Source organism: Mangrovihabitans endophyticus, assembly GCF_014646155.1.
Classification (GTDB): Bacteria; Actinomycetota; Actinomycetes; order Mycobacteriales; family Micromonosporaceae; genus Actinoplanes; species Actinoplanes endophyticus.
In genome coordinates this window covers 1-50,651 of sequence record NZ_BMMX01000041.1, presented here as the reverse complement: position 1 = coordinate 50,651, position 50,651 = coordinate 1, and the positions used below count along the sequence as shown (strand labels likewise).

General features: G+C 72.2%; 44 protein-coding genes. 40 read left to right on the top strand and 4 right to left on the bottom strand.

Translation table 11 applies throughout. The features are described from left to right. Window positions 1-425: 425 nt before the first annotated feature. The 14 genes from IEY73_RS27665 (at window position 426) to IEY73_RS27600 (ending at window position 15,953) form a co-directional block, all read left to right on the top strand. Window positions 426-1,058, top strand: coding sequence for an ArsR/SmtB family transcription factor (locus tag IEY73_RS27665; RefSeq protein WP_189082262.1), 633 nt, complete (start codon window positions 426-428; stop codon window positions 1,056-1,058). Then, on the top strand, window positions 1,055-2,332 hold the full coding sequence (locus IEY73_RS27660; RefSeq protein ID WP_189082261.1) for an MFS transporter: 1,278 nt from the start codon (window positions 1,055-1,057) through the stop codon (window positions 2,330-2,332). The genes IEY73_RS27665 and IEY73_RS27660 overlap by 4 nt, the downstream gene beginning before the upstream one ends. Window positions 2,333-2,384: 52 nt before the next feature. Beyond that, window positions 2,385-2,594 (top strand): hypothetical protein, encoded by a 210-nt coding sequence (locus IEY73_RS27655; RefSeq protein ID WP_189082260.1) that lies wholly within the window; start codon window positions 2,385-2,387, stop codon window positions 2,592-2,594. Window positions 2,595-2,686: 92 nt separating this feature from the next. Beyond that, complete coding sequence (locus IEY73_RS27650; protein WP_189082259.1) at window positions 2,687-4,144, top strand: replication-associated recombination protein A; 1,458 nt, start codon at window positions 2,687-2,689, stop codon at window positions 4,142-4,144. After that, a complete protein-coding gene (locus tag IEY73_RS33815) occupies window positions 4,141-6,747 on the top strand; it encodes a hypothetical protein (RefSeq protein WP_229716207.1) in 2,607 nt (868 codons plus the stop codon). Before IEY73_RS27650 ends, IEY73_RS33815 begins: the two co-directional genes overlap by 4 nt. Window positions 6,748-6,824: 77 nt before the next feature. Further along, entirely contained in the window at window positions 6,825-7,283 is a 459-nt protein-coding gene (locus IEY73_RS27640; RefSeq protein WP_189082258.1) for a DUF948 domain-containing protein, read from the top strand. Between the two features lie 48 nt (window positions 7,284-7,331). Then, on the top strand, window positions 7,332-7,637 hold the full coding sequence (locus IEY73_RS27635) for a hypothetical protein (RefSeq protein ID WP_189082257.1): 306 nt from the start codon (window positions 7,332-7,334) through the stop codon (window positions 7,635-7,637). After that, entirely contained in the window at window positions 7,634-10,315 is a 2,682-nt protein-coding gene (alaS, locus tag IEY73_RS27630; protein ID WP_189082256.1) for an alanine--tRNA ligase, read from the top strand. Before IEY73_RS27635 ends, alaS begins: the two co-directional genes overlap by 4 nt. Window positions 10,316-10,329: 14 nt before the next feature. Next, entirely contained in the window at window positions 10,330-10,791 is a 462-nt protein-coding gene (gene ruvX / locus IEY73_RS27625) for a Holliday junction resolvase RuvX (protein ID WP_189082255.1), read from the top strand. After that, complete coding sequence (gene mltG, locus IEY73_RS27620; protein WP_189082254.1) at window positions 10,788-11,978, top strand: endolytic transglycosylase MltG; 1,191 nt, start codon at window positions 10,788-10,790, stop codon at window positions 11,976-11,978. Before ruvX ends, mltG begins: the two co-directional genes overlap by 4 nt. Beyond that, a complete protein-coding gene (locus IEY73_RS27615; RefSeq protein WP_189082253.1) occupies window positions 11,975-12,814 on the top strand; it encodes a shikimate dehydrogenase in 840 nt (279 codons plus the stop codon). The genes mltG and IEY73_RS27615 overlap by 4 nt, the downstream gene beginning before the upstream one ends. A 395-nt stretch (window positions 12,815-13,209) precedes the next feature. Next, window positions 13,210-14,388, top strand: a complete 1,179-nt coding sequence (aroC, locus tag IEY73_RS27610) for a chorismate synthase (RefSeq protein ID WP_189082252.1) — start codon at window positions 13,210-13,212, stop codon at window positions 14,386-14,388. After that, window positions 14,388-14,909, top strand: coding sequence for a shikimate kinase (locus IEY73_RS27605; RefSeq protein WP_189082251.1), 522 nt, complete (start codon window positions 14,388-14,390; stop codon window positions 14,907-14,909). Before aroC ends, IEY73_RS27605 begins: the two co-directional genes overlap by 1 nt. Before the next feature lie 81 nt (window positions 14,910-14,990). Next, window positions 14,991-15,953, top strand: coding sequence for an NADP-dependent oxidoreductase (locus IEY73_RS27600; RefSeq protein WP_189082250.1), 963 nt, complete (start codon window positions 14,991-14,993; stop codon window positions 15,951-15,953). A gap of 66 nt (window positions 15,954-16,019) precedes the next feature. On the opposite strand, the gene IEY73_RS27595 is transcribed toward IEY73_RS27600, so the two are convergent. Then, entirely contained in the window at window positions 16,020-19,997 is a 3,978-nt protein-coding gene (locus tag IEY73_RS27595) for an SGNH/GDSL hydrolase family protein (protein WP_189082249.1), read from the bottom strand. 194 nt (window positions 19,998-20,191) lie between these two features. On the opposite strand from IEY73_RS27595, the gene IEY73_RS27590 reads away from it, so the two are divergent. After that, window positions 20,192-21,055: an AfsR/SARP family transcriptional regulator gene (locus IEY73_RS27590; RefSeq protein WP_189082248.1), complete on the top strand. Its 864-nt coding sequence runs from the start codon at window positions 20,192-20,194 to the stop codon at window positions 21,053-21,055. A 91-nt stretch (window positions 21,056-21,146) separates the two neighbouring features. Here IEY73_RS27590 and IEY73_RS27585 read toward each other — a convergent pair whose 3' ends face one another. Further along, window positions 21,147-21,596, bottom strand: coding sequence for a hypothetical protein (locus IEY73_RS27585; protein ID WP_189082247.1), 450 nt, complete (start codon window positions 21,594-21,596; stop codon window positions 21,147-21,149). 147 nt (window positions 21,597-21,743) lie between these two features. Here IEY73_RS27585 and aroB point away from each other — a divergent pair, with 147 nt between their 5' ends. From aroB to nusB, 4 genes are read left to right on the top strand one after another with little or no spacing between them, the layout of a single operon-like run. Continuing rightward, complete coding sequence (gene aroB / locus IEY73_RS27580; protein ID WP_373292887.1) at window positions 21,744-22,814, top strand: 3-dehydroquinate synthase; 1,071 nt, start codon at window positions 21,744-21,746, stop codon at window positions 22,812-22,814. Next, window positions 22,811-23,260, top strand: coding sequence for a type II 3-dehydroquinate dehydratase (gene aroQ, locus IEY73_RS27575; RefSeq protein WP_189082245.1), 450 nt, complete (start codon window positions 22,811-22,813; stop codon window positions 23,258-23,260). Before aroB ends, aroQ begins: the two co-directional genes overlap by 4 nt. A gap of 51 nt (window positions 23,261-23,311) precedes the next feature. Further along, the gene (gene efp / locus IEY73_RS27570; RefSeq protein ID WP_189082244.1) at window positions 23,312-23,869 is read left to right on the top strand and encodes an elongation factor P; all 558 of its coding nucleotides are present in this window, start codon (window positions 23,312-23,314) and stop codon (window positions 23,867-23,869) included. 23 nt (window positions 23,870-23,892) lie between these two features. After that, window positions 23,893-24,309 (top strand): transcription antitermination factor NusB, encoded by a 417-nt coding sequence (gene nusB / locus IEY73_RS27565; protein ID WP_189082243.1) that lies wholly within the window; start codon window positions 23,893-23,895, stop codon window positions 24,307-24,309. A gap of 621 nt (window positions 24,310-24,930) precedes the next feature. On the opposite strand, the gene bldD is transcribed toward nusB, so the two are convergent. Further along, window positions 24,931-25,419: a transcriptional regulator BldD gene (gene bldD, locus IEY73_RS27560; RefSeq protein WP_014446326.1), complete on the bottom strand. Its 489-nt coding sequence runs from the start codon at window positions 25,417-25,419 to the stop codon at window positions 24,931-24,933. A gap of 289 nt (window positions 25,420-25,708) precedes the next feature. Here bldD and pyrR point away from each other — a divergent pair, with 289 nt between their 5' ends. From pyrR to IEY73_RS27460, 19 genes are all read left to right on the top strand, one after another. Further along, a complete protein-coding gene (gene pyrR, locus IEY73_RS27555) occupies window positions 25,709-26,287 on the top strand; it encodes a bifunctional pyr operon transcriptional regulator/uracil phosphoribosyltransferase PyrR (RefSeq protein WP_189082242.1) in 579 nt (192 codons plus the stop codon). Next, window positions 26,284-27,393 (top strand): aspartate carbamoyltransferase catalytic subunit, encoded by a 1,110-nt coding sequence (locus IEY73_RS33810; RefSeq protein WP_229716206.1) that lies wholly within the window; start codon window positions 26,284-26,286, stop codon window positions 27,391-27,393. Before pyrR ends, IEY73_RS33810 begins: the two co-directional genes overlap by 4 nt. A gap of 2 nt (window positions 27,394-27,395) precedes the next feature. Further along, window positions 27,396-28,667 (top strand): dihydroorotase, encoded by a 1,272-nt coding sequence (locus IEY73_RS27540; protein ID WP_189082241.1) that lies wholly within the window; start codon window positions 27,396-27,398, stop codon window positions 28,665-28,667. Window positions 28,668-28,728: 61 nt separating this feature from the next. Next, complete coding sequence (gene carA, locus IEY73_RS27535; RefSeq protein WP_189082240.1) at window positions 28,729-29,883, top strand: glutamine-hydrolyzing carbamoyl-phosphate synthase small subunit; 1,155 nt, start codon at window positions 28,729-28,731, stop codon at window positions 29,881-29,883. Then, window positions 29,883-33,245, top strand: coding sequence for a carbamoyl-phosphate synthase large subunit (gene carB, locus IEY73_RS27530; protein WP_189082239.1), 3,363 nt, complete (start codon window positions 29,883-29,885; stop codon window positions 33,243-33,245). The genes carA and carB overlap by 1 nt, the downstream gene beginning before the upstream one ends. A 31-nt stretch (window positions 33,246-33,276) precedes the next feature. Then, window positions 33,277-34,302 (top strand): quinone-dependent dihydroorotate dehydrogenase, encoded by a 1,026-nt coding sequence (locus IEY73_RS27525; protein WP_189082238.1) that lies wholly within the window; start codon window positions 33,277-33,279, stop codon window positions 34,300-34,302. Window positions 34,303-34,325: 23 nt separating this feature from the next. Continuing rightward, window positions 34,326-35,588: an adenosylmethionine--8-amino-7-oxononanoate transaminase gene (locus tag IEY73_RS27520; protein WP_189082266.1), complete on the top strand. Its 1,263-nt coding sequence runs from the start codon at window positions 34,326-34,328 to the stop codon at window positions 35,586-35,588. Between the two features lie 21 nt (window positions 35,589-35,609). Next, window positions 35,610-36,440, top strand: a complete 831-nt coding sequence (pyrF, locus tag IEY73_RS27515) for an orotidine-5'-phosphate decarboxylase (protein WP_189082237.1) — start codon at window positions 35,610-35,612, stop codon at window positions 36,438-36,440. Window positions 36,441-36,625: 185 nt separating this feature from the next. After that, on the top strand, window positions 36,626-36,943 hold the full coding sequence (gene mihF, locus IEY73_RS27510) for an integration host factor, actinobacterial type (RefSeq protein ID WP_189082236.1): 318 nt from the start codon (window positions 36,626-36,628) through the stop codon (window positions 36,941-36,943). Window positions 36,944-36,975: 32 nt separating this feature from the next. After that, window positions 36,976-37,578, top strand: a complete 603-nt coding sequence (gmk, locus tag IEY73_RS27505) for a guanylate kinase (protein ID WP_189082235.1) — start codon at window positions 36,976-36,978, stop codon at window positions 37,576-37,578. Window positions 37,579-37,732: 154 nt separating this feature from the next. Next, the gene (gene rpoZ, locus IEY73_RS27500; protein WP_189082234.1) at window positions 37,733-37,996 is read left to right on the top strand and encodes a DNA-directed RNA polymerase subunit omega; all 264 of its coding nucleotides are present in this window, start codon (window positions 37,733-37,735) and stop codon (window positions 37,994-37,996) included. Between the two features lie 130 nt (window positions 37,997-38,126). Next, the gene (coaBC, locus tag IEY73_RS27495; RefSeq protein WP_189082233.1) at window positions 38,127-39,335 is read left to right on the top strand and encodes a bifunctional phosphopantothenoylcysteine decarboxylase/phosphopantothenate--cysteine ligase CoaBC; all 1,209 of its coding nucleotides are present in this window, start codon (window positions 38,127-38,129) and stop codon (window positions 39,333-39,335) included. 150 nt (window positions 39,336-39,485) lie between these two features. Then, window positions 39,486-40,676, top strand: a complete 1,191-nt coding sequence (metK, locus tag IEY73_RS27490; RefSeq protein WP_189082232.1) for a methionine adenosyltransferase — start codon at window positions 39,486-39,488, stop codon at window positions 40,674-40,676. Window positions 40,677-40,842: 166 nt separating this feature from the next. Beyond that, on the top strand, window positions 40,843-42,798 hold the full coding sequence (locus IEY73_RS27485) for a primosomal protein N' (RefSeq protein ID WP_189082265.1): 1,956 nt from the start codon (window positions 40,843-40,845) through the stop codon (window positions 42,796-42,798). Window positions 42,799-42,843: 45 nt separating this feature from the next. Next, window positions 42,844-44,121, top strand: a complete 1,278-nt coding sequence (locus tag IEY73_RS27480) for a cytochrome P450 (protein WP_189082231.1) — start codon at window positions 42,844-42,846, stop codon at window positions 44,119-44,121. After that, window positions 44,118-44,675: a peptide deformylase gene (gene def, locus IEY73_RS27475; RefSeq protein ID WP_189082230.1), complete on the top strand. Its 558-nt coding sequence runs from the start codon at window positions 44,118-44,120 to the stop codon at window positions 44,673-44,675. Before IEY73_RS27480 ends, def begins: the two co-directional genes overlap by 4 nt. Before the next feature lie 2 nt (window positions 44,676-44,677). Further along, complete coding sequence (fmt, locus tag IEY73_RS27470; RefSeq protein ID WP_189082229.1) at window positions 44,678-45,604, top strand: methionyl-tRNA formyltransferase; 927 nt, start codon at window positions 44,678-44,680, stop codon at window positions 45,602-45,604. A gap of 212 nt (window positions 45,605-45,816) precedes the next feature. After that, a complete protein-coding gene (locus tag IEY73_RS27465) occupies window positions 45,817-47,238 on the top strand; it encodes an RsmB/NOP family class I SAM-dependent RNA methyltransferase (protein ID WP_229716205.1) in 1,422 nt (473 codons plus the stop codon). A 38-nt stretch (window positions 47,239-47,276) separates the two neighbouring features. After that, complete coding sequence (locus IEY73_RS27460; RefSeq protein ID WP_189082228.1) at window positions 47,277-47,921, top strand: sulfotransferase family protein; 645 nt, start codon at window positions 47,277-47,279, stop codon at window positions 47,919-47,921. Here the strand turns inward: IEY73_RS27460 and IEY73_RS27455 are convergent. Continuing rightward, window positions 47,918-48,820: a septum formation family protein gene (locus IEY73_RS27455; protein ID WP_229716204.1), complete on the bottom strand. Its 903-nt coding sequence runs from the start codon at window positions 48,818-48,820 to the stop codon at window positions 47,918-47,920. The two genes, IEY73_RS27460 and IEY73_RS27455, sit on opposite strands and share 4 nt — an antisense overlap. Window positions 48,821-48,902: 82 nt before the next feature. Between IEY73_RS27455 and rpe the strand changes: the two genes are divergently transcribed. Together rpe and IEY73_RS27445 are read left to right on the top strand one after the other, a co-directional pair. Then, window positions 48,903-49,565: a ribulose-phosphate 3-epimerase gene (gene rpe, locus IEY73_RS27450; RefSeq protein ID WP_229716203.1), complete on the top strand. Its 663-nt coding sequence runs from the start codon at window positions 48,903-48,905 to the stop codon at window positions 49,563-49,565. Beyond that, window positions 49,562-50,554 carry a GGDEF domain-containing response regulator gene (locus tag IEY73_RS27445; RefSeq protein WP_189082226.1) on the top strand — a complete coding sequence of 331 codons (993 nt, stop codon included), beginning with the start codon at window positions 49,562-49,564 and terminating at the stop codon, window positions 50,552-50,554. The genes rpe and IEY73_RS27445 overlap by 4 nt, the downstream gene beginning before the upstream one ends. Window positions 50,555-50,651 lie beyond the last annotated feature (97 nt).

The window sequence follows — 50,651 nt, the reverse complement described above, 5'->3', positions numbered from 1 at the left end:
GCGAGTACGCGGACAGGCTTCTGATCAGGCCAGCACGGTGGGCCGGGCCGACGCCGGCAACCCACGAGGACAAGTCGGCTCCACGGCATACCCCAGGGCAGCCAGATCTTGAATGAGTCACTCGCAGATCACCGACGACGAACCTACCGATACCAATCCCTCCCGGAACCGGCCCACCTATAGAAGCGTCGGCGCGGGTGTGCGGGTGTGCGGGTGTGCGGGTGTGCGGGTGTGCGGGTGTGCGGGTGTGCGGGGCGTGCGGGGGGCGGGGCGACGGCGCGGGGTGCGGGGGCGTGTGGCGCGTGCCGCGGGCGGTGCGTGGGTGCGGGCGGGCGCGGGGTGGGGTGGGGGCAGTGAATGGCGCCTGGCGCTCGGATCGTGCATAGAAGTCTTGCAAAGAAAGTGTGCATAAGTATTGTGGAAGCATGACGGACGAACTTCGGCACGTGAACCTCGATGCGCGCCAGATCCGGGTGCTCGCCCATCCGCTGCGGTCACGCCTGGTCGGTCAGCTCCGTGTCGGCGGCCCGGCTACCGCGACGCAACTCGCCGCGGTGTTCCGGACCAACACCGGGGCCACCAGCTACCACCTGCGTCAGCTCGCCGAGGTGGGACTGGTGGTCGAGGAACCGTCCGGGCGTGGTCGGCAGCGCTGGTGGCGGGCCGCGCACGACGTCAGCAGTTGGGAACGTGACGGCTTCCCGGACGATCCCGACGCGCAGGCCGCGGCCGACTGGCTCACCAGCAACTTCGCCCGCAACCTGGCCGAGCGGGTGCAGGACTGGCTGATCGCCACCCCGACCGAGCCGGAGGCATGGCGTCTCGCCGCCCAGTTCTCCGATTACATCCTGCGGCTGAACGCCACCCAGTTGACCGCGATGACGGCGGAGCTGGACGAGGTGGTCGAGCGCTGGCGCCGGCAGACTACCGCGGCACCCGCCGAGGACGCGCGCACGGTGCTGCTCTATCTCTACCCGGTGCCGCTGCCGCAGCCGGACAACGGAGCGGGGTCGGACGGCGGCACGGATCCGGACGCCGGCTTGGGGACGGAGTCGTGAGCGTGCTCAACGCGATCCAGGTCCGGCGACGCTTCCTGGTGCTGTTGGGGCTGCGGTGGTTCCCGGTCGGCCTGCTCATCCCGATCACCGTGCTGCTCGCCCTGCAGCGTGGCCTGACCGTGGCCGAGGTCGGCGCGGCTGCCGCGGTGCAGGGCATCACCGTGATGCTGCTGGAACTGCCCACCGGCGGCCTGTCCGACGCGCTCGGCCGTCGGCCGGTGTTGGTGCTGGCGGGTGTGGTCAGCCTGGGCTCGCTGGGACTGCTGGCGGTGGCACACAGCGTGGTGGCGTACGTGGCCTACTACCTGCTGCGAGGGATCTTCCGGGCGCTGGACAGCGGTCCGCTGGAGGCGTGGTACGTGGATCACGCGCTGGCGGCCGATCCGGACGCGGACATCGAGGGCGGCCTCAGCCGCAGCGGCGTGGTGCTCGGCGTGGCCGTCGCCGCGGGCGCGCTGGCCTCCGGCGGCATCGTCGCGGTCAGCCCGCCGGGCGGCTGGGGGCCGGTCAGTGCGCTGACCATGCCGGTGCTGGTCGCCCTGCTGGTCGAGGTTGGCGCGCTCGTCGCGCTGCTGCTGTTGATGACCGAGGTGCGACCTGGCCGTGGCGTCGCTGCGCTCGTTGCCTCGGTGCGGCAGGTGCCGTCGGCCATCGGTGGTGCGCTGCGCCTGGTGCGGCAATCCCGGGTGATCGCCGCGCTGATCCTCGTCGAGCTGTTCTGGGGCTTCGGCATGGCGGCCTTCGAGACGTTGACGCCGGTGCGGCTGACCGATCTGATCGGTGACGCCGACCGGTCGGCGGCGTTGATGGGACCGGCCGGGTCGGCCGCATGGGCGGCCTCGGCCGGTGGCGCCGCGCTGGTGCCGTTGCTCTACCGGCGCATCGGCGCGCCGTGGGCCGGCTTCGCGCTGCGCATCGTGCAGGGCCTCACCGTCGCCGGCATGGGACTGGCCGGGGGAGCGGCGGGCCTGATCACCGCCTTCCTGCTGTGCTACGTCGTGCACGGCGCTGCCAACCCGGTGCATGTGGGTCTGCTGCACCGGCAGGTGGAGGGACCGTTCCGGGCCAGCCTGCTGTCGCTGAACTCGATGGTCAGCCAGCCGGGCAGCGCGCTCGGCCTGGTGGCGCTGACCGCGATCGCCGCCGCCACGGACACCGGTGTGGCGATGCTGGTCGGCGCGGTGGTGCTGGCCGTGGCGGCGCCGCTCTACCTCGTCGCGCTCACTCGGCGTGATCAAGAGGTCACGGCTGTCCACGGTGGAGTTTCGGCCTGACCGCTCTCGGGGTATTCGCAGGCCAACCAGCTCCCACCCCCGGAGGATATCGATGCTCGCCATCGCCGCTGCCGTCGTCTTCGGCATTTATCTGCTGCTCGATCTGCTCGACGTCGCGACCAGTGACCTGTTCAACTTCCCCACCTTCGCCGCGCTCGGTCTGCTGCTGCTGTCGCTGTACCTCGCCGGCATCGGCTCCGGCCCGCGTTCCGGCAGCGGCAGCGGACGCCGCTTCTACGGGCGCCGCCCCGGTCGCGGCTGACCCGGCGATTACCGGTCCGGTCCGGTCAGCCAGCCCGGCCCGCGTTCGGTGCATTTCGGGCACCTGGGCGCGGGCCGGTACGCTCTGTGCCGATGGATCTCGACGGGCTCTTCTCCCTGCCGCCGGGCGGTGTCGACACTGCCGCCCCGGGCCGGGGGCTCGACACGCCGACGGCCGAATCGCCGCTGCCGGTGCGGATGCGCCCGCGCACCATCGATGAGCTTGTCGGGCAGCGTCATCTGCTCGCGCCCGGCGCGCCGCTGCGGCAGTTGGTCACCGGCGCCACGCCGATGTCGGTGATCCTGTGGGGTCCGCCGGGCACCGGCAAGACAACCATCGCGCACCTGGTCGCCGGGGCCACCGACCGCACCTTCGTGGCGATGTCCGCGCTGTCCGCCGGCGTCAAGGACGTCCGTGCGGTCATCGAGACCGCGCGCCGGTCCCGGCGCTCCGGCGGGCCGCCCACGGTGCTGTTCATCGACGAGGTGCACCGGTTCAGTAAGACGCAACAGGATTCGCTGCTGGCGGCGGTCGAGGACCGTACCGTCACGCTGCTCGCGGCGACCACCGAGAACCCGTACTTCTCGGTCATCTCGCCGCTGCTGTCGCGATGCGTCCTGCTCACCCTGCAGGCACTCACCGAGGACGACGTCCGCGCCCTGCTCCGCAGGGCGCTGGCCGACGAGCGCGGCCTCGGCGGGGCGGTGACCCTGCACCCGGACGCCGAGGATCATCTGGTCCGGCTGGCCGGCGGGGACGTACGCAAGGCGCTGACCGCGCTGGAGGCCGCCGCGGCGTCGGCGGCTGCCCAGGGGGCGGCCGAGGTGGACGTGGCCACCGCCGAGCGCGCGGTCGACGTGGCGGCCGTGCGTTATGACCGGGACGGCGACGCGCACTACGACGTGACAAGCGCCTTCATCAAGAGCATGCGCGGATCGGACCCGGACGCGGCGCTGCACTGGCTGGCCCGGATGCTTGTCGCCGGGGAAGATCCGCGTTTCATCGCCCGGCGCATCGTCATCTTCGCCAGCGAGGACGTCGGCATGGCCGATCCGCAGGCGCTGCAGGTGGCCACCGCCGCGGCGTCCGCCGTGCAGCAGGTCGGGCTACCCGAGGCCGGTCTCAATCTGGCACAGGCCGTGGTCCACCTGGCCACCGCGCCGAAGTCGAACAGCGTCACCACGGCACTCGGCGCGGCGATGGCGGATGTGCGTGCCGGGCGCGGCGGCGCGGTGCCGGCGCATCTGCGCGACGCCCATTACGCCGGCTCGCGTGGCCTCGGCCACGGCCGGGGCTATCGCTACCCGCACGACGATCCGCACGGCGTCGTCCGGCAGCAGTATCTGCCGGACGATCTGGACGGTACGGACTACTACGCGCCCACCGAGCATGGTGCGGAGCGGGCGGTCAGTGAGCGATTGCCCCGATTGCGGCGGATAGTCCGGGGCGGGTCTGGCCAGGCAGAGGTTTCCCCGCCGGGCCCGACGGGGGAGACTGCCCCCGGCAAAGACGCGCCAGCACCCCAGCAGGAACGAAAGGAACAGCCGTGACACCGCGCGGTGCCGATCGGCCCGAGGACGAGCCCGAGCTGCGCAGCCCGCAGGGCGGCGCGCGGGGACGCCGCCTGTTCGGACGCAACCGTCCGGACGCCGCCGACCCGCCCCCGCCGGAGGAGGTGTCGAGCGAGGAGACGGGCTGGCTCGACGACCTGCGCACCGCCCAGCGGGAGCGCGGCGCGATCGGTCCCGGCGGCGCGGGGCCGGTCGGCAAGCCCGGCCGGGTCGCTCCCGGCCCGGACGACGAGCCCGACGACGCGCCGCCCGCAGCCCGGCGGCCACCCGCCCCGGGTCACGCTCAGGCGCCGGGTCGCGCTCAGGCGCCGGGTCACGCTCAGGCCTCGGGTCACGCTCAGGCCCCGGGTCACGCTCAGGCCCCGGGTCACGCTCAGGCCCCGGGTCACGGTCCGGCTCCGGGCAGGGGTCCGGCTCCGGGCGGTGGTTCGCCCGATGAGCCCGGACATGGCCGCCGGCAGATGGAGGTGCGGCAACAGTCCGCGTCGCCGGTGCGGCCGGGCAGTCCCGCTCCGGGCGGTCCCGAGCAGGCCGGTCCTGCGCCGAGAAGTCCCGCGCCGAGAAGTCCCGCGCCGAGAAGTCCCGCGCCGAGAAGTCCCGCGCCGGGCAGCTCCGCGCCGCAGAGCCCCGCCTCCGGCGGTCGCGTGCCGGGCGGGCGGCATGGTGCGCCGGACGCCGGACCGGGACACTCGCGGCCCATTCCGCGCCCCGCGCCCGGGTCCGCGTGGAATGCCGCCGGACCCCCGGACCAGGCGACCGGGCGACACGGCCAGATCGGTGGGCGGCACGGCCAGCCTGACGACGCCGGGCAGCAGCCGTCCGGTGCACGGACCGGTCGGCACGGGGCACCCAGCCGCCCGGTGTCCGCGGTCCCGGCGCCGGGGAGCTTCGGTTCCCGCAACACCGGCGCCCGCGCCCGTGTCGATGCGGAGGGGTACCCGGCCGGGCCCGGCCGCCCGCGTCACGATCAGCCGCCCGCCGATGAGCGGTCCGGCGAGATCCGGCCCGCGCACGGCGGTCCCGGACAGGGCGGTCCTGCGCACGGCGGTCCTGCGCACGGCGGCGGTCCTGCGCACGGCGGCGGCCCGGCGCAGGGAGATTTGCCGCACAGCGGCCGGCACGGTGCCCCGGAGGGCACGCAGCAGTCCGGACCGATCCCCGGCGCCCCGCCGCGTGCCGGGCAGGCGCGGCCCGGCGGGGCCGCCCGAGCCTCTGCCAGCGTGGTTCCGCCCGTCGTACCCGGACGCGAAGGCGTCCGCGCACCCGCCGTGCCGGGCCGCGCCGGCGCCATGGCCGACAGCCCGTCCGGTGTGGTGCAGCGTCCCGGTGGCGGCCCGCCGAGCCGGGGCACCGGACGCGTGCCACGCCCGGCCGAACCGGGTGCCGACCAGCCCGGCCCGGCCACCGGCTCGATGCCGGTCCGCGGGGGCCGGGCGCGGGTCACCGGCCCGGTCGACATGCCCGGGGACGGCGCACCGGTCAGCCCGGCTCAGGCCCGTGCCGGGGCACCCGCCCCGGCACGGCCGGACGGCGGACAGACCGGCGCCCGGCCGCCGCTTCGCGGCACCGGGCGAGTCGGCAGCGCCGCGGTGCCCGGCCCGGCCGGTGGACCCCCCGCGGGAGCGCCGGGACCGGTCGGTGGCGGCACCGGCGGCCGGGCGGCGGTGCAACCGGGCGCGGCACGCGCCTCCGCCCGGACCGCGGTTCCCGGCCAGTCCGGGGCGGCGTCGGCCGGGACGGCGCGGGTGCCCGGTGTGGCCGCCACGCCGACCGGGCCTCGTCCGGACGGCGCCCGGCCCGGCCTGGCGCCCGGCGGCGGCGCGCGCGACGGGGACAACGGCAGCGGGGAGATCCACAGCGGGGAGATCCGCGGCGGCGCGGCGGACTCCGCGTCCGGCGACGACGACCAGCAGGCCGGTGGCCTGCAGGCGGCACGATCCCAACTGCGCGCCCGGCGCGGGCTGCGGGTGCTGGTGGTGGCCGCGGTGTCGGTGCTGCTGCTCGGCGCGCTGCCGGTGCTGCTCGGCCTGCGCGCGTCGGGCAACGACCCGGTCTTCGCCTCGCTGAACACCTTGCAGGTGCCCGACTGGGCCGCCGGGAGCGTGCAGGACAACAGCAGCGGAAGCCGGTGGTGCTTGATCGAGTGCCGATTCCGGGAGCGTACGGCGCATTCGCAGCGCCCCTTCGAGGAAACGGCGCGGCTCTACACCTCCGCGCTCGCCCAGGCCGGCTGGCAGCCGTGGAAGGTGCACGAGTGCCCGGATCAGCCGATCACCGACGGCCGGTACACCTGCTGGCGGCGTGACGAGTACACCCTGGACCTGTGGGTGCACCTGCCGGAGTGCGCGGCCGACGCGGTGGCCGCGCAGGACCCGGCAGCGATCCCGTCGGTGGGTGCGGACGGCACCGTGCCCGACCCGGCCGCGTGCACCGGGTCCACGGTGAGCATCAAGGTGCAGAACGCCATCAGCGATCAACGCCGGCGGCCGGGCACCGGGGAGAGCCCGGGGCTGACCGGTGAGACGCCGGACCCCGTTTTGAGTGACGATCCGCTCCTGGACCCGACACCGTCACCGTCGTGACGCGCATGACCCTCACGGACGGTAGGGTCTGCACGCACGTGGTCATGGCCGTGGGGCCCGAGTAGAGGAGACGCTTGATGAACGCGGGAGAAATCGCCGGCCTGATCGCCGCGATCGCCTTTGCGGTGCTCGTACTCGTTCTGGCGGTGCCGATCCTGAAACTCGGCCGGACGGTGGATGCGGCCACCCGCGCGATCAACGAGCTGAACGAGCAGGCCGGTCCGCTGCTGAACAACGTGGGCGAGACGGTGCAGAACGTGAACACCGCCCTCGGGCAGGTGCAGGTGTCACTGGACGGGGTCAACGTGCAACTGGCCAAGGTCGACACCATGACCTCGCACGCTCAGAACGTGACCGCCAGCGTGGCCAACCTGGCCACGGTGATCTCGGCCGCGGCGGCCAACCCGCTGATCAAGGTCGCCTCCTTCGGGTACGGGCTGCGCAAGGCCGCCTCGGCGCGCCGGCACGCCGAGGACGAGCGTGAGGTCCGGACCACCCTGAAGCAGCGCCGCAAGGCGGCCCGCGCCGCCCGCTGACGCGCCATTCCCGCGCACCGTTGCGCGCGAACCGAAAGGAACACCGCCATGAAGCGCCTGCTCTGGCTGGGCGTCGGCGTGGCCGTCGGCGCCGTCGCCGTCCGCAAGCTCACCAAGAAGGCGAACCAGTTCACCCCGTCGGGCATCGCCACCTCGCTGTCGGAATCCGCTGGCGGCCTGGTGGAGTCGCTGCGAAGCTTCGTGGAGGACGTCCGCGAGGGGATGGCCGAGCGGCAGGACGAGATCCGCGAGGCGTTCGCCGCGGGCGAGTTGTATGAGGACGAGTTCGCCGACGTGCGCGACGACGCGCCGGGCGGCGCGCGTGGGCGGCACGCCCAGGAGGGGCAGTCATGAGGACGGCGGACATCAAGCAGCGGTACCTGGCGCACTTCGAGGCGAACGGCCACACGGTCGTGCCGAGCGCACCGCTGCCCGCCATCGAGGACCCCAACCTGCTGTTCATCAACGCCGGCATGGTGCAGTTCGTGCCGTATTTCCTGGGCCAGCGCACCCCGCCGTTCGCGCGGGCGGTGAGCGTGCAGAAATGCCTGCGCACGCCGGACATCGACGAGGTCGGCAAGACCAGCCGGCACGGCACGTTCTTCCAGATGAACGGCAACTTCTCGTTCGGCGACTACTTCAAGGCGGGCGCGATCCCGCTGGCCTGGGAACTGTCCACCACATCGCAGGCGGACGGTGGATTCGGCCTGGATCCGGAACGCATCTGGGCGACGGTCTATCTGGACGACGACGAGGCGATCGAGCTCTGGAAGCAGACCGGCGTGCCGGCCGAGCGGATCGTGCGCCGGGGCAAGAAGGACAACTTCTGGTCGATGGGCATCCCCGGCCCCGCGGGCCCGTGCTCGGAGCTCTACTACGACCGCGGTCCCGACTACGGCCCGGAGGGCGGCCCGGAAGTCGACGAGGACCGCTACCTGGAGTTCTGGAACCTCGTCTTCATGCAGTACGAGATCACCGACGTGAAGTCGAAGGAGGACTTCACCATCGTCGGTGACCTGCCGAAGAAGAACATCGACACCGGCATGGGCCTGGAGCGCATCGCGTCCATCCTGCAGGGCGTCGACAACCTGTACGAGATCGACGAGGTGCGTCCGATCCTCACCCGGGCCGCCGAGATGACCGGCAAGCGGTACGGCGCGCACTCCGGCCACGCGGCGCACCAGTCCCACCCGGACGACGTGCGGCTGCGGGTGATCGCCGACCATGTGCGTACGTCGCTGATGCTCATCGGCGACGGCGTGGTGCCGGCCAACGAGGGCCGCGGCTACGTGCTGCGCCGGATCATGCGCCGCGCGATCCGCGCGGTCCGCCTGCTCGGCTGGCAGGAGGCGGCGCTGCCGGAGCTGCTGCCGGTGGCGCGCGACTGCATGTCGCCCTCCTATCCGGAGCTGGCCGAGGACTTCGGCCGGATCTCCCAGTACGCGTACGCGGAAGAGGAAGCGTTCCTGTCCACGCTGCGCGCGGGCACCACGATCCTGGACACCGCGATCACCGACACCAAGAAGTCGGGTCGCGGGCAACTGTCCGGCGCGCAGGCGTTCCAGTTGCACGACACGTACGGCTTCCCGATCGACCTGACCCTGGAGATCGCCCAGGAGCAGGGCCTGCAGGTGGATCAGGACGGATTCCGCCGCCTGATGGCCGACCAGCGGGCGCGGGCCAAGGCGGACGCGGCGGCGCGCAAGACCGGGCACACCGACCTGTCCGCGTACCGCACGGTGCTGGACCAGGGCGGCCCGGTGGAGTTCACCGGCTACCAGGAGGTCTCCCGCGAATCGCGGGTGCGCGCCCTGCTCGGCGATGGTGGCGGCATCCCGGCGGCGAGCGAGGGTGACTTCGTGGAGCTGGTGCTGGACGCCACCCCGTTCTACGCCGAGGGCGGCGGCCAGCAGGCCGACACCGGCCTGATCAACGTCGGCGGCGGCCAGGTCGAGGTGGTCGACGTGCAGCAGCCGGTGCCGGGTCTCATCGTGCACCGGGCGCGGGTGATCCGCGGCGAGGTGCGCGCCGGCGAGACCGGCTTCGCGGAGATCGACATCACACGCCGCAAGGCGGTGTCCCGCTCGCACACCGCGACCCACCTGATCCACCAGACCATGCGGGCGTTCCTCGGCGAGTCGGCGACGCAGGCCGGTTCGCTGAACGCGCCCGGCCGGCTGCGGTTCGACTTCAACACTCCGGGCGCCGTGTCCCCGGCCGTGCTGCACGACGTCGAGCAGCAGGTCAACGAGGTGCTGCTGCGCGATCTCGAAGTGCACGCGTTCATCACCAGCCAGGAAGAGGCGCGCCGGCTCGGCGCGATGGCGCTGTTCGGAGAGAAGTACGGCGATGAGGTCCGCGTGGTTGAAGTCGGCGACTACGCGCGTGAACTCTGCGGCGGCACGCACGTGTCCCGGTCCGGTCAGCTCGGCCTGGTGAAGATCCTCAGCGAGTCGTCCATCGGCTCCGGTGTGCGGCGCGTCGAGGCGCTGGTGGGCATCGACGCGTTCGGCTTCCTGGCGCGCGAACACCTGCTGGTGGCCCGTCTGGCGGACCTGTTCCGGGTGCCCGGCGACCAGGTGGCCGACCGGGTCGAGCAGACCGTCGCGGCGCTGCGGGACGCGGAGAAGGAACTGGAGAAGATGCGCGCGCAGATGGTGCTCGGTGGTGCGGGTGCGCTGGCCGGGCAGGCGCGTGACGTGCGGGGCGTGGCGTTCGTCGGTGCCGAAGCACCCGAGGGTGCGGCGGGCAACGATGTGCGTACCCTGGCCCAGGAGATCCGCGGCAAGATCGATGCGGGGCGCCCGGCGGTGGTCGCGGTGGCGGCCCGCACGGGCGGCAAGGCGTCGCTGGTGGTCGCGGTCAACGCGGCCGGCAAGGCGCGTGGTTTGTCCGCTTCCGATCTGGTCAAGGGCGCGTTGTCCGGCCGGGGCGGGGGCAGCGCCGACGTGGCGCAGGGCGGCGGCGTGCCCGCTGAGCAGGCGCCCGGCCTGCTGGCGGCGGTGGAGAAGGCGGTCGGCGGGACCGCCTGAGAGGCGGTGGATCGTTGGGCGGGTTGCCGCGTGGCAGGCGTGTGGGCGTCGACGTCGGCAAGGTTCGCGTCGGGGTCGCGCTCAGCGACCCCGACGGCATCCTCGCCACCCCGCTGGAGACCGTGCCGCGGGACCTCGCCGCGAAGCCGGACGCCGTGCCCGCGGACATCGCCGCCATCGTTGCCCTGGTCGCCGAGCACGAGGCCGTACAGATCGTGGTGGGTCTGCCGGTACGCCTCAACGGACGCGAAGGGGATGCCGCAATCGACATTCGTGCGTACGCTGAGCGACTGGCACGTGCGTCCGGGCCGGTCCCGGTCGTCTTGGCGGACGAAAGGATGTCGACCGTGGTGGCAACCCGTAGGCTTGCCGAACGTGGCGTGCGAGGAAAGCGCCGCCGCGCGGTTGTGGATCAAGCGGCCGCGGTGGAGATCCTGCAGAGCTGGCTAGACGCGCAGCGGAGGCAGACCAGATGATCGACGAGCTTGATGTGGCGTTCGACGACCAGGCGGAACGCGGCAAGCCCAGGCACCGGCGCGGGTCTCGCGCCGGCAAGGGACGGGGAGGCAGATCCGCCGTCGCGTTCGTCATGGCCTTCGTGCTGCTCGGCCTGCTCGGCGGTGGCATGTACCTGGGCTACAGCAAGGTCCGCGACTTCTTCACCGCGGCGGACTACGACGGTCAGGGCTCCGGCACGGTGCGGGTGAAGATCGCCGATGGATCGACGATCACGGACATGGGCAACGCCCTGGTGGACAAGGACGTGGTGAAGAGCACCAAGGCGTTCGTCAACGCCGCGGAGGCCAACCCCAAGGGCGAGAACATTCAGGGCGGCACCTACGACCTGCGCAAGCAGATGTCCGGGGAGGCCGCCGTGACGCTGCTGCTCGACCCGAAGGCGCGGATCGTCAACGGGCTCACCATCACCGAGGGGCAGACCGCCAACCAGGCGTTCGCCGCCATCTCCAAGAAGACCGGCATTCCGGTCGAGGACTTCGAGAAGGCGGCCGAGGACCCGGTGAAGCTCGGCGTGCCCGACTGGTGGTTCAACCGCAAGGACGGTCAGAAGGTCGACAAGTCGATCGAGGGCTTCCTGTTCCCGGACACCTATGAGTTCCCGCCGGACGCCACCGCGTCGAGCATCCTCGAAACGATGGTCCAGCACTTCCTGGACGTCACCACGGAACTGAACTTCGTCGAAACGGTGGAGAACGATCGCAAGATCATCACGCCGTACGAGGCACTCATCACCGCCTCCCTGGCGCAGGCCGAGGCGGGCAACGACGAGGACCTCGGCAAGATCGTCCGAGTCGCGTACAACCGGCTCTACGGCGGCAAGTTCCCGTGCAACTGCCTGCAGTTCGACGTCGGGATCAACTACTACTACCAGCTCACCGGCAAGCCCACGAAGCCGTCGAAGGACATGACCACGGCCGAGCTGACCGACCCCGACAACCCGTACCGCACGCACGGCAAACCGGGCCTGACCCCGACGCCGATCAACAATCCCGGCAAGGAGGCCCTCAAGGCGGCCATGTCGCCGCCGGACGGGCCGTGGCTGTACTTCGTGGCGATCGACAAGGACGGCCACTCGGCCTTCGCGTCGACGCTGGCCGGCCACAACAAGAACATCCAGAAGGCCAAAGAGAACGGGGTGCTGTGAGCGGCAGCCGCCGCGCGGCGGTCTGCGGCATGCCGATCGCTCACTCTCTGTCGCCGGTCATCCACACCGCCGGGTACGCCGCGGCCGGGTTGCTGGACTGGACGTACGACGCGGTCGCCTGTGACGCGGCCGGGCTGCCCGGTCTCCTGGACGGTCTGGACGAGCAGTGGCGCGGGTTGTCGCTGACCATGCCGTTGAAGGAGGCCGCGCTCGGCGTGGCGGCCTCGGCGAGCCCGGTGGCGGTCGCGGTGGGGGCGGCGAACACGCTGGTGCGTGGCCCGGACGGGAGCTGGCACGCGGACAACACCGACGTGCCCGGCATGGTGCGCGTGCTGCAGGATGCGGGGCTCACCGGCGGGACGTCCCCACCACCGACGTTCACCGTGCTCGGCGGCGGCGGCACCGCCCGAGCGGCCCTGGCCGCGGCGGCGCGCTGCGGCGCCGTCGAGGTGACGGTGGTGACGCGCCGACCGGAGGCGGTGGCCGAGCTGACCCCGGCGGCGGACGCGGTGGGTGTGAAGCTCGCCGGCGTCACGTGGGCGGACGCCGCGGGGGCCTTCGCCGCGGATGCGGTGATCTCCACCGTGCCCAAGGGCGTCGCCGATCACCTTTCCGCCGCCGTCGACTGGCAACCCGGCACGGTGTTGTTCGACGTGCTCTACGACCCGTGGCCGACCCCGCTGGCGTCCGCGGCGGCGGCGCGCGGGGTGCGGATCGTGTCCGGTCTGGACCTGCTGTTGGCGCAGGCGATCGGTCAGTTCGAACAGTTCACCGGCGTCCCGGCGCCGGAAGCCGCAATGCGCGAGGCCCTGGTGGCGGCGGCCCAGGTGCGGTAGGGCACCTTCCCGCCTCCCGTCGCGCGCCCCCGCGCGTCCCCGCGCCGCGCGTGTCCCCGCGCGTCCCCGCGTCCCCGCGTCCCCGCGTCCCCGCGTCCCCGCGTCGCCGAGCGCGTCTCCCAGCGCGTCGATCTTGGACTTTGCGGGAGGCTTTTGTGTGTACATGTCGTACTTGCCGGACCCGAGAGTTCAAGATCGGCGCGCCGGGTGGGGGCGGGGGCGGGCGCGGCGGGCGCGGCGGGGCGGCGGGTGCCGACGCGGCGGCGCGGCGGGGGTGGCGCGGTGGGGGTGGCGCGGTGGGGGTGGGTGGCGTGGGGGGTGCGGTAGGGGTCCGCTGGGCGGGACACCTGCCGTCGGCCGCATCGGGGGAGCGGCGGCATGCCACACTGTGACCCGTGTTGCGCTGGCTGACCGCAGGGGAATCGCATGGTCCGGCGCTCGTCGCCCTGGTGGAGGGCGTGCCCGCCGGAGTGCGGGTGACGAGCGAGGATATCGGGCGGGATCTCGCCCGTCGTCGTCTCGGCTATGGCCGCGGCGCCCGGATGTCGTTCGAGCAGGATGAGATCGAGATCATCGGCGGCCTGCGGCATGGTGTCACGTTGGGCAGCCCGGTCGCCATCCGGGTGGGCAACTCGGAGTGGCCGAAGTGGCGCACCGTGATGGCCGCCGACCCGGTCGACCCGGCCGAGCTGGAGTCGCAGGCACGCAATGCCCCGCTCACCCGGCCCCGGCCCGGCCACGCCGATCTTGCCGGGATGCAGAAGTACGGGCATTCCGACGCCCGCCCGATCCTGGAACGCGCCTCCGCCCGGGAGACCGCGGCACGCGTCGCGGTCGGCGTGGTGGCCAAGGCCATGGTGCGGCAGGCGCTCGGCATCTCCGTGGTCTCGCACGTGGTCGAGCTGGGTTCGGTGGCCGTCAAGGCCGGGCTGGTTCCGACGCCCGACGATGCGGAGCGCATCGACGCCGACCCGCTGCGCTGCCTCGACCCGGAGGCCAGCGCGCGGATGGTGGCCGAGGTGGATGCCGCCAAGAAGGACGCGGACACCCTGGGCGGGATCGTGGAGGTGCTGGCGTACGGCGTACCTCCGGGTCTCGGCTCGCATGTGCAATGGGACCGCAAGCTGGACGGCCGGCTCGCCGCGGCGTTGATGTCGATCCAATCGGTGAAGGGCGTGGAGATCGGCGACGGTTTCACCCAGGCCCGGTCCCGCGGGTCGGTCGCGCACGACGAGATCGTCGCCACCCCGGAGGGCGTGCGCCGGGTGACCGACCGCGCCGGAGGGCTGGAGGGTGGCATCACCAACGGCGAGTCCCTGCGGGTCCGCGCGGCGCTGAAGCCGATCTCGTCGCTGAACCGGGCGTTGCAGACCATCGACGTGTCCACCGGCGAGCCGGCCACCGCGATCAACCAGCGCTCCGACGTGTGCGCGGTGCCCGCCGGGGCGGTGGTCGCCGAGGCGATGGTCGCCCTGGTGCTGGCCGAGGCGGCCACCGAGAAGTTCGGCGGCGATTCGGTGACCGAGATGCGCCGCAACCTGGAGGCGTACGTGCACGGGTTGCTGATCCGCTGATGGCGCCGGCGGCGGTGATCGTCGGCCCGCCCGGGGCCGGCAAGACGACGGTGGGTCAGACCCTGGCCGCGCTGCTGGACGTGCCGTTCCTGGACGCCGACGCGGTGATTGAGGCGAAGGCCGGCAAGCCGATCCCGGAGATCTTCATCGACGACGGTGAGCCGGCGTTCCGGGCCATGGAACGCGAGGCGGTGGCCGGCACGCTGGGCTCCTTCGAGGGGATCTTCGCGCTCGGCGGCGGCGCGATCATGGACCCGGGTACGCGGGCGGCGCTCGCCCCGCACACGGTGGTGTTCCTGTCCGTGGAGCTGCCGGACGCGGTCAAGCGCGTCGGCCTGGGCGCGGGCCGTCCGCTGCTGAGCGTGAACCCGCGGGCCACCCTGAAATATCTGATGGAGCAGCGCCGTCCGCTGTACGCCGAGGTGGCCACGCACACGATCGCCACCGACGGCCGGGAGCCGGAGGCGATCGCGGCGCAACTCGCGGCGCTGCTGGCCCCGGCCGGCGACGCGACGACGTGACGCATCAGACGATCGGCGCGGCGCTGGGCGGGTAAGCGGAGACTCAGAGAGTTTTCCGTACGCCTCGGGGAGGCGATGCACATGACCCGCGCGGTGCGCTTCGATCAGTACGGCGACGTCGACGTGCTCCACGTCGTCGACGTGCCCCGCCCGGACGACCCGTCGTCCGGGCAGGTTGTGGTGGAGGTCGTGGCGGCCGGGATCAACCCCGGCGAGATCGCGATCCGGTCCGGCGCCATGCATGAGCGGTTCCCGGCCACGTTCCCGTCCGGGCAGGGCAGCGACTTCGCCGGCCGGGTCGCTGCGGTGGGCGACGGCGTGACAGGTGTGCGGCCCGGCGATGAGGTGGTCGGCTGGTCCGACAAGCGGTCCGCCCAGGCCGAATTCGTGACCGCGGACGCCGGCCATGTCACGCCGAAGCCGTTGACGCTGGACTGGATCCGGGCCGGTGGCCTGTTCGTCGCCGGCGTCACCGCGTACGCCGCGGTGCGCGCGGTGGCCCTCAAACCGGGGGAGACGGTGGCGGTCAGCGGCGCCGCGGGCGGGGTCGGCTCGCTGGCGGTGCAACTGGCCCGGGAGACCGGCGCGGACGTCATCGGCATCGCGGGCGAGGCCAACGAGCGATGGCTGCGTGCGGTCGGGGTCACCCCGGTCAGCTACGGCGACGGCTTGGAGGACCGGCTTCGCGCCGCGGCGCCGGACGGGGTGAACGCCTTCATCGACACCTTCGGCGGCGGGTACGTGGAACGGGCCCTGAAGCTCGGTGTGGCCGCCGACCGCATCGACACCATCATCGACTTCGCGGCGGTGCAGAAGTTCGGCGTGAAGGGTGAGGGCAGCGCCGCCGCCAGTTCGGCCGAGGTGCTTGCGCACATGGCGGACCTGGTGGCCTGGGGACGTGTCGTGATGCCGGTCAGCGCGGTGTACCCGCTGGGGCGGGTGCGCGAGGCGTACACGGAACTGGCGCTCCGGCACACCCACGGAAAGATCGTGCTGGCCACTGGGCTGCCCGACGCCGCCGGGCGCCAGGCGGCACACGGCTGAGACGGGATGCGGCGGCGAGGGCCGGCGGCGGCGCGGGCGCAGGATGCGCCGCGCCGCCGCCGGGCGTCACAGGCCCATCTGCCCCTGGGCCACCGAGTTCATCACGTCAGCGTAGATCCCCGCCCCGTCGATCTTGGGGTGGAAGGACTGGTGTGATGCGCCGTACTTGTTCCAGCTCTCCGGCAGGAATCCCGGCAGCGGTCCCTGTTCCCCGCTGGTCAGGTCCTTGATGACGCCGTTGACGGTCTCCGGGTCACCGCACACCGCCTTGCCGGCGAACGCGCTGATCGGGTTGGCGAACCACACCTGGACGCCCTCCGCGCGAACGTCGGCCACCGCCTGGTTCATCGAGGCGGCCAGTTCGTCGGCCGTGTCGTTGAGCCATGGCGTCTCGGCGGCGCCGATCCCGCCGATGCAGTTGCCGAGTCCTTCCAGCAGCTTCGGATAGCCCATCAGCATGATCTTCGCGTGCGGTGCCTGGCCGTGGATCTGGCGTAGGACCGTCTCGATGGACTGCCGCACCGGCCCGTTGATGCGTTCCGGCTCGGCCTCGGTGAGTGGCTTGCTGTCGCCGTCCAGGGTGGTGTCCTGACAGACCTTCAGGCCGGCCCCGAAGATGCACTGCTGGATGACGTCGGCGAAGCGCGCGTCGTTGCCGCCGATGGACATCGTCACCAGCGTGGTGTTCTCGTCGAGGAAGCCGCGGTCCAACTGGGACAGTTCGCCGTACTGGCCCTGGCCCGGCTCATTCCAGGCGTTGACCGGGGCGGACGTGCCGGCCGGACGGGTCAGATTCGGCAGGATGTTCTCCGTTTCGGCGCCGGAACAGGCCAGCATCGAGTAGTCCATTGTCGGGTCCCAGCCATCGGCGCGAGCGCCGATGGAGGTGCTGTTGTCGGACAGCTTCGCCTGACGGGACCAGGCGTACTTGGACCGGTGGCAGATGTTCTGGAAGCGCACCTCATTGTTGATCAACTGCTTGTAGTCGGTCTCCTTGTAGTAGTCCGCGCCCCGGTTGGTCGAGGCGCCCTCGCCGGAGCTGTACGAGTCACCCAGCGCCACCACCTGGTTGCGGGGCTTGCCGGGCAGCTTCTGGAACGCGACGGCGTCCCAGGCGATGTCCTCGTCACCGGTTCCGTCGTACGTCTGGGTGGACAGCCGCACCTTCGGCGTACCGGAGAAGGGGAACGCGCCGAGCGAGACCCACCGGTGCTCCCGGGTGCGCTGCAGGACCACGCGTTTCTTGCCGTTGCCGAAACCGTCGCCCAGATCGATCTCGTACGCCGCCTGCTGAGTTTGCGCCCCGACATCGGGCATGTGCACCATGACCCGCGCCCAGCCGTTGATCTGCTGGTTCAGCGTCCAGGTGCCGGTCACCTTCAGGAAGTCCCGGTCGTTGCGGGTGTGCGCGAACCAGAAGTGGCCGCCGAATCCGCCGCCGAGCTGGTGGAAGTCCACCTTGGACGGGAAACGCCCGTCGTCGCCGGTGCCGGCGAACTGCAGGCCGAACGTGCCGGCGTTGTTCGACAACTGGGGACAGTTCGGCCGGATCGACGGCACATCCTTCACGTCGTCGATCACCAAGGCGCCGCTGGGCAGCCCGCTGAGGGTGCAGTTCGGCGGGTACGAGGTGGCGTCGTCCTGATAGGCGTAGCCCGGGTCGAACCGCAGGATCTCATGACCGGTCTGGCTCGGCCCCTTCCACGTGACCGGCTGATTCCACCAGCACTGCAGGTCGTACTGTCCGAATTCGTTCTGGTGAGCGCACGGGCCCGCCGGCTCCGTCTCCAGGTCGGGCGCGTCCGGTTGGTGCTTCTCACCCGGGTAGCAATCGTTCGCGGCGGTGCAGAAGGTCTGCAGCGGCGGTTTGACGCTCAGCCGGTCGTCGACGCTGACCCACCACGCCGGCCGGTAGGCCGCGACCGGGCTGTCCACCCCTTCCAGTAGCTCCGGCGGGTGTCCGGCGAAGCCGAGCACCTTCTCCTCGTAGGGCCACCGCTGCGGGTTGCGGGCGTCCTCGTAGTCCTCCATGAACGGTTCGCGGCTCTGGTCGAAGCGCGGGTTGATCGGGTTGTTCACCCAGCCCACACCCCACGGCGACCCGTCGTGCTGGTCGGGGTGGAAGCCGGTGTTGTAGGCCCACAGCGCGTAGAACCAGTTCTCCAGTTCCATCGGGTTGCCGTCGCCGATGATCAGGCCGGCGCGCCGCGTCTGGTTCCACTTGTCCTGCAGGATCCGGGCCCCGGCCGCGACGTTGGCGGCGAAGTCCAGCGCCACCGCCCGCTGCGAGTCGTACGGCAGCAGCCTCTCGCCCGGCTTGGCGAAGCCCTGCCGCCGCATGCCGTCGGTGACCTGCGCGACGCCGTAACCGCAGTCGGAGTCCTCCCAGAACACGTCCCAGTCGTCGCTGGAATCGTTGTTGTAGATGTCGCGACCGTAGAAGTTGCCGATCAGTGGATTGGCCGTGACGCCCGGAACCGCGACGCGGCTGGCCTCCCACAGGTTCGATTCCTGGGCCACCACGCCGAGCATGACCTGTGCCGGAATGCGGCCCCCGCCGTCCAGCTCGATGCGCGGGAACAGGCCCAGCGGCGAGTACGCCGGCATGCCGAGGTTCTTCCAGTTGGCCGGGCGCGCGGCGTACGGCGTGTTGGTGATCGCCTGGTCGATGGCCCATTCGACCTGCCGTGGCTTGGGCTGCATGGCCTGGTTTCGCGGGTCGTTGCGGGGCACCGAGCACCACCGCTCGGTGTCCACCGGATTGGTCGGCGAGCCCTCGTGCCAGGGCTCGTCGCCGGGCGCAGAGGCCAGCGAGGGGTGCGGCGCGAGACCGTCGGATGCCGCCTTCGGGGTGGCCACGGCCGGTGCGGCAGTGAAGCTCAGGGTCTTGCCGGTCGCCGTCGACTTGCCGTCGATGTGGACGGCCTCGGTGCCGTCGTCGGCCGGCGGGATCACCGTGCCCTGCGCGTCGCGGGCGGTGCGCACGTCGGTGACCGCGAGCTCGCCGCGCGAGGACACCCGCGCGTCGGCGTCCGCGTTGACGCGCCGCACGCTGCCGGGCAGTTTGGCGACGCGGTCCGGGGCGCCGGTCAGGAAGACCCGCCCGCCGGCGCCCGCGCTGAGGCCCATCTTCTCCAGCGGGCCTTCGGCCAGTGTGGCCGGGGCGTCGTCACCCGGGTGGAACCGGTGTGCGGTGCCGCGTTGGCCGGAGCGGTCCAGATAGACCACCGCGCCGTCGGCGTCGGGATGCAGGTCGTACGCGGTGCCGGTGGTCTTCGCGGTGCGGGTCATCGTGCCGTGCGCGTCGACCGACACCAGCCGGCCGGCGCCGGCGGCGACGATGTTCTTGCCGACCGGCACGGCCGAGGTGAGCTCGGCGGCGACCTCGGTCGGCGCGGACAGCTTCGCCGCCGCGGCGTCCAGCCGGAACAGCCGGGACCGGCCGGACAGTTTGGTCTGCTCGTCGCCGTTGCTGGCGCCTAGCTGCGTCACGACGGCGGTCTCTCCGGTGCCGCACCCCGGGTTGAAATAGGCCAGACTGGCGCGCAGCGCGACCTTGGTGACGCGCGCGGACACCAGGTCGACGACGGCGGTGAAACCACCGCGATCGAACAGCGCCGGGCGGTTGGTGAACGTGCGCGGGCCGTACACCACCACCAGCCGGCGGCCCGACCCGGTGAGACAGGCGTTGCCGATCCACCGGTCGGTGTCGAAGCCCGGCTCGGCCAGGGTGGTGACGGTGTGCCAGGCGTACCCGGTGCGCGCCGACGCGGTCATGATGTGGAATCCGCCGGCGTCGCCGGTGGCGGTCCACGCCATGTCGGACGAGCGGCGCCAGGAGGGCGACAACAGGCGGTCGCGGTCGGACGGGGCGATCGACGGACCGGACGGCGAGTCCGGCGTCGCGGTGGGGGCGGGATCGGCCGGGGCCGGCGGTGCGGCGGGTGCCGGTGACGCGGCGACCAGGCTGACCGCCGCCAGCGCCGCGGTCAGCACGAATCCGAACGACCAGGATCGTGACGGCGGTCTGGATGACAGAGGCATCGGCTTCCTTCGGACGTGGGACTGTCCGGCGAAGCTAAGGCGATCGCCTACTCGTTCCCTATCAACGCCGTCGGAGATCGTTTCGGGGCATCGACGACGGTTAACGGTTCGCCAAACTTTTGCTAGCGTCGCGGCTGGACGATGTTGCATGACGCGATACGGGGGCTTGCATGCGGATCATCCTCTTGGGACCAGTGTCTGTGCAGCACGGCGGCACGCTCCGTCCGGTGGGCGGCAACCGCGCCCGGCGGGCGCTGGCGATGCTCGCGCTGGCCGCCGACCGCCCGGTCGGCACCGCGCAGTTGATCGACGGCCTGTGGCCCGACGATCCGCCGGCCACGTGCCGGGACCAGATCTACAACTGCATGACCGGTCTGCGGCGGGTGCTGCGACCGGTGCGCAACGAGGCGGTGATCGAACCGGTCGGCGGCGGATACCGGCTGCGGCTGGATCCGAACCGGGTCGACGCGATCGCGTTCGAGACGTCGCTGCGCCGGGCGGCCGACCTCACCCGCGCGGGGCACGCCGCCCAGGCAGCACGCGAGCTGGCCGCGGCGCTGAAGCTGTGGCGTGGCGAGCCGCTTCAGGGCATCACCGACGGCGTGCTGGGCGCGGCGGCGGTCCGGCTGGAGCGCCTGCACGGCGAGGCGTGGCACCAGCGCATCGCCACTCAGCGCGCCGCGTCTCGCGACAGTGATCTCGACCCCGGCCTGATCGGGGAGATGTACGCGGCGGTCGAGCGCCTGCCGCTGCACGAGGGTCTGGTCCGGGAGTTGGCCACGGTGCTGTGGGAGAGCGGACGCCCGGCCGAGGCGTTGACGGCGTGCCAGGAGCACCGGCGGCGGCTCGCCGCAGAGGTGGGGGTGGACGTCGGCCCGGCGGTGCGCGATCTGGAGTCGCGGATCCGTCAGGCCCGCCCGGTGCGGGCCACCGAACCGCCGTCGACGAACGACCCGGCGCCGTGCCAGGAGGCGTCTCGGCTGCTGGCGCATGCCGACCTGCTGATCAACCAGATCCGTGCCCATCTGGGCGACCACCACTGCGCGTCGCAGCGCTGAGCAGCCCTGCGCCGCGGCTCCGGCACTGCGCCGTCGTTCCGGCACTGCGCCGCGGCTCCGGCCTGCGGAGCCGCGGCGCGTCACGCCGGGATCAGATGTTCATCCATGCGGTGCACGACCAGGATCCGCTGTTGAAGCGGTAGCAGGCGCGGTGCTTGTCGTCACCCTCCCAGGCCGTCGGGTACCACCCCTCCACCGTGCCGGTGTTCCACGAGCCGGCGGCCCAGTACGTGCTCCGGCTCTTGGTCTCGGTCACGTACCAGCCGTACGGCGTCTTCTCCTCGCGCTCCACCTTCCAGGTGATGGACGAGCCGATGCCCCAGTTCGGGTCGTCGATGGTGAGCTTGGAGTAGTAGGTGCAGCTCGAGGTCCGCATCAGTTGCACGCTGAAGACGTTCTCCCACAGCGCGGCCCGCGACCCTGCCACACAGTTGCCCTGGGCCTGGGCGGGGGTGGCCAGAGGAACCGAGATCATCGCCGCTGCGACGGACATCACCATGGCGAGCCGGGCGGCAAGGCCGGTGCGACGCGGTGTGCGCATGTTTCAACCCTTCGTCTCGCCGGTTCCGGGTGAACCGGCCAGACGACTGTCGACGGCCGGCATATCGAGGGCCTATCCGTTCCCGCGCCGGTGACGGCGGCCGGTGCGGGGTGCCCGGCCCGGCGCGCACCCGCGGTACTACGCTCGGTGGTCGTGACCACGATCCACGTCTCCGGCGATTCGCCCTATGACGTCCAGGTGGGGCGTGCCCTGGACCTCCCCGCGTCCTGGACCGAAGGCGCCGCGCGGGCCGCGGTGCTGTTCGCCGCGCCGCTGGCCGGGCACGCCCGGCGGCTCGCCGCGGCCACCGGACTGGACACGCTGCTGATCGAGGTGCCGGACGCCGAGGCGGGCAAGTCCGTCGAGGTCGCCGCACGCTGCTGGGACCGCCTCGGCGAGGCCGGCTTCACGCGTACGGACATGGTGCTCGGGGTCGGCGGGGGAGCGGTGACCGACCTCGCCGGTTTCGTCGCCGCGAGCTGGCTGCGCGGGGTGCGCTGGGTGCCGGTGGCCACCTCACTGCTGGGCATGGTGGACGCCGCGGTCGGCGGCAAGACCGGCGTCAACATCGGAGCCGGCAAGAACCTGGTGGGCGCGTTCCACCCGCCCGCCGGAGTGCTCTGCGACCTCGACGCGCTGGACACGCTGCCCGAGCCGGATCTGGTGGCCGGCCTGGCCGAGGTGGTCAAGTGCGGCTTCATCGCCGACCCGGCGATCCTGGACCTGATCGAGGCGGACCCGGCCGCCGCGGCGGACCCGCGCGGTGCGGTGCTGCCCGAACTGGTCGAGCGCGCGGTGCGGGTCAAGGCCGAGGTGGTCGGCGCGGACCTGCGCGAGTCCGGGCTGCGCGAGATCCTCAACTACGGGCACACCCTCGGGCACGCCATCGAGAAGCGGGAACGCTACCGATGGAGGCACGGCCATGCGGTCGCGGTCGGCCTGGTCTACGCCGCGGAGCTGGCCCGCGTCGCCGGACGGCTGGACGACGCCACCGCGGCCCGGCACCGCGCGGTGCTGGCCGCGCTGGGCCTGCCGGTACGTTACGAGGCCGCCGCCTGGCCGGACCTGCTCGCCGCGATGCGCATCGACAAGAAGACCCGGGCGACCACGCTGCGCTTCGTGGTGCTGGACGCGGTGGGCAAGCCGGGCATCCTCAGCGGCCCCGCCGAGACGATGCTGGCACAGGCGTACGCGACGGTGGCGGGAGACGCGCGATGACGCGGGTGTACGTGCTCAACGGGCCGAATCTCGGCCGTCTCGGTTCCCGGCAGGTCGACGTGTACGGCCTGACCACGTACCGGGACCTGGTCCGGCTGTGCCAGGACACGGGTGCCGGGCTGGGCCTGGACGTGGAGGTCCGGCAGACCGACGCCGAGCACGAGATGCTCGCCTGGCTGCACGCCGCGGCCGACGAGGCGGCGCCGGTGGTGCTGAACCCGGGGGCCTGGTCGCACTACAACTACGCGGTGCGGGACGCCTGCGCGATGCTGCGCGCCGCGCTTGTCGAGGTGCACATCAGCAACATCCACGCGCGGGAGGAGTTCCGCCACCACTCGGTGGTCTCCGCGGTGGCCACCGGGGTGATCGCCGGGCTCGGCGTGGACGGATATGTGCTGGCACTGCGACACGTCGCCGCCCGCCCCGATTCGCCGTCGCAGGCGTGACGCCGGTAGACTCACTCGGTCACCGCGAGCGCGATTTCCCAAAGGCAGGACATGGCTTCCACCAACGACCTGAAGAACGGCCTGGTGCTCAACCTCGACGGCGAGCTGTGGGCCGTCGTGGAGTTCCAGCACGTCAAGCCGGGCAAGGGCGGCGCGTTCGTGCGCACCACGCTGAAGAACGTCCTGTCCGGCAAGGTCGTGGACAAGACGTTCAACGCCGGCACCAAGGTCGACACCGCGACGGTGGACAAGCGCACCATGCAGTACCTCTACCAGGACGGCGAGGACTACGTCTTCATGGACCTGGAGACGTTCGACCAGATCAACGTGCTGGGCGGGACCGTCGGCGAGGCGTCCAACTACCTGCTGCCCGAGGCCGAGGCGACGGTGGCGATGCACGAGGGCGTGCCGCTGTACATCGAGTTGCCGACCAGCGTCTTCCTTGAGGTCACCTACACCGAGCCCGGCCTGCAGGGCGACCGGTCGACCGGCGGCACGAAGCCGGCCACGGTGGAGACGGGCGCCACGGTCAACGTGCCGCTGTTCATCTCCACCGGGGAGAAGATCAAGGTCGACACCCGGGACGGCCGTTACCTCGGCCGCTCGTAATGGCCGAGGGCGCGAAGACGCAGATGCCCGCACGCCGCAAGGCGCGTAAGCGGGCACTCGACGTGCTCTACGAGGCGGACCTGCGCGGCATGCCTCCGGCACAGGTGCTGACCACCTATCTGGACCGGATCGCCCGGCCGCGCCCGGACCACCTGGACTACACGGTCCGGCTGGTGGAAGGCATCGGCACGCACCAGGACCGGATCGACGAGTTGCTGGCAAGCTACGCCGAGGGCTGGACGATCGAGCGGATGCCGGTGGTCGACCGCAACCTGGCCCGGATCGCGGCATACGAGCTTCTGTACGTGGACGAGATCGACGATCCGGTGGCGATCAGCGAAGCGGTGGAGCTGGCGAAGCAGATGTCCACCGATGACAGCCCGCGCTTCCTCAACGGCATTCTCGGCCGGATCGCCGAGTTCGCCACGCGCCACGCGTAACCCACCCCGGCGCCGTGCCGGCCCGCCCGCCGTGCCGGCCGGAGCTCCCGCGGCCCGTGGCTCCCCATCGATCGGCCCGTGGCTCTCGGTCGGGGTGCCCGTGGCTCTCGGTCGGGTGCCCGTGGCTCTCGGTCGGGGTGCCCGTGGCTCTCGGTCGGGGTGCCCGTGGCTCCCGGTCGGGCACCCGTGGCTCCCCGTCGATCTTGGACTTTGCGTGTCCGATCAGGGGTGATTTGCCCGACACGTCGTCCCACAAAGCTCAAGATCGGCCGGGCGCAGACGCGGCGCCTCGTCGATCTTGAACTTCCTGGTCCGATAGATCCGACATGGCCGCCCAAAAGTCCACGCTAACTACAAGATCGGCGTGCGGGCGTGCGGGCGTGCGGGCGTGCGGGCGTGCGGGCGAGCGGCGTGCGGGCGAGCGGCGTGCGGGCGAGCGGGTGTGGGGGCGGGCGCCTGCGGTGGTGGGCCGGCGTGGGGGCGTGGTGGGGCGGGGCGGCGTGTGCCTGTGGTCTGGTCGGGGGTGTGTGGCGCGGTGGGGTGTGCAGACGCACGAAGGGCCCGCGTTGACGCGGGCCCTGTTCGGTGTGCTTACGCCGTATCAGCCGGCGAAGAATGCGGTTAGCTGGCGAAGAACGCGCGCGGGTCCGCCACCAGGACGCCCTGCTCGGTCAGCCGCTCGATCAAGCCGGACGGCGAGATGTCGTAAACGATGGCCAGCGCCCGCAGGTCGTCGGCGCGGATGGAGAGCACGCGACCGTTGTAGTCGCCGCGCTGCTGCTGGATGGCCCGGGCGTACCGCGCCACATAGGCGAGGTCCTCGCCCGTGGTGTCGTACAGCTTCTCCAGGTCCAGCACGATTTTGTTGGTGGCTTCGAGGCGGATCCCGCTGCCGTCCGGCAGCAGCTCCGACACGGGCACCCGATAGAAGTCGGCCAGCTCGGCCAGCCGGGACACGGTGACTGCGCGGTCGCCCCGCTCGTAGGAGCCCACCACGACGGCTTTCCAGCGGCCGTTCGACTTCTCCTCCACGCCCTGCAGGGACAGGCCCTGCTGCTGGCGAATCGAGCGCAGGCGGGCGCCCAACGACTTGGCGTACTCAGACGGCATTCGGACACTCCCAGTACAGTGCTGGCCCGGAGGTTGCTTCCTCCGCGATCGCTACGCAGCGTGACGGTACGGCGGTTACGACCACTGGTCAAGTGTTGGTTACCTATGAGTCGTGCAACGGTGCGAAACTTGCCCGCATTCGTCCGGGAGTCGTCGGTCAGCAACGTCACCATGGTCATCACCGCGTCCACTGGTAACGTAGCGTCAGCCCGCAGGCCGGCTCCATCCGGGTCGCCTGTTCAGACGTCCTTTAACGACCCGTCCCGTGAGGCGGGGAAGGAGGTCCGCCGTGGCACATCCACGTGCTGACACCCCCAGCAAGATCATTCTTTCCGGCGCGGATCTGCAGCGCGTGGTCGACCGGATCGCGCATCAGATTCTGGAAAAAACGTCCGGGGCCACCGACACGGTCCTGCTCGGCATCCCCACGCGCGGTGTGCCGCTGGCCCGCCGGCTGGCCGCCCGCATCCACGCCTTCGAGGGGATCGACGTCCCGGTCGGTTCGCTGGACATCACCCTCTACCGCGACGACCTGCGACGGCACGCCACGCGGGCGCTCGGCAAGACCGAGATCCCGCCCGGCGGCATCGACGGGCGGCGGGTCATTCTCGTCGACGATGTGCTCTTTTCCGGACGTACGGTGCGAGCCGCGCTGGACGCCCTCGGCGACGTCGGGCGACCGCAATGCGTGCAACTCGCCGTGCTGGTCGACCGGGGGCACCGGGAACTGCCCATCCGCGCCGACTACGTGGGCAAGAACATCCCCACCGCGTTGAGCGAGAGCGTGCGGGTGGCGCTGTCGGAGGCCGACGGCGGCGTGGACGAGGTCCGGCTGAACCCGACCGTCGAAGGAGGACGCGACCAGTGATCAAACATCTGCGGTCCGCCGCCGACCTGGATGCGGAAACGGCGACCCTGATCCTGGACACCGCGGCGGAGATGGCGACCCTCGCCGGCCGCGAGGTCAAGAAGCTGCCGACACTGCGCGGCCGCACCGTGGTGAACCTGTTCTACGAGGATTCCACCCGTACCCGGATCTCCTTCGAGGCGGCGGCCAAGCGGCTGTCCGCCGACGTGATCAACTTTTCTGCCAAGGGCTCCAGCGTGAGCAAGGGCGAGAGCCTCAAGGACACCGCCCTGACCCTGCAGGCGATGGGTGCCGACGCGGTGGTGATCCGGCACCCGGCAAGCGGCGCGCCGCACCGCCTCGCGTCCTGGGTGGACGGCTCGGTGGTGAACGCGGGCGACGGCACCCACGAGCATCCGACCCAGGCGCTGCTGGACGCGTACACGATGCGGTCCCGCCTGGGCCGGCTGGACGGGTTGCGGGTGGCGATCGTCGGGGACGTCCTGCACAGCCGGGTGGCGCGATCGAACGTCCTGCTGCTGTCCACGTTGGGCGCGCAGGTGACCCTGGTGGGCCCGCCCACGCTGATCCCCATCGACGTGGCCGCTGGGCTTTCTGGCGACGCTTCGCGTCGCGGCGATCGCCTGGTACCCGGTGAGGCGGCAGGCGGCCCTTCGGCGCCCGCAGGATCGGCGGGCGGCGACGAACCGCGTGCCGTCTCACCGGCGGCGATCGCTGGGCTTTCTGGCGACGCTTCGCGTCGCGGCGATCGCCTGGTACCCGGGGGTGTGGCGGGCGCGGCGGGAGGTGGGCCTGCGGTGTCTTACGACCTGGACAGCGTGCTGCCGGACTCGGACGTGGTGATGATGCTGCGGGTGCAGAGCGAGCGGATGCAGGACTCGTATTTTCCCTCCGCACGGGAGTACAGCCGGCGGTACGGCCTGGACATGCGCCGGCTGCGGCGTCTGCCGGAACACGCGATCGTTATGCATCCCGGTCCGATGAACCGTGGCATGGAGATCGCGCCGGAGGTCGCCGACTCGCCGCGGTCCACGATCGTCGAACAGGTCGCCAACGGTGTCAGCGCCCGGATGGCCGTCCTCTATCTGCTGCTCGGAGGGAAATAACCGTGACCGCGTACGTCATGAAGGGTGTGTCGCTGCTCGGCGCCGCACCGCGGGATCTCGTTGTCCGGGACGGGCGGATCGCGGACGAGCCGCCCGGCGCCGGCGCCGAGGTGATCGACGCGGCCGGTCTGGTCGCCCTGCCCGGCCTCGTGGATCTGCACACACACCTGCGGGAACCCGGTCGGGAGGACGCCGAGACGGTGGAGACCGGATCGCGGGCTGCGGCGGCTGGTGGCTACACCGCGGTGTGCGCGATGGCGAACACCTCGCCGGTGGCCGACACCGCCGGCGTGGTCGAGCAGGTCTGGCGGCTGGGCCGCGAGGCCGGCCTGGTCGATGTGCAGCCGATCGGCGCGGTCACCGTGGGGTTGGCCGGTCGGCAACTGGCCGAGTTGGGGGCCATGGCCACCTCGGCGGCACAGGTGCGGATCTTCTCCGACGACGGGCATTGCGTCGCCGACCCGCGGCTGATGCGGCGGGCGCTGGAATACGTGAAGGCCTTCGACGGCGTGATCGCGCAGCACGCTGAGGAGCCGCGGCTCACCGAGGGCGCGCAGATGCACGAGGGCGAGGTCTCCACCCGTCTCGGGCTGACCGGATGGCCGGCCGTCGCCGAGGAGGCGATCATCGCGCGGGACGTGCTGCTGGCCGAGCACGTGGGGAGCCGGCTGCATGTCTGTCACGTGTCCACCGCCGGATCGGTGGAGGTGCTGCGCCAGGCGAAGGCTCGGGGCGTACGGGTGACCGCCGAAGTCACCCCGCACCACCTGCTGCTCACCGATGAGCTTGCCACCAGCTACGACCCGGTCTACAAGGTGAACCCGCCGCTGCGTACCGCGTCCGACGTCCGGGCCCTGCGGCAGGCGCTGATCGACGGGGTGATCGACGTGGTCGCCACCGATCATGCCCCGCATGCGGTGGAGGACAAGGAGTGCGAGTGGGCGTACGCGCGCCCCGGCATGGTGGGCCTGGAGACCGCGCTGCCGGTCGTGCTGTCGGTGCTGGGCGAGCAGTGGGAGCTGATCGCCGAGCGGATGTCGCGGGCCCCGGCGCGGATCGCCGGTCTGGCCGGGCACGGCGGTGATCTGGCCGCCGCCGGGTCGCCGGCCACGCTGACCCTGGTGGATCCTGCCGCCCGCCGCACCGTCGACCCGTCCGACCTGGTCAGCCGCAGCCGGAACACGCCCTACGCGGGCACCACCCTGCCGGGCCGCATCGTGGCGACCTTCCTGCGGGGCGAGCCCACGGTGCTGGACGGAAAGGTGGTCAGGTGATGCGAGCGAGGAGTGAGCAAGCGAAGCCTGCGAGCCCCGCAGTCCGGATCGAAGGGAAGCAATGATGGTGCAGCAGCCCGCGATTCTGGTGCTGGAGGACGGACGCGCGTTCGCCGGCACGTCGTACGGAGCGCAGGGGGAGACGTTCGGCGAGGCCGTCTTCACCACCGGGATGACCGGCTACCAGGAGACGCTCACCGACCCGTCGTACCACCGGCAGGTGGTGGTGCAGACCGCGCCGCAGATCGGCAACACCGGCGTGAACGACGAGGATGACGAGTCCGGCCGGATGTGGGTGGCCGGGTACGTGGTGCGTGACCCGGCCCGGCGACCGTCGAACTGGCGGTCCACCGGTGATCTGGGCGAGCGGCTCGCCGCCGAGGGAGTGGTCGGCATCAGCGGCGTCGACACCCGGGCGCTGACCCGGCACCTGCGGTCGCGGGGCGCGATGCGGGTGGGCGTCTCCTCGGTCGACCTGGATCCGGCGTCGGTGCTGGAACGGGTTCGCGCGGCCCCGCCGATGCTGGGCGCCGACCTGTCCGCCGAGGTCTCCACGCCGCAGCGGTACACCGTCCCGGCGGTCGGTGCGCATCGGTACACGGTCGCCGCGCTGGACCTGGGCATCAAACGCAACGTGACGCGCCGGCTCGCCGAGCGCGGGGTGACCACCCATGTGTTCCCGGCCGGATCCGCCGTCGACGACCTGCTCGCGGTGAGCCCGGACGCGGTGTTCTTCTCGCCGGGGCCGGGCGACCCGGCGACCGCGGACGGCCCGGTCGCCCTGGCCCGGGAGGTGATGAGCCGCCGCCTGCCGTTGTTCGGCATCTGCTTCGGCAGCCAGATCCTCGGCCGGGCGCTCGGTTTCGGCACCTACAAGCTGGGCTTCGGGCATCGCGGCATCAACCAGCCGGTGCTCGACCGGACGACCGGAAAGGTCGAGGTCACCAGCCACAACCACGGTTTCGCCGTGGACGCCCCGCGGAACACGGTGATCGACACCGAGTTCGGCGGCGTCGAAGTCTCGCACGTGTGCCTCAACGACGACGTGGTCGAGGGACTGCGGGCGCTGGACGTGCCCGCGTTCACCGTGCAGTACCACCCCGAGGCGGCGGCCGGTCCGCACGACGCGGACTACCTGTTCGACCGCTTCGTGGAACTCGTCGAAGGAACAAGCGGCCGGGACGGCGTACCGCCCGCCGGGAAGAAGGACGCCTGATGCCGAAGCGGACCGACTTACAGCACGTCCTGGTGATCGGCTCCGGGCCGATCGTGATCGGCCAGGCGTGCGAGTTCGATTATTCCGGCACCCAGGCGTGCCGGGTGCTGCGCGCCGAGGGACTGCGGGTCAGCCTGGTCAACTCCAACCCGGCGACCATCATGACCGACCCGGAGTTCGCCGACGCCACGTACGTGGAGCCGATCACGCGAGAGTTCGTCGAGCTGGTGATCGCCAAGGAGCGCCCGGACGCGATCCTGGCCACGCTGGGCGGCCAGACCGCGTTGAACACGGCGGTCTCGCTGCACGAGAACGGCGTGCTGGACAAGTACGGCGTGGAGCTGATCGGCGCGAACGTCGACGCCATCCGGCGCGGTGAAGACCGGCAGCTATTCAAGGACATCGTGGCCCGCGCCGGTGGTGACGCGCCGCGCTCGCGGGTGTGTCACTCGATGGAGGAGGTCCGGGACACGGTCGCCGAGGTGGGGCTGCCGGTGGTGATCCGGCCGTCGTTCACCATGGGCGGTCTGGGTTCCGGCATGGCGCACACCGACGCGGATCTGGAGCGTCTCGCCGGGACCGGGCTGGCCGCCTCGCCGGTGCACGAGGTGCTGATCGAGGAGAGCGTGCTCGGCTGGAAGGAGTACGAACTTGAGCTGATGCGCGACAAGCACGACAACGTCGTGGTGGTGTGCTCCATCGAGAACCTGGACCCGATGGGCGTGCACACCGGCGACAGCGTCACGGTGGCGCCGGCGATGACCCTCACCGACCGGGAGTACCAGCGGATGCGCGACCTGGGCATCGCGGTGCTGCGGGAGGTCGGCGTGGACACCGGCGGCTGCAACATCCAGTTCGCGGTCGATCCGCTCACCGGCCGGCTCGTGGTGATCGAGATGAACCCGCGGGTGTCGCGGTCCTCGGCGCTGGCGTCCAAGGCGACCGGTTTCCCGATCGCGAAGATCGCCGCGAAGCTGGCCATCGGGTACACACTGGACGAGATCCCGAACGACATCACCCTGCAGACGCCGGCCGCGTTCGAGCCGGCGCTGGACTACGTGGTGGTGAAGATCCCGCGGTTCGCGTTCGAGAAGTTCCCCGGCGCCGACCCGGAGCTGACCACCACGATGAAGTCGGTCGGCGAGGCGATGAGCCTGGGCCGCAACTTCGCCGAGGCGCTGAACAAGGCGATGCGCTCGATGGAGACGTCGGCGGCCGGCTTCTGGACCGCGGCCGAGGACCCGGCGACCGGCCTGGACGAGGTGCTGGACGCGTTGCGTACCCCGCACGACGGACGTCTGTACACCGTGGAGCGGGCGCTGCGGCTGGGCGCCTCGGTCGCGCAGGTGCACGAGGCCAGTGGCGGTATCGACCCGTGGTTCCTGGAGGAGATCGCCGCGCTTGTCGGGTTGCGCGCCGAGATCCTGGCCGCGCCGGTGCTCGACGAGTCGCTGCTGCGCCGGGCCAAGCGGTCCGGCCTGTCCGACCGCCAGCTCGCCGCGCTGCGCCCGGAGCTGGCCGGCGAGGACGGCGTACGGTCGCTGCGGCACCGGCTGGGTGTGCGCCCGGTCTTCAAGACGGTGGACACCTGCGCGGCCGAGTTCCAGGCCGACACGCCGTACCACTACTCCAGTTATGACTCGGAGACCGAGGTCGTGCCGTCGGCGCGGCCCAAGGTGCTGATCCTCGGGTCCGGCCCGAACCGGATCGGTCAGGGCATCGAGTTCGACTATTCGTGCGTGCACGCCGTGCAGGCGTTGCGGGACGCGCCGGCCGCCGCGGTCGCGCAGGCGGTGCCCGGCGCGGACGGCGACGGGTTCGAGACCGTCATGATCAACTGTAATCCGGAGACGGTGTCCACCGACTACGACACCGCCGACCGGCTCTACTTCGAGCCGCTGACCTTCGAGGACGTGCTCGAGGTGGTGCACGCCGAGGATGCGGCCGGCCGGGCCGCCGGCGGCCCCGGCGTAGTGGGCGTGATCGTGCAGCTCGGCGGGCAGACCCCGCTGGGCCTGGCGAAGCGGCTGAAGGCGGCCGGCGTGCCGATCGTCGGCACCTCGCCGGAGTCGATCGATTTGGCCGAGAACCGCGGCGCGTTCGGGACGGTGCTGTCGCGGGCCGACCTGCGCTCCCCGGAACACGGCACCGCCGTCTCGTTCGAGCAGGCCAAGGCGATCGCCGACGAGATCGGCTACCCGGTGCTGGTACGCCCGTCGTACGTGCTCGGCGGACGCGGCATGGAGATCGTCTACGACGAGCCGACGCTGCGCGACTACATCGAGCGGGCCACCGAGATCTCCCCGGATCACCCGGTGCTGGTGGACCGCTTCCTGGACGACGCGATCGAGATCGACGTGGACGCGTTGTGCGACGGCGGCGGGGAGGTGTACCTGGGCGGGGTGATGGAGCACATCGAGGAGGCCGGCATCCACTCCGGTGATTCCTCGTGCTCGCTGCCGCCGGTCACCCTCGCCGAGTCGCACCTGGCCGAGGTGCGCCGATACACCGAGGCGATCGCCCGCGGGGTGGGGGTGCGCGGGCTGCTCAACGTCCAGTACGCGCTCAAGGACGACGTCCTGTACGTGCTGGAGGCCAACCCGCGCGCGTCCCGGACGGTGCCGTTCGTCTCCAAGGCCACGGCGGTGCCGCTGGCCAAGGCCGCGGCGCGGATCATGCTCGGCGCGACCGTGTCCGGGCTGCGCGCCGAGGGCATGCTGCCGGCCGCGCGGGACGGCGGGTCGGCGCCGGCCTCCGCGCCGATCGCGATCAAGGAGGCGGTGCTGCCGTTCAAGCGGTTCCGCACACCCGCCGGGCACGGCGTGGACAGCCTGCTCGGCCCGGAGATGAAGTCGACCGGTGAGGTGATGGGCATCGACGCCGGCTTCGGCCAGGCGTTCGCCAAGTCGCAGGCCGCCGCGTACGGGTCGCTGCCGATCTCGGGGAAGATCTTCGTGTCGGTGGCGAACCGGGACAAGCGCGCGATGATCTTCCCGATCAAGCGGCTGGCCGATCTCGGGTTCACCATCGTCACCACCGCGGGCACCGGGGGAGTGCTGCGCCGGCACGGCATCGACTGCGAGGTGGTGCCGAAGCACTTCGAGAGCCCCGGACGCAACGCCATCGCGCTGATCACCGCGGGGGAGATCGCCCTGATCATCAACACCCCACAGGGCTCCGGCGCGCAGGCCCGCTCGGACGGGTACGAGCTGCGCAGCGCGGCGGTCACCGCGGACATCCCCAGCATCACCACGGTGCCCGGGGCGGCGGCCGCGGTGATGGGCATCGAGGCGCTGATGCGCGGCGACATGACGGTGCGGCCGCTGCAGGAACTGCACCGGCTGCTGCGGGAGTCGTGGTGACCGGCGCCGGGATCGTGGGCGGAGGGGACCGGTGAGCCTGTTCGAGCGTACGGTCCGGCCCGCGCTGTTCCGGTTGGGCGGCGGGGACGCCGAGGAGGCCCACGAGTGGACGTTGCGCCGGTTGGCCGCGCTGCCCGGCCCGGTCCGGTCCGCGCTGCGCCGCCGGTACGCGGTGGCCAACCCGGTGGAGGCGTTCGGGCTGCGGTTCCCCAACCCGGTCGGACTGGCCGCCGGGATGGACAAGAACGGCGTCGCGCTCGCCGCTTGGCCCGCGCTGGGGTTCGGCTTCGTCGAGGTCGGCACGGTGACCGCCGAGGCGCAGCCGGGCAACGACCGGCCGCGGCTGTTCCGGCTGCGCGACAGCGAGGCGATCATCAACCGGATGGGCTTCAACAACGCGGGCGCCGCGGCGCTCGCGGCCCGGCTGGCGCGGCTGGGGGGCCTCGGTGTGCCGCTGGGGGTGTCGCTGGGCAAGTCCAAGGTCACCCCGCTGGACGCCGCGGTCGAGGACTATCTGCGCTCCTACGAGCTGGTCCGCCCGTACGCCGACTACATCGCGGTGAACGTCTCCTCGCCGAACACGCCCGGCCTGCGCAAGCTGCAGGATGCCGGTGCGCTCGGCACGCTGCTGGGGGCGCTGGTGGGCAAGACGCCGGTGCTGGTCAAGATCGCCCCCGATCTGACCCGCCCGGCCATCGTGGAGCTGCTGGAGGTGTGCCTGTCCTACGGCGCATCCGGGGTGATCGCCACCAACACCACGCTGGGCCGCGACGGACTGGCCGCGTCGGATCGGTCCCGCGCGGCCGAGGCGGGCGGGCTGTCCGGGCGTCCGCTGACCGGGCCGGCCCGCGAGGTGGTGCGGTTCGTGCACGACGAGACCGGGGGACGGCTGCCGATCGTCGGGGTGGGCGGCGTGCTGTCCGCGGACGACGCCGCCCGGCTCTTCGACGCCGGTGCCTGCCTGGTGCAGCTCTATTCGGGCTTCGTCTACCGCGGTCCCGCCCTGGTGCGGGCGGCGGCTCGGGCGGCGCCCGCGGCGCGGGAGGCCGTCCGGTGAGCGATCCCGCGCCCGGTCCGGCCGTGGACCGGCTGCTCGACCTGGACCGCGCGCACGTCTGGCATCCGTACGGGCCGATGCCGGGGCGCAGCGACCCGTACGTGGTGGACGCCGCCGAAGGGGTCCGGTTGCGGCTGGCCGACGGCCGGGAGCTGGTGGACGGCATGTCGTCGTGGTGGGCGGCGGTGCACGGGTACCGCCACCCGGACCTGGACGCCGCGGTCCGGGCGCAGATGAGCCGGATGAGTCACGTGATGTTCGGCGGGCTGACCCACGCGCCGGCCATCGAGCTCGCCACCACCCTGGTGGAGCTCACCCCCCAGGGCCTGGAGCACGTCTTCCTGTGCGACTCCGGCTCGGTCGGCGTGGAGGTGGCGGTCAAGATGGCCCTGCAGGCGCAACGGGCCCGGGGCTTTCCGCAGCGGCGCAAGCTCGGCACCTGGCGCGGCGGCTATCACGGCGACACGTTCCACCCGATGAGCGTCTGCGACCCGGTGGGCGGCATGCACGCGATGTGGGCGGGCGTGCTCCCGGCGCAGATCTTCGCCGGCCTGCCGCCGGTCGAGTTCCGCGCGGACTACGCCGCCGAGCTGGCCGACATGGTCGCCCGGCACGCGCACGAGCTGGCCGCGGTCATCGTCGAACCGGTGGTGCAGGGCGCCGGCGGGATGCGCTTCCACCATCCGGACTACCTGCGTGTGCTGCGCGAGGTCACTGCCGAGCACGGGGTGCTGCTGATCTTCGACGAGATCGCGACCGGGTTCGGCCGCACCGGCCGGCTGTTCGCCGCCGGGCACGCGGGGGTGTCACCCGACGTCCTGTGCCTGGGCAAGGCGCTGACCGGTGGATACCTGTCGCTGGCGGCGACGCTGTGCACGGCGCCGGTGGCGCGCGCCATCTCCTCCGGCGAGGGCGGTGGCCTGGCGCACGGCCCCACCTTCATGGGCAACCCGCTGGCCTGTGCGGTCGCGAACGCCTCCCTCGGCCTGCTGCGCTCCGGCGGGTGGGCGGAGCAGGTGGCCCGGATCGAAGGCGGGCTGCGGACCGGCCTGGCGCCGTTGCGGGACGCCGCCGGGGTCGCCGACGTGCGGGTACTCGGGGCGATCGGCGTGGTGCAGATGGATCACGACGTGGACATGCCCGCGGCGACGGCGGCGGCGGTCGATGCCGGGGTCTGGCTGCGTCCCTTCCGGAACCTGATCTACACCATGCCGCCGTACGTGACCGGCGACGGCGACCTGGCGCGCATTACCGCGGGAATCGCCGCCGCGGTGGCAGCTACCTGACACGAGAGAGGGAATCGCGGCATGGAGACGTTCGGAACGCGCCTGAGCGAGGCTGTCGCGGCGAGGGGGCCGTTGTGTGTCGGCATCGATCCGCACGCCGCCCTCCTGACCCGATGGGGGCTGTCGGACGACGTCACCGGCCTGGAACGCTTCGCCCGTACGGTGGTCGACGCACTGGCCGATCGGGTGGCCGTGCTGAAGCCGCAGTCGGCGTTTTTTGAGAGATTTGGGTCACGTGGCATAGCGGTTCTTGAGTCAATTATCCGACAGTCGCGCGAGGCCGGGGCCCTTGTTCTCCTCGACGTGAAACGCGGCGACATCGGCTCGACGATGGCCGCGTACGCGAGCGCTTACCTGGATCCGGCGAGTCCTCTTCGTGCTGACGCGATTACTGTGAGTCCCTACCTCGGTGTGGGCTCATTGCGCCCCGCGTTCGACGCGGCGGCCGCGCACGGCGCCGGTGTTTTCGTTCTGGCGCTCACCTCGAACCCCGAAGGACCCGCCGTCCAGCACGCCGTCACGAGCGGCGGGCGAACCGTCGGGCAAACCGTGATCGACGAGATTTCCCAGCTCAACGCGGGTGCGGAGCCGCTCGGAAGCCTGGGTCTGGTGGTCGGGGCGACCATCGGGGAGACCTGCCATGACCTTTCGAAGGTGAACGGTCCACTGCTCGCGCCGGGCCTGGGCGCGCAGGGCGGAACGCCGGAAAAATTGCGAATGATCTTCGGCGAGGGTCTGCGGAACGTGCTCCCCTCGTACTCACGCGAGGTTCTCGGCGCGGGCCCCGACCAGGCCGGATTGCGGTCCGCGGCGGCCCGGGCGGCGGACGCCTGCCGCGCCGTCGGGCTCTGAAACGGCCTGCTTATCAGGCCGCCTCATCCATGATCGGGGGGTACCCCCACGTTGCCGAAACCGGCTCAGGCCGCTAGTTTTCCGACTCGCCAGGAACCACATGCCCCTTTGGTTCCCTGGCACACCACGTTTCACAGATGCGCCGGTATCGGAGTACCGCCGCGATAGGGACCTGAGGAGAACTGGTGCCGCTCCCGTCACTGAGCCCCGAGCAGCGTGCAGCCGCGCTGGAAAAGGCCGCGGAGATTCGCAAGGCTCGGGCCGAGCTGAAGGATCAGCTCAAGTCCGGCAAGACCACCCTCGCCGACGTGCTCGACCGGGCCGAAGGCGACGACGTTGTCGGCAAGCTGAAGGTTTCGGCCGTGCTGCAGGCGCTGCCGGGCATCGGCAAGATCCGCGCTACCCAGATCATGGAGAAGCTCAAGATCGCCGACAGTCGCCGCCTTCGCGGCCTCGGCGAACAGCAGCGCAAGGCCCTCCTGGGGGAGTTCGCTGCAAACTGACTCGCGGGCTCGTGTAGTAATGAGCCGTGAGCATGGATGACGACGCGCGCCCGGCCGCCCGACTCACCGTCTTGTCCGGCCCCTCGGGAGTGGGCAAAGACAGTGTGATCGAGTTGATCCGGGCGCGCTCGCCATGGATCAAGCTGTCGGTTTCGGTGACCACACGCCGCAAGCGCGACTACGAGACCGACGGCGAGCATTACCACTTCGTGGACCGCACGGAGTTCCGGCGCCTCATCGACGGCGGCCAGCTCCTGGAGTGGGCCGAGTTCGCCGGCAACCTCTACGGCACGCCCCGCGCGCAGGTGGAGGGCTGGCTGTCGCAGGGACAGCCGGTGCTTCTCAAGATCGACCTGCAGGGCGCCCGCCAGGTGCGGGCCGCGATGCCCCAGGCGCAACTGGTCTTCCTCGCCCCGCCCAGCGTCGACGAACTCCGTCGCCGGCTGATCGGCCGGGGTACCGACGACGAGGACACCATCCGACGCCGCCTCGCCCACGCCGACGAGGAACTCGCCGCCGAGAAGGAGTTCGACCGCACCGTGGTCAACGACTTCGTCGAGCGCGCCGCGGATGAGCTGGTAGGATTGCTCGGTTCGTCGCTGCTGACGCCGGCTCAGACGCCCGAGCGATCCTGATCCGGACGCTCCCGGGCATCGCACCCCGGCTGCGGCAGCGGCCACAGAGTCACCCGGCCGCGGCAGCGGCCAGAGTCACCGCACCGGCCCGCCGGTGCCGCCCGGGCCGTCCCGGGCACGTCCGCGCACTCGATCATGAAGGAACCGAAACGTCGTGGGAACCATCGCCAACCCGGAAGGCATCACCAACCCGCCGATCGACGAGCTGCTGGACAAGACCTCGTCGAAGTACGCTCTGGTGATCTTCGCGGCCAAGCGCGCCCGCCAGGTGAACGCCTACTACAGCCAGCTCGGCGAGGGCCTGCTGGAGTACGTGGGACCCCTGGTGGAGACCACCCCGCAGGAGAAGCCGCTGTCCATCGCCATGCGTGAGATCAACTCCGGCCTGCTGACGGCCGAGGCGACCGACGGAGCGTGAGCCCGGCGGCGCGCGGTGATCATTTCTCGCGCGCCCGGCCCGGTGGCGGTGCGCCGCCCGGCCTTCGCATGACACAGATCCCGCGTCCCGCATCTGCGGGCGCGGGATCGCTCTTTCCCGCATCGGAGTGATGGTGACCGAGGTCGTCCTGGGCGTGTGCGGCGGCATCGCCGCCTACAAGGCGTGCGAACTGCTGCGGCTGTTCACCGAGTCGGGATACCGGGTGCGTGTGGTGCCCACGGCGGCCGCGCTGCGGTTCGTGGGCGAGCCCACGTGGGCCGCGCTGTCCGGACGGCCGGTGTCCACCGACGTCTGGTCGGACGCGCACGACGTGCCGCACGTGCGCCTGGGGCGGCACGCCGACCTGGTGGTGGTGGCGCCGGCCACCGCCGACGTGCTGGCCAAGGCCGCCCACGGCATCGCCGACGACCTGCTCACCAACACGCTGCTCACGGCCACCTGCCCGGTCGTCTTCGCTCCGGCCATGCACACCGAGATGTGGGAGAACGCGGCCACGCGCGACAACGTGGCGCTGCTGCGCTCGCGCGGCTGTCGAGTGATCGAGCCCGCGGTGGGGCGGCTCACCGGCGCGGACACCGGCAAGGGCCGGCTGCCCGACCCGGCGGAGATCTTCGAGATCGCCCGCCGGGCGTTGCGGGCCGGTCCGGCCGACCTGACCGGGCGGCACGTGGTGGTCACCGCGGGCGGCACCCGGGAGCCGCTCGACCCGGTGCGGTTCCTCGGCAACCGATCGTCCGGAAAGCAGGGATATGCGCTGGCGCGGACGGCCGCCGCCCGCGGCGCGCGGGTCACCCTGATTGCGGCGAACGTCACACTCGCCGATCCGGCTGGCGCGGAGGTCGTCCGGGTCGGCACCACCGAGGAACTGCGCCGCGCGGTGCTCGCCGCCGCCGACGGCGCCGACGCGGTGGTGATGGCGGCGGCGCCGGCCGATTTCCGGCCGGCCAGCACGGCGTCGCAGAAGATCAAGAAATCCGAGGACGGGGTGGCGCCGACGATCGCCCTGGTCGTCAACCCGGACATCGCCGGCGAGCTGGGGGCGGCCAAGCCCGCCGGCCAGGTGCTGGTGGCCTTCGCCGCGGAGACCGTTGACGCGCTGGACAACGCGCGGCGCAAACTGACCCGGAAACGTGCCGACCTGATGGTCGTTAACGAGGTGGGCGTCGACCGCGTCTTCGGCGCGGACGCCAACACCGTGACCATCCTGGGAGCCGACGGAACCATGACCGTTCTCGACGAACTGCCGAAGGACGACGTGGCCGACGCCATCTGGGACGCGGTGCGCTCCCGGCTGACCGAGCGGGCGGGCACGCCCTGACCCTGATCGCGGAAAGCGCCATTCGCCCGCTAACTGGCGGATTGGTGCACAAGCCGAAGGGCGCTCCAGCCGGGCTCATGCGGCAGTGACTAGACTTCCGCGAAACCGCTGACGACGAAATCATCGACGACAACAACTCTGAGGAGCGCCGTGGCACGTCGCCTGTTCACGTCCGAGTCGGTCACCGAGGGCCACCCGGACAAGATTGCTGACCAGATCAGTGACGGAATCCTGGACGCCCTGCTGGCGCAGGACCCGCGCAGCCGTGTGGCGGTGGAGACGTTGATCACCACGGGTCAGGTGCACGTCGCCGGTGAGGTGACCACGCAGGCATACGCGGATATCCCGAGCATCGTGCGCGAGACGATCCTGGGCATCGGCTACGACTCGTCGAAGAAGGGATTCGACGGGGCGTCCTGCGGCGTCAGCGTGTCGATCGGTGCGCAGTCACCGGACATCGCGCAGGGCGTGGACAGCGCGGTGGAGTTGCGGGAGGGCAACTCCGAGCATGTGCTGGACGCGCAGGGCGCGGGGGACCAGGGCATGATGTTCGGGTTCGCGTGCTCGGAGACGCCGGAGCTGATGCCGTTGCCGATCGCGTTGGCGCACCGGCTGGCGCGGCGGCTGTCCGCGGCACGCAAGGACGGCACGATCCCCTACCTGCGTCCGGACGGCAAGACGCAGGTGACCATCGAGTATGACGGTTTGCGGCCGGTGCGGCTGGACACGGTGGTGGTCAGCTCGCAGCACGCGGCGGACATCTCGCTGGAGTCGCTGCTGACCCCGGACGTGCGCGAGCACGTGATCGCGCCGGAGCTGGAGGGTCTGGGGCTGGACACCAGCGACTACCGGCTGCTGGTGAACCCGACCGGCCGGTTCGAGATCGGCGGGCCGATGGGTGACGCCGGCCTGACCGGGCGGAAGATCATCGTGGACACCTACGGTGGATACGCCCGGCACGGTGGCGGCGCGTTCTCCGGCAAGGACCCGTCGAAGGTGGACCGGTCGGCGGCCTATGCGATGCGCTGGGTGGCCAAGAACGTGGTGGCTGCCGGGCTGGCGGAGCGGTGCGAGGCGCAGGTGGCGTACGCCATCGGGCGGGCGCACCCGGTGAGCCTTTTCGTGGAGTGCTTCGGCACGGAGAACGTGCCGGTGGATCGAATCGAGAAGGCGATCGGCGAGGTGTTCGATCTGCGTCCGGCGGCGATCATCCGGGATCTGGATCTGATGCGGCCGATCTATCAGCAGACCGCGGCGTACGGGCACTTCGGCCGGGAGATCGCCGACCTGAAGTGGGAGAGCACCGAGCGCGCCCAGGACCTCAAGAACGCCGCTGCCTAGCCGCACGGGCGACGCAGAGGACCACACGCGGGCCTCTGCGCCGCAACCGCAGGCCCGCGCGGCGGTGGCTTCGCGAGCCGCTCCCGCGCGGGGCACCCGCGCCAGGGCCCGGCGGGAACCGGCGAAACGGGAACCCGCGGCGTGCCTCCCGATCGCCCGGGTGTGTGTGGAGGTGCCGCTGGCCCATCTGGACCGCGCCTTCGACTACCTGGTGCCCGCCGCCGACGACGACGCGGCGCAGCCCGGGGTGCGCGTCAAGGTGCGGTTCGCCGGACAACTCGTCGGCGGTTTCCTGCTGGAGCGCCGGGAGTCCTCGGAACACGGCGGAAAGCTTGCCTATCTCGACCGTGTGATCTCCGCCGAACGGGTGCTCGACCCGGAGGTGGCGCGCCTGGCGCGGGCGGTCGCCGACCGCTACGCCGGCAACCTCAGCGACGTGCTGCGCCTGGCGGTGCCGCCTCGGCACGCCCGCGTCGAGTCGCAGCCCGTGCCGCCGCCCACCGGCGCCGCGCCGGGCGATGCCGCGCCGGGCGATGCCGCGCCGGGCGATGCCGCGCCGGGCGATGCCCCGGGCGACGACGCGGCACCGGGCTGGACCGACTATCCGGCCGGCCCAGCCTTCCTGCGCGCCCTGCGGGACGGCAAGCCCGCCCGGGCGGTCTGGACCGCCGCGCCCGCCGAGGACTGGCCGGCGCGCATCGCCGAGGCCGCCGTGGCCACCGTGCGCGCCGGTCGCGGCGTGATCGTCGTGGTGGCCGACGCGCGCGACCTCGCCCGCGTGGACCGCGCCTTGGCGCGGAGACTCGGCGACGGCCGGCACGTGGCGCTCAACGCCGCGGCCGGGCCGGCCGAACGCTACCGCCGCTTCCTGTCCGCCAGCCGGCACCGGGTGCCGGTCGTCGCCGGGACCCGGGCCGCGATGTTCGCCCCGGTCGCCCGGCTCGGGCTGGTGGTGATCTGGGACGACGGCGACGACCTGCACGCCGAGCCGCGCGCACCCTATCCGCACGCCCGCGAGGTGCTGCTCACCCGCGCCCAGTTGGCGGACGCCGCCGCGCTGGTGGCCGGCTTCGGACGCACCGGCGAGGCGCAACTGCTGCTGGAGACCGGGTGGGCCCAGCCGATCACCGCCGCCCGCGAGGCCCTGCGGGCCCGGTCGCCGCGCATCGTGCCGACCGGGGACGACCCGCAACGCTCCCGCGACCCCGGCGCGGTCTCCGCCCGGCTGCCCAGCCAGGCCTGGCAGGCGGCGCGCGACGCGCTCAAGGAGGACACGCCGGTGCTGGTCCAGGTGCCCCGCCGCGGCTACGTCCCGTCGGTGGCCTGCGCGCAGTGCCGCACGCCCGCACGCTGCCCGCACTGCTCCGGACCGCTCGGCCTGGCCGGCGCCCGCGACCTGCCGGTCTGCCACTGGTGCGGACGGGCCGCCGCCGCGTACGCCTGCCCGGCGTGCGGTGGCCGCCGCCTGCGCGCCTCGGTGACCGGCGCCCGGCGCACCGCCGAGGAACTGGGCCGGGCCTTCTCCGGCGTGCCGGTGCGCACCTCCGGACGCGACGAGGTCCTGGACGTGGTGCCCGGCGCCGCGAGCCTGATCGTGTGCACGCCCGGGGCCGAACCGGTGGCCGCCGGCGGCTACGGCGCGGTGCTGCTGCTGGACACCTGGGCCCTGCTCACCCGCTCCGACCTGCGCGCCGCCGAGGAGGCGCTGCGCCGCTGGCTGAACGCCTCCGCGCTGGCCCGGCCGGGCGGCCGGGTGGTGGTGGTCGCGGACGGCTCGCTGGCGCCGGTGCAGGCGTTGCTGCGCTGGGACCCGGGCTGGTTCGCCGCGCGGGAACTGGCCGAGCGTCGGGAACTGGGCTTCCCGCCGGCCGCCCGGATGGCGTCGGTGACCGGCCGCCCGGAGGCCGTCGGCGAGCTGCTCGCGGCGGCGCGGCTGCCGGACGGGGTGGAGGTGCTCGGCCCGGTGCCGGCCGACGACGGCCAGGAGCGGATGCTGCTGCGCAGCGCCCGCAGCCGGGCGGCGGAGCTGGCGCACACTCTGCACGAGGCCGCGGCCGTGCGCAGCGCCCGCAAGGCCGCTCTGCCGGTGCGCATCCAGGTGGACCCGGCCGACCTGTTCTGAACCGGCCCGTGCCGGCCTCGCCGCGGAAACGGTTCAATGGTCCCCATGGATGCCGTCGACGCCGTACGCATGCTCCTCTCGCCCCGGCCGGTCACCGACCCGCATGTGGCCTACGCCGCGTTGCGCGCCCACGGGCCGGTGCTGGACCTGGACGGGACCTACTTCGTCAGCGGGTACGCCGCGATCGACGCGGTGCTGCGCGACCCGGCCGTGCACGCGTACGACAGCGCGCAGCTAGACCGGCGGTGGAGCGACTGGCGGAGCAACCGTGCGGTGGAGCTGTTCGCCGACTCCATGCTGCGGCGGAACCCGCCGGACCACACCCGGATGCGGCGCCTGGCCTCCGGCGTGTTCACCGCCCGCCGGGTCGCCGGGCTGCGCGAGCTGATCGAGAACCAGGTCGGCGTGCTGCTCGCCGAGCTCGCCCAGGAACCCGAACCGGACTTCGTGGCGCATCTGGCGTACCCGCTGCCGATCGCGGTCATCTGCGCCCTGCTCGGCGTGCCACCGGCCGACCGGGGTCAGTTCCGGCGTCTCGCCGAGGCGCTGACCGCGGTGCTGGAGGTGCGTTTCGACGAGCAGCAGGCCCGGGTCGCCCATCAGGCGGCGGGGGAGCTGGAGGCGTACTTCCGTCACCTGATCGAGCGGCGCCGGGCGCAGCCGCGCGACGACCTGGTCACCGCGCTGGACGCCGCGCACCGGCAGGACGGCGAGCGGCTCAGCGTGCAGGAGCTGATGGCGAACCTGGCGCTGTTGCTGGTGGCGGGCTTCGAGACCACCACCAACCTGCTCGGCAACGGCCTGGTGTTGCTGCTGGAACACCCGGGGCACGCCCGGCGGCTGGCCGCCGAGCCGGAGCGCGCCCCGGCGTACGTGGAGGAGATCCTGCGCATCGACTCGCCGGTGCAGCTCACCGAGCGCTACGCGGGCCCGGCGTTTGAGCTGGCCGGATGTCCGGTGGCGGCGGGAGCCGAGATGATCCTGTTGCTGGGGGCGGCCAACCGCGACCCGGACCGGTTCGCCGAGCCGGACCGGTTCGACCCGGACCGGCCGCAGAACGCGCCGCTGTCCTTCGGCGCCGGCGCGCACTACTGCCTCGGTGCCCCGCTGGCCCGGCTGGAGGCGCAGATCGCGCTGCCCGCCGTGCTGCGCCGGTTTCCCGGGCTGCGCCTGGCCGGCGGGCGCGAGCGCCGGCAACGGCTCACCCTGCGCGGATGGGCGACGCTGCCGCTGGATCCGGGCTCCGTAGACTGGGAGGCCCCGTCGGCAACGGTACCGTCCGGCGGGCAGGCAGCAGAGCCGCGAAGGAGAACCACCGAGTGACCGTCCAGCCCATTCGTCTCTTCGGTGACCCGGTGCTGCGCACCCCGGCGGACGCCGTCGTCGACTTCGACAAGGAACTGCGGGGCCTGGTGCGGGACCTGACCGAGACCATGCAGGACGAGGGCGGTGCCGGCCTGGCCGCCCCGCAGCTCGGGGTGGGCCTGCGGGTGTTCGCCTTCGACGTGGACGACGTGCTGGGGCACATCATCAATCCGCAGCTCAGCTTCCCGGACGAGGAGGAGCAGGACGGTCCGGAGGGCTGCCTGTCCATCCCCGGCATCTACGTCGACACCAAGCGGCGGCAGAACGTGGTCGCCACCGGCTTCAACGAGCACGGCGACCCGATCCGGCTGGTCGGCTCCGGCCTGATGGCGCGCTGCGTCCAGCACGAGACGGACCATCTGGACGGGGTGCTCTTCCTGGACCGGCTGGACGCCGCCGCGCGCAAGGACGCGATGAAGCAGATCCGGGCCGCCGAGTGGTACGACGCCGCCCGCCCACCCACGGTGAAGGAAAGCCCGCACGGGCGCGGAATCTTCGGGCTGGGGCGCTGATCATGCGACTGGTGTTCGCCGGTACCCCCGAGGTCACCCTGCCCGCCCTGGACGCGATCGCCGCGTCGTCGCACGAGTTGCTCGCCGTGGTCACCCGCCCGGATGCGCCGTCCGGACGGGGCCGGCGGCTCACCCGGTCGCCCGCCGGGGCGTGGGCCGACGCGCACGGCGTCGAGGTGCTCACCCCGCAGCGGCCCCGCGACCCGGATTTCCTCACCCGCCTGCGTGACCTGGCCCCGGACTGCGTGCCGGTGGTGGCGTACGGCGCACTCGTCCCGCCGGACGCGCTGAAGATCCCCGTGCACGGCTGGGTCAACCTGCACTTCTCGCTGCTTCCCGCCTGGCGCGGGGCGGCGCCGGTGCAGCATGCCGTGCTGCACGGTGACGAGGTCACCGGGGCGAGCGTGTTCGAGCTGGAGGCGGGACTGGACACCGGCCCGGTCTACGGCACCCTGACCGAGGACATCCGTGCCGGCGACACCTCCGGGGACCTGCTCGCCCGGCTGGCCAGCGAGGGCGCCGGGCTGTTGGTGGCGGTGCTGGACGCGATCGAGGCGGGCAGCGCGCGGGCGCATCCCCAGCCGCCGGACGGCGTCTCGCTGGCGCCCAAACTCACCCCGGACGACGCGCGGGTGCGATGGGCCGATCCGGCGTTCGCGGTCGACCGGCGGATCCGGGCCTGCACGCCGGCTCCGGGCGCCTGGACCACACTGCGCGAGGAGCGGCTCAAGCTGGGACCGGTGCGGCCGGTGGCCAACGGGCCGGACCTGGCGCCGGGGGAGTTGCATGTGGAACGGGCTCAGGTGCTGGCGGGGACCGCGACCACTCCGGTCGTGCTGGGCGAGGTGCGGGCGGCCGGCAAGAAGCCGATGGCCGCCACCGACTGGGCGCGCGGCCTGCGCCTCGCCGCGGGGGAGGTTCTCCAGTGACCGGACCGGAGCAGCGCGATGCCGACCCCCGTGCGGATGACCCGCGTGACCCGGCGCCGGATGAGCGGGCGCGTCCGCACCGCGCCGGCCCGCCCCACGCCGCGGCCGGACGGGGCCGTTTGCCCGGTCGGCCCGACCAGGGACCGGCGGCGCGCGGCCAGGCCGGTCGTCCGGGTGCCGGAGACCGACGCTCGGGGATGGACCGGGGTGGGATGAACCGGGCGGGACAGGGGCGCGACGCGCGCTCCGGACGCGGGCCCCGGCCCGGCCGGCCGCCGTCGGATCCGGCGCGGCAGGCGGCCTACGAAGCCGTGGCCGCGGTGCATCGCGACGACGCGTACGCGAACCTGGTGCTCCCGGAGATCCTGCGGGAGATGCGGCTGCACGGGCGGGACGCCGCGTTCGCCACCGAGCTCACCTATGGCACGTTGCGCGCGCTGGGCACCCTCGATCTGGTGGTGGCCGCCGCGGCCGGGCGCGATGTGGCGCGCATCGACCCGCCCGCCCGCGACGCCCTGCGCCTGGGCGCCTATCAGTTGCTGTTCACCCGGGTGCCGTCGCACGCCGCGGTGAACCAGACCGTCGACCTGGTTCGGTCGGTGGCGCCGGGGGCGACCGGGTTCGCCAACGCGGTGATGCGGGAGATCTCCGAATCGGACCTGGACACCTGGCTGGGCCGGCTGGCGCCGGACGCGGCCCAGGATCCGGTGGGCAACCTCTCGGTGCTGCACCACCACCCGCGCTGGATCGTGCGGGCGTTCGCCGACGTGCTCGGCAACGATCTGGAGGAGACGGCGCGGCTGCTGATCGAGGACAACCAGCCGCCGGTGGTGCACCTGTGTGCCCGGCCCGGCCGGGCCGACGCGGTGGACCTGGCCGATGAGGTCGGCGGGCTGCCGGGAGCGTTCTCCCCGTACGCGGTCTATCTGAACGGCGGCGCGCCGGGCGAGCTGGCGGCGATCGTCGACGGCCGCGCCCACGTGCAGGATGAGGGCTCGCAACTGGTCGCGGCGGCGTTGCTCGCGGCGCCGGTGGAGGGCTCCGACGCCCGGTGGCTGGACCTGTGTGCCGGCCCGGGAGGCAAGGCCGGTCTGCTGGGCGCGGTGGCCGCGCAGCGCGGCGCGGAACTGGTGGCGGTGGAGGTCGCCGAGCACCGCGCGCGACTGGTCGAGCGGGCCACCGCGGGCATGCCGGTGCGGGTGCTCACCACGGACGGGCGGGACGCCGGTCGCGATCCGTTGCTGCCCGCCGGGTCGTTCGACCGGGTGCTGGTCGATGCGCCGTGCACCGGTCTGGGTTCGCTGCGGCGCCGGCCGGAGGCCCGGTGGCGGCGGCAGCCGGGTGATCTGCCGCCGTTGACGCGGTTGCAGCGTGACCTGTTGGCCGCGGCGTTGCGGGCGGTACGTCCGGGCGGCGTGGTGGCGTACGTCACGTGCTCCCCGCACATGGTGGAGACCCAGGTGTCGGTGACCGAGGGCGCCCGGCGTTCCGGTGTGGAAGCTGATTTTGTGGATGCGCGCACGTTGCTGCCAGCCGGGATGCCGAAGCTGGGTCCGGGCCCTACCGTGCAGTTGTGGCCGCACCGGCACGGCACCGATGCGATGTTCCTGGCGGTGTTGCGGCGCGCCGAGTGAGCTTCCGCAAGTCAGGCTAAAGCGGTAGAAAGTCTGATATGGATATCATCGGGGCAGGTTTCGGCAGGACCGGGACGCTCAGCCTGAAGGCCGCGCTGGAGCATCTGGGGTTCGGGCCGTGCCTGCACATGTTGCCGTTGTTCGACGAGCCCAAGCGTGCGGCCCTGCTGGCCGACGCGGCCGGGGGCCACATGGGCAGCCTGGAGGCCGCGGTGGCCGGATACCGCAGCACGGTGGACTGGCCGGGCACCTACTTCTGGCGCGAGCTCGTCGCCCGTAACCCCGGCGCCAAGGTCATTCTCACCGTCCGCGACCCGGAGAAGTGGTACGAGAGCGCGCACCGGACCATCTACCAGGCCGCGACGAACCCGCCGGACAGCTCCACCGGGTCGCCGGAGACGGCGGTCCTCATGCGGATGGTGCACGCCACCGTGTGGGACGGCACCTTCCAGGGCCGGTTCGCCGACCGTGACCACGCCATCGCCACCATGCGGGAGCACAACGACGCGGTCCGCCGGGAGATCCCGGCGGACCGCCTGCTGGAATACCCGGTGGGCGCCGGCTGGGAGCCGCTCTGCGCGTTCCTCGGCGTCGACGTCCCGGCGGAGCCGTTCCCCAAGCTCAACGACAGCGCCGCCTTCGCCGAGCGGATCGCCGAGGCGCGTCGGGACGGCAAGCTCTAGTTGATCGGCAGGGCGGCGGCGCCGGCGTCCTTCAGCGACCGGGTCAGGGTGCGCTCGCGGAACCACAGGAAGCAGCGCACCCGCCGTTCGCCCTGCTGCCATTCGGGTTTGGTGGGGTGATAGGAGATCCACCCCACCCGGTACTGCACATCGTCGTCGTCGGGCACGCCGGTGAACCGCGCGATCACCGTGCGGCACCCGGCGGCGGCGCGGTGCTGATCCCCGGTCACCTCCGCGTACGACACCTCGGGCGCCGTCCACAGCCCGGCGTACTCGGCGTGGTGGGCGCTGCCGCACCCGACCGGGCGCATGGCGCTGACGGTGGACTTGCGGACCGCCGGTTCGAAACATCCCAGGCGCAGATCGGACGAGTCGCGCAGGGCGCCCGCGAGGCTGCTGGAGCGGCTCGCGGTGCGCCCGTCGAAGTCGGCCTGCACCGCGTCGCACCGATACCACCGGGAGCCTCCGGACCAGGCAGCCCGGGACGGCCACACCACGCGCAGGGCGATGCGGGCGTCGCGCCACGGCCCGCCCAGGAACGGCCCGGCCCGGCGGTCGCAGTCCGCGTACGCCTCCCGGGCGGCGGCCGAACCGGACGGTGGAGGCACCGCGGCGTCGCCCGTGGCCCCCACGTGGAACGTCTCGGAGCGGTGCAGGTCGACGCAGTCGACCGGCCGGTACTCCGCCAGCGACTCGGTCGCCGCGACGTCCTCGTGGCATACGCCCTCGGCCGGGTGGAACGGCGACGCGGCGGGCACCGGAGGCCAGTCGTCGACCAGATCGCCGTCGGTCCCGGCGGGCCGGGACGCGCCGCATCCGGACATGACGCCTCCGACGGTCAAGATCACGACCGCCCCGGCCATCGCCGCCCACGCCGAGCCGGCGAGTCGCACCCGCACCACATGCCTCCCGCGGCGGTATGTGCCCTCTCCGGACGGCAGTATGGCGAATGCGGGCCAGCGAAGGCCATACACTTCAGCGGTGGACCCATCGCCGATCATTGCCCCCAGCATTCTCGCCGCGGACTTCGCCAGCCTGGCCGACGAGGTACGAGCCATCGAGGGTGCCGCCGACTGGGTGCACGTGGACGTCATGGACAACCATTTCGTACCGAACCTGACCATCGGGCTTCCGGTCGTGCAGAGCCTGCGCAAAGCGACCCCGATGCCGTTCGACGTGCACCTGATGATCACCGACCCGGACCGCTGGGCACCCGGATACGCCGAGGCCGGCGCCGAGACGGTGACCTTCCATGCCGAGGCCTGCGAGGACCCGGTGGCGCTGGCCAAGACGCTGCGTGCCGCCGGGGCGCGCGCCGGGCTGGCGATCGACCGGGACACCCCGATCGAGCCGTACCTGGAACTGCTGCCCTACGTGGACATGCTGCTGGTGATGACCATCAAAGCGGGATTCGGCGGGCAGAAGTTCATGCCCGAGATGCTCGACAAGGTGCGCGCCGCGCGCCGCCGGATCGGCGCCGACGGCCTCACCGTCCGGGTCGAAGTGGACGGCGGCATCGCGGCGGACACCATCGCCCAGGCCGCGGAGGCGGGCGCGGACGCCTTCGTCGCCGGCACCGCCGTCTACGGCGCGGACGACCCGGCGGACGCGGTGCGCCGGTTGCGATCGTTGGTGACCCGGTGAGCACCGGGGTGGTGCGGCACAAGGCCGAGGAGATCCGGGAGCCGGAGGAGCGGCCGGACGTCATCCTCGTGGTGGACGACGACGAGGACATCGCCGGGTTCGTGGCGTTCAACCTCACCATGCACGGGTACGAGGTACTGCGCGCCGGGGACGGCCAGGAAGCCCTCGAAGTGATGGAGAAGAGCCGCCCGGACCTGGCCGTGGTGGACTGGATGATGCCGCGCATGGACGGCGTGGAGCTCACCCGGCGGCTGCGTGCCGAACCGCTCACCTCCGCACTCCCGGTGATCATGCTGACCGCCAAGGGGATGACCGTGGACAAGGTGGTCGGTCTCACCGCGGGAGTGGACGACTATCTGGTCAAGCCCTTCGACACCGCGGAGCTGATCGCCCGGGTGTCCTCCACGCTGCGACGCAACAAGGAGTTCCGCGAGGTCTCGCCGCTGACCGGGCTGCCCGGCAACGCCCGGGTGCGCCGGGAGATCGCCGACCGGATGAAGACCGGCAAGGATTACTCGGTCGGCTACATCGACATCGACCGGTTCAAGAGCGTCAACGACGTGTACGGCTTCGACCGCGGCGACGAGTTCATCACCGCGCTGGCGCGCAGCCTGCATCGTGCGGTGGCGACCTCGGGCCGGCCTCCGGTGTTCCTCGGCCACATCGGCGGTGACGACTTCGTCTTCATCTGCGCCCCGGACCAGGTGCTGCCGCTCACCAAGCGGGCGGTGACCGATTTCGAACAGACCGCCGACCAGTTGTACGACGCCAAGGACGCGGAACGGGGCTACATCGAAGTGCCGGACCGCCGTGGCAACAAGCAGCGTGCGGCCCTGGTGACGCTGTCCATCGGGGTGGCCGAATCGAAGTCCGACGGGCGGCAGTTCACCGATCCTCGCGTGGTGGTGGCGGTGGCGTCGGAGATGAAGAAGGTGGCGAAGAGCCAGCCGGGCTCCTACGTGGCGATCGACCGCCGCCGCACCGACTGACCCCCCGCCCCCCGCCCCCGGTTCCGCGCCCGCCCAACCGAGCGCCCCGGCCGCTCCGCGCCGCCGCCCGCCGCCGCCCTGCCGCCCGCCGCCGCCC

Excerpts from the sequence above, each read along its gene's own strand:
- IEY73_RS27665 (WP_189082262.1), top strand. The coding sequence starts at position 426 with ATGACGGACGAACTTCGGCACGTGAACCTCGATGCGCGCCAGATCCGG.
- IEY73_RS27605 (WP_189082251.1), top strand. The coding sequence starts at position 14,388 with ATGGCGCCGGCGGCGGTGATCGTCGGCCCGCCCGGGGCCGGCAAGACG.
- IEY73_RS27465 (WP_229716205.1), top strand. The coding sequence starts at position 45,817 with ATGAACCGGGCGGGACAGGGGCGCGACGCGCGCTCCGGACGCGGGCCC.
- IEY73_RS27635 (WP_189082257.1), top strand. The coding sequence starts at position 7,332 with ATGAAGCGCCTGCTCTGGCTGGGCGTCGGCGTGGCCGTCGGCGCCGTC.
- IEY73_RS27480 (WP_189082231.1), top strand. The coding sequence starts at position 42,844 with ATGGATGCCGTCGACGCCGTACGCATGCTCCTCTCGCCCCGGCCGGTC.
- aroQ (WP_189082245.1), top strand. The coding sequence starts at position 22,811 with ATGACGCGGGTGTACGTGCTCAACGGGCCGAATCTCGGCCGTCTCGGT.
- gmk (WP_189082235.1), top strand. The coding sequence starts at position 36,976 with ATGGATGACGACGCGCGCCCGGCCGCCCGACTCACCGTCTTGTCCGGC.
- IEY73_RS27595 (WP_189082249.1), bottom strand. The coding sequence starts at position 19,997 with ATGCCTCTGTCATCCAGACCGCCGTCACGATCCTGGTCGTTCGGATTC.
- carA (WP_189082240.1), top strand. The coding sequence starts at position 28,729 with ATGATGGTGCAGCAGCCCGCGATTCTGGTGCTGGAGGACGGACGCGCG.
- nusB (WP_189082243.1), top strand. The coding sequence starts at position 23,893 with ATGCCCGCACGCCGCAAGGCGCGTAAGCGGGCACTCGACGTGCTCTAC.
- fmt (WP_189082229.1), top strand. The coding sequence starts at position 44,678 with ATGCGACTGGTGTTCGCCGGTACCCCCGAGGTCACCCTGCCCGCCCTG.
- mltG (WP_189082254.1), top strand. The coding sequence starts at position 10,788 with ATGATCGACGAGCTTGATGTGGCGTTCGACGACCAGGCGGAACGCGGC.
- pyrF (WP_189082237.1), top strand. The coding sequence starts at position 35,610 with ATGGAGACGTTCGGAACGCGCCTGAGCGAGGCTGTCGCGGCGAGGGGG.
- IEY73_RS27460 (WP_189082228.1), top strand. The coding sequence starts at position 47,277 with ATGGATATCATCGGGGCAGGTTTCGGCAGGACCGGGACGCTCAGCCTG.
- IEY73_RS27655 (WP_189082260.1), top strand. The coding sequence starts at position 2,385 with ATGCTCGCCATCGCCGCTGCCGTCGTCTTCGGCATTTATCTGCTGCTC.
- efp (WP_189082244.1), top strand. The coding sequence starts at position 23,312 with ATGGCTTCCACCAACGACCTGAAGAACGGCCTGGTGCTCAACCTCGAC.
- IEY73_RS27585 (WP_189082247.1), bottom strand. The coding sequence starts at position 21,596 with ATGCGCACACCGCGTCGCACCGGCCTTGCCGCCCGGCTCGCCATGGTG.
- carB (WP_189082239.1), top strand. The coding sequence starts at position 29,883 with ATGCCGAAGCGGACCGACTTACAGCACGTCCTGGTGATCGGCTCCGGG.
- bldD (WP_014446326.1), bottom strand. The coding sequence starts at position 25,419 with ATGCCGTCTGAGTACGCCAAGTCGTTGGGCGCCCGCCTGCGCTCGATT.
- IEY73_RS27650 (WP_189082259.1), top strand. The coding sequence starts at position 2,687 with ATGGATCTCGACGGGCTCTTCTCCCTGCCGCCGGGCGGTGTCGACACT.
- IEY73_RS27640 (WP_189082258.1), top strand. The coding sequence starts at position 6,825 with ATGAACGCGGGAGAAATCGCCGGCCTGATCGCCGCGATCGCCTTTGCG.
- alaS (WP_189082256.1), top strand. The coding sequence starts at position 7,634 with ATGAGGACGGCGGACATCAAGCAGCGGTACCTGGCGCACTTCGAGGCG.
- coaBC (WP_189082233.1), top strand. The coding sequence starts at position 38,127 with ATGGTGACCGAGGTCGTCCTGGGCGTGTGCGGCGGCATCGCCGCCTAC.
- IEY73_RS27600 (WP_189082250.1), top strand. The coding sequence starts at position 14,991 with ATGACCCGCGCGGTGCGCTTCGATCAGTACGGCGACGTCGACGTGCTC.